The 55653-nt window shown below is 72.0% G+C and carries 54 protein-coding genes and 1 other RNA gene (2 of these 55 running past the window's edge); 35 read left to right on the top strand and 20 right to left on the bottom strand.

The features are described 5' to 3' along the window. From LXT23_RS42600 to LXT23_RS42635, 8 genes are all read left to right on the top strand, one after another. Positions 1–899: the 3' portion of a cell division protein FtsX gene (locus tag LXT23_RS42600; RefSeq protein WP_253986231.1), read on the top strand. 4 nt of this gene lie to the left of the window's left edge; 899 of the gene's 903 nt are visible here — the last part of the coding sequence; the start codon falls outside the window, past its left edge; its stop codon occupies positions 897–899. Beyond that, a complete protein-coding gene (locus LXT23_RS42605; RefSeq protein WP_253986232.1) occupies positions 896–2047 on the top strand; it encodes a murein hydrolase activator EnvC family protein in 1152 nt (383 codons plus the stop codon). The genes LXT23_RS42600 and LXT23_RS42605 overlap by 4 nt, the downstream gene beginning before the upstream one ends. A 72-nt stretch (positions 2048–2119) precedes the next feature. Next, positions 2120–2980, top strand: a complete 861-nt coding sequence (locus tag LXT23_RS42610) for an alpha/beta fold hydrolase (RefSeq protein ID WP_253986233.1) — start codon at positions 2120–2122, stop codon at positions 2978–2980. Between the two features lie 60 nt (positions 2981–3040). Continuing rightward, on the top strand, positions 3041–4429 hold the full coding sequence (locus tag LXT23_RS42615) for a S41 family peptidase (protein ID WP_253986234.1): 1389 nt from the start codon (positions 3041–3043) through the stop codon (positions 4427–4429). A gap of 69 nt (positions 4430–4498) precedes the next feature. After that, positions 4499–6406, top strand: a complete 1908-nt coding sequence (locus tag LXT23_RS42620) for a PEGA domain-containing protein (RefSeq protein WP_253986235.1) — start codon at positions 4499–4501, stop codon at positions 6404–6406. Between the two features lie 2 nt (positions 6407–6408). Beyond that, positions 6409–6663: a hypothetical protein gene (locus tag LXT23_RS42625; protein ID WP_253986236.1), complete on the top strand. Its 255-nt coding sequence runs from the start codon at positions 6409–6411 to the stop codon at positions 6661–6663. Between the two features lie 215 nt (positions 6664–6878). Next, on the top strand, positions 6879–7859 hold the full coding sequence (locus LXT23_RS42630; RefSeq protein WP_253986237.1) for a D-alanine--D-alanine ligase: 981 nt from the start codon (positions 6879–6881) through the stop codon (positions 7857–7859). A gap of 325 nt (positions 7860–8184) precedes the next feature. Further along, positions 8185–9708 (top strand): cellulose synthase family protein, encoded by a 1524-nt coding sequence (locus LXT23_RS42635; RefSeq protein ID WP_253986238.1) that lies wholly within the window; start codon positions 8185–8187, stop codon positions 9706–9708. Between the two features lie 115 nt (positions 9709–9823). Here the strand turns inward: LXT23_RS42635 and LXT23_RS42640 are convergent, their stop codons facing one another. After that, positions 9824–10351 carry a hypothetical protein gene (locus LXT23_RS42640; protein ID WP_253986239.1) on the bottom strand — a complete coding sequence of 176 codons (528 nt, stop codon included), beginning with the start codon at positions 10349–10351 and terminating at the stop codon, positions 9824–9826. Between the two features lie 83 nt (positions 10352–10434). Here LXT23_RS42640 and LXT23_RS42645 point away from each other — a divergent pair, with 83 nt between their 5' ends. Next, entirely contained in the window at positions 10435–11511 is a 1077-nt protein-coding gene (locus LXT23_RS42645) for a PEGA domain-containing protein (RefSeq protein ID WP_253986240.1), read from the top strand. Between the two features lie 63 nt (positions 11512–11574). On the opposite strand, the gene LXT23_RS42650 is transcribed toward LXT23_RS42645, so the two are convergent. Beyond that, a complete protein-coding gene (locus tag LXT23_RS42650; protein ID WP_253986241.1) occupies positions 11575–12174 on the bottom strand; it encodes a hypothetical protein in 600 nt (199 codons plus the stop codon). A gap of 52 nt (positions 12175–12226) precedes the next feature. Here LXT23_RS42650 and LXT23_RS42655 point away from each other — a divergent pair, with 52 nt between their 5' ends. Both LXT23_RS42655 and LXT23_RS42660 read left to right on the top strand, forming a co-directional pair. Further along, positions 12227–14047 (top strand): M1 family aminopeptidase, encoded by a 1821-nt coding sequence (locus tag LXT23_RS42655; RefSeq protein WP_253986242.1) that lies wholly within the window; start codon positions 12227–12229, stop codon positions 14045–14047. A 142-nt stretch (positions 14048–14189) separates the two neighbouring features. Next, on the top strand, positions 14190–14672 hold the full coding sequence (locus LXT23_RS42660) for an SRPBCC family protein (RefSeq protein WP_253986243.1): 483 nt from the start codon (positions 14190–14192) through the stop codon (positions 14670–14672). Between the two features lie 56 nt (positions 14673–14728). Here the strand turns inward: LXT23_RS42660 and ftsY are convergent, their stop codons facing one another. Beyond that, positions 14729–16300, bottom strand: a complete 1572-nt coding sequence (gene ftsY / locus LXT23_RS42665; RefSeq protein ID WP_253986244.1) for a signal recognition particle-docking protein FtsY — start codon at positions 16298–16300, stop codon at positions 14729–14731. 65 nt (positions 16301–16365) lie between these two features. Here ftsY and LXT23_RS42670 point away from each other — a divergent pair, with 65 nt between their 5' ends. Beyond that, positions 16366–16923 carry a hypothetical protein gene (locus LXT23_RS42670; protein WP_253986245.1) on the top strand — a complete coding sequence of 186 codons (558 nt, stop codon included), beginning with the start codon at positions 16366–16368 and terminating at the stop codon, positions 16921–16923. 38 nt (positions 16924–16961) lie between these two features. Here LXT23_RS42670 and rnpB read toward each other — a convergent pair. From rnpB to LXT23_RS42685, 3 genes are all read right to left on the bottom strand, one after another. Continuing rightward, an RNA gene (gene rnpB / locus LXT23_RS42675) (RNase P RNA component class A) lies at positions 16962–17359 on the bottom strand. Between the two features lie 113 nt (positions 17360–17472). Continuing rightward, positions 17473–18192, bottom strand: a complete 720-nt coding sequence (locus tag LXT23_RS42680; RefSeq protein ID WP_253986246.1) for a CPBP family intramembrane glutamic endopeptidase — start codon at positions 18190–18192, stop codon at positions 17473–17475. Next, positions 18192–18809 (bottom strand): ArsR/SmtB family transcription factor, encoded by a 618-nt coding sequence (locus LXT23_RS42685; RefSeq protein WP_253986247.1) that lies wholly within the window; start codon positions 18807–18809, stop codon positions 18192–18194. Before LXT23_RS42685 ends, LXT23_RS42680 begins: the two co-directional genes overlap by 1 nt. Before the next feature lie 101 nt (positions 18810–18910). On the opposite strand from LXT23_RS42685, the gene LXT23_RS42690 reads away from it, so the two are divergent. Next, positions 18911–19456, top strand: a complete 546-nt coding sequence (locus LXT23_RS42690) for an AAA family ATPase (RefSeq protein ID WP_253986248.1) — start codon at positions 18911–18913, stop codon at positions 19454–19456. Here the strand turns inward: LXT23_RS42690 and LXT23_RS42695 are convergent. Next, complete coding sequence (locus LXT23_RS42695; RefSeq protein ID WP_253986249.1) at positions 19451–20086, bottom strand: ribonuclease HI family protein; 636 nt, start codon at positions 20084–20086, stop codon at positions 19451–19453. The genes LXT23_RS42690 and LXT23_RS42695 overlap by 6 nt on opposite strands. Before the next feature lie 18 nt (positions 20087–20104). Continuing rightward, positions 20105–20836 carry a zinc ribbon domain-containing protein gene (locus tag LXT23_RS42700; RefSeq protein WP_253986250.1) on the bottom strand — a complete coding sequence of 244 codons (732 nt, stop codon included), beginning with the start codon at positions 20834–20836 and terminating at the stop codon, positions 20105–20107. Between the two features lie 160 nt (positions 20837–20996). On the opposite strand from LXT23_RS42700, the gene LXT23_RS42705 reads away from it, so the two are divergent. Together LXT23_RS42705 and LXT23_RS42710 are read left to right on the top strand one after the other, a co-directional pair. After that, positions 20997–21776, top strand: coding sequence for a cupredoxin domain-containing protein (locus LXT23_RS42705; protein WP_253986251.1), 780 nt, complete (start codon positions 20997–20999; stop codon positions 21774–21776). Between the two features lie 167 nt (positions 21777–21943). After that, positions 21944–22111 carry a hypothetical protein gene (locus tag LXT23_RS42710; RefSeq protein ID WP_253986252.1) on the top strand — a complete coding sequence of 56 codons (168 nt, stop codon included), beginning with the start codon at positions 21944–21946 and terminating at the stop codon, positions 22109–22111. 105 nt (positions 22112–22216) lie between these two features. Here LXT23_RS42710 and LXT23_RS42715 read toward each other — a convergent pair whose 3' ends face one another. Then, entirely contained in the window at positions 22217–22507 is a 291-nt protein-coding gene (locus LXT23_RS42715; RefSeq protein ID WP_253986253.1) for an FYDLN acid domain-containing protein, read from the bottom strand. A 143-nt stretch (positions 22508–22650) separates the two neighbouring features. Here LXT23_RS42715 and LXT23_RS42720 point away from each other — a divergent pair, with 143 nt between their 5' ends. Continuing rightward, complete coding sequence (locus LXT23_RS42720; RefSeq protein WP_253986254.1) at positions 22651–24396, top strand: AgmX/PglI C-terminal domain-containing protein; 1746 nt, start codon at positions 22651–22653, stop codon at positions 24394–24396. A 12-nt stretch (positions 24397–24408) separates the two neighbouring features. Then, positions 24409–25641, top strand: coding sequence for an MFS transporter (locus LXT23_RS42725; protein WP_253986255.1), 1233 nt, complete (start codon positions 24409–24411; stop codon positions 25639–25641). A gap of 1 nt (position 25642) precedes the next feature. Here LXT23_RS42725 and LXT23_RS42730 read toward each other — a convergent pair whose 3' ends face one another. The 3 genes from LXT23_RS42730 to LXT23_RS42740 are packed head-to-tail and all read right to left on the bottom strand — an operon-like array spanning position 25643 to position 28548. Then, positions 25643–25885, bottom strand: coding sequence for a DUF3006 domain-containing protein (locus LXT23_RS42730; RefSeq protein WP_253986256.1), 243 nt, complete (start codon positions 25883–25885; stop codon positions 25643–25645). Positions 25886–25897: 12 nt separating this feature from the next. Then, positions 25898–27307: a ComEC/Rec2 family competence protein gene (locus tag LXT23_RS42735; RefSeq protein WP_253986257.1), complete on the bottom strand. Its 1410-nt coding sequence runs from the start codon at positions 27305–27307 to the stop codon at positions 25898–25900. Continuing rightward, positions 27304–28548, bottom strand: a complete 1245-nt coding sequence (locus LXT23_RS42740; protein WP_253986258.1) for a ComEC/Rec2 family competence protein — start codon at positions 28546–28548, stop codon at positions 27304–27306. Before LXT23_RS42740 ends, LXT23_RS42735 begins: the two co-directional genes overlap by 4 nt. A 110-nt stretch (positions 28549–28658) precedes the next feature. On the opposite strand from LXT23_RS42740, the gene deoC reads away from it, so the two are divergent. The 4 genes from deoC (at position 28659) to LXT23_RS42760 (ending at position 32400) form a co-directional block, all read left to right on the top strand. Further along, a complete protein-coding gene (gene deoC, locus LXT23_RS42745; RefSeq protein WP_253986259.1) occupies positions 28659–29489 on the top strand; it encodes a deoxyribose-phosphate aldolase in 831 nt (276 codons plus the stop codon). A gap of 14 nt (positions 29490–29503) precedes the next feature. After that, positions 29504–29896: a TraR/DksA family transcriptional regulator gene (locus LXT23_RS42750; RefSeq protein WP_253986260.1), complete on the top strand. Its 393-nt coding sequence runs from the start codon at positions 29504–29506 to the stop codon at positions 29894–29896. Between the two features lie 63 nt (positions 29897–29959). Beyond that, a complete protein-coding gene (locus LXT23_RS42755) occupies positions 29960–31687 on the top strand; it encodes a phospho-sugar mutase (protein WP_253986261.1) in 1728 nt (575 codons plus the stop codon). Between the two features lie 65 nt (positions 31688–31752). Further along, positions 31753–32400, top strand: a complete 648-nt coding sequence (locus LXT23_RS42760) for a hypothetical protein (RefSeq protein WP_253986262.1) — start codon at positions 31753–31755, stop codon at positions 32398–32400. A 33-nt stretch (positions 32401–32433) separates the two neighbouring features. Here the strand turns inward: LXT23_RS42760 and LXT23_RS42765 are convergent, their stop codons facing one another. The 5 genes from LXT23_RS42765 to LXT23_RS42785 all read right to left on the bottom strand — a co-directional run bounded on the left by LXT23_RS42765 (position 32434) and on the right by LXT23_RS42785 (position 38870). Further along, positions 32434–33576, bottom strand: a complete 1143-nt coding sequence (locus LXT23_RS42765) for a sensor histidine kinase (RefSeq protein ID WP_253986263.1) — start codon at positions 33574–33576, stop codon at positions 32434–32436. A 373-nt stretch (positions 33577–33949) separates the two neighbouring features. Further along, positions 33950–34879 (bottom strand): ABC transporter permease, encoded by a 930-nt coding sequence (locus LXT23_RS42770; protein WP_253986264.1) that lies wholly within the window; start codon positions 34877–34879, stop codon positions 33950–33952. Beyond that, complete coding sequence (locus LXT23_RS42775; protein WP_253986265.1) at positions 34872–35975, bottom strand: ABC transporter permease; 1104 nt, start codon at positions 35973–35975, stop codon at positions 34872–34874. The genes LXT23_RS42770 and LXT23_RS42775 overlap by 8 nt, the downstream gene beginning before the upstream one ends. Then, positions 35968–37638, bottom strand: a complete 1671-nt coding sequence (locus LXT23_RS42780; RefSeq protein WP_253986266.1) for an ABC transporter ATP-binding protein — start codon at positions 37636–37638, stop codon at positions 35968–35970. The genes LXT23_RS42775 and LXT23_RS42780 overlap by 8 nt, the downstream gene beginning before the upstream one ends. 38 nt (positions 37639–37676) lie before the next feature. Further along, positions 37677–38870, bottom strand: coding sequence for a BMP family lipoprotein (locus LXT23_RS42785; protein ID WP_253986267.1), 1194 nt, complete (start codon positions 38868–38870; stop codon positions 37677–37679). 77 nt (positions 38871–38947) lie between these two features. Between LXT23_RS42785 and LXT23_RS42790 the strand changes: the two genes are divergently transcribed. Further along, positions 38948–40252 carry a thymidine phosphorylase gene (locus tag LXT23_RS42790; RefSeq protein ID WP_253986268.1) on the top strand — a complete coding sequence of 435 codons (1305 nt, stop codon included), beginning with the start codon at positions 38948–38950 and terminating at the stop codon, positions 40250–40252. Positions 40253–40334: 82 nt separating this feature from the next. Here LXT23_RS42790 and LXT23_RS42795 read toward each other — a convergent pair whose 3' ends face one another. Further along, positions 40335–40886 (bottom strand): hypothetical protein, encoded by a 552-nt coding sequence (locus LXT23_RS42795; protein WP_253986269.1) that lies wholly within the window; start codon positions 40884–40886, stop codon positions 40335–40337. Between the two features lie 326 nt (positions 40887–41212). Here LXT23_RS42795 and LXT23_RS42800 point away from each other — a divergent pair, with 326 nt between their 5' ends. The 4 genes from LXT23_RS42800 to LXT23_RS42815 all read left to right on the top strand — a co-directional run bounded on the left by LXT23_RS42800 (position 41213) and on the right by LXT23_RS42815 (position 44023). Then, a complete protein-coding gene (locus tag LXT23_RS42800) occupies positions 41213–41623 on the top strand; it encodes an SET domain-containing protein-lysine N-methyltransferase (RefSeq protein WP_253986270.1) in 411 nt (136 codons plus the stop codon). 213 nt (positions 41624–41836) lie between these two features. Beyond that, complete coding sequence (locus LXT23_RS42805) at positions 41837–42205, top strand: PilZ domain-containing protein (protein WP_253986271.1); 369 nt, start codon at positions 41837–41839, stop codon at positions 42203–42205. A 39-nt stretch (positions 42206–42244) separates the two neighbouring features. Then, on the top strand, positions 42245–42649 hold the full coding sequence (locus LXT23_RS42810) for a cytidine deaminase (RefSeq protein WP_253986272.1): 405 nt from the start codon (positions 42245–42247) through the stop codon (positions 42647–42649). Between the two features lie 27 nt (positions 42650–42676). Then, on the top strand, positions 42677–44023 hold the full coding sequence (locus LXT23_RS42815; RefSeq protein ID WP_253986273.1) for a 5'-deoxyadenosine deaminase: 1347 nt from the start codon (positions 42677–42679) through the stop codon (positions 44021–44023). 29 nt (positions 44024–44052) lie between these two features. Here LXT23_RS42815 and LXT23_RS49930 read toward each other — a convergent pair whose 3' ends face one another. Beyond that, complete coding sequence (locus LXT23_RS49930; RefSeq protein WP_323379146.1) at positions 44053–45429, bottom strand: ATP-binding protein; 1377 nt, start codon at positions 45427–45429, stop codon at positions 44053–44055. A gap of 244 nt (positions 45430–45673) precedes the next feature. Here LXT23_RS49930 and LXT23_RS42830 point away from each other — a divergent pair, with 244 nt between their 5' ends. The 3 genes from LXT23_RS42830 to LXT23_RS42840 are packed head-to-tail and all read left to right on the top strand — an operon-like array spanning position 45674 to position 48425. Beyond that, positions 45674–46411 (top strand): PspA/IM30 family protein, encoded by a 738-nt coding sequence (locus LXT23_RS42830; protein WP_253986274.1) that lies wholly within the window; start codon positions 45674–45676, stop codon positions 46409–46411. Between the two features lie 7 nt (positions 46412–46418). Beyond that, positions 46419–47606 (top strand): ABC transporter substrate-binding protein, encoded by a 1188-nt coding sequence (locus LXT23_RS42835; RefSeq protein ID WP_253986275.1) that lies wholly within the window; start codon positions 46419–46421, stop codon positions 47604–47606. Between the two features lie 54 nt (positions 47607–47660). Continuing rightward, positions 47661–48425, top strand: a complete 765-nt coding sequence (locus LXT23_RS42840; RefSeq protein WP_253986343.1) for a hypothetical protein — start codon at positions 47661–47663, stop codon at positions 48423–48425. A 17-nt stretch (positions 48426–48442) separates the two neighbouring features. On the opposite strand, the gene lepB is transcribed toward LXT23_RS42840, so the two are convergent. After that, positions 48443–49027 carry a signal peptidase I gene (gene lepB / locus LXT23_RS42845; protein WP_256561707.1) on the bottom strand — a complete coding sequence of 195 codons (585 nt, stop codon included), beginning with the start codon at positions 49025–49027 and terminating at the stop codon, positions 48443–48445. A gap of 83 nt (positions 49028–49110) precedes the next feature. Between lepB and LXT23_RS42850 the strand changes: the two genes are divergently transcribed. From LXT23_RS42850 to LXT23_RS42875, 6 genes are all read left to right on the top strand, one after another. Then, on the top strand, positions 49111–49338 hold the full coding sequence (locus LXT23_RS42850) for a hypothetical protein (RefSeq protein ID WP_253986277.1): 228 nt from the start codon (positions 49111–49113) through the stop codon (positions 49336–49338). A 208-nt stretch (positions 49339–49546) separates the two neighbouring features. Beyond that, on the top strand, positions 49547–51214 hold the full coding sequence (locus LXT23_RS42855) for a hypothetical protein (protein ID WP_253986278.1): 1668 nt from the start codon (positions 49547–49549) through the stop codon (positions 51212–51214). Further along, positions 51211–51912: an ABC transporter ATP-binding protein gene (locus LXT23_RS42860; RefSeq protein WP_253986279.1), complete on the top strand. Its 702-nt coding sequence runs from the start codon at positions 51211–51213 to the stop codon at positions 51910–51912. The genes LXT23_RS42855 and LXT23_RS42860 overlap by 4 nt, the downstream gene beginning before the upstream one ends. Next, the gene (locus tag LXT23_RS42865) at positions 51909–53189 is read left to right on the top strand and encodes an ABC transporter permease (RefSeq protein WP_253986280.1); all 1281 of its coding nucleotides are present in this window, start codon (positions 51909–51911) and stop codon (positions 53187–53189) included. Before LXT23_RS42860 ends, LXT23_RS42865 begins: the two co-directional genes overlap by 4 nt. Further along, on the top strand, positions 53186–53989 hold the full coding sequence (locus LXT23_RS42870) for a hypothetical protein (protein WP_253986281.1): 804 nt from the start codon (positions 53186–53188) through the stop codon (positions 53987–53989). The genes LXT23_RS42865 and LXT23_RS42870 overlap by 4 nt, the downstream gene beginning before the upstream one ends. A 121-nt stretch (positions 53990–54110) precedes the next feature. Next, a protein-coding gene (locus LXT23_RS42875; protein ID WP_253986282.1) for a serine/threonine protein kinase crosses the window boundary here: on the top strand, positions 54111–55653 show its 5' portion. Its footprint extends 1055 nt past the window's final position; 1543 of the gene's 2598 nt are visible here — the first part of the coding sequence; its start codon is at positions 54111–54113; its stop codon lies beyond the right edge, outside the window.

Consider the following 55653-nt stretch of genomic DNA (forward strand, 5'->3'; position numbering starts at 1 on the left):
GCGTGGCGGCGAAGACGGCGTACTTCTGGCGCTCGGCGGCGGTGGGGCTGCGGCACTCGCCCTTCGTGCACTTCATCGCGGTGACGACCATCGCCATCGCCCTGTTCTCCGCGGGCATGGCCCGGGGCGCCGCGCGCGTGCTGGACAACCTGCTGGCCTCGCTGGGCGGTGAGGTGGAGGTCACCGTCTACCTCGCCCCCGAGCTGGGTGAGGACGAGGTGCACGGCGTGCGCACCCGCGTGGAGGAGCTCAGCCGCGGAGACGTGACGCTGGTGCCTCCGGACGCGGCGCTGTCGCGGCTGCGCACCGAGCTGGGGGATTTGGGCGACGCGCTGGCGGAGCTGCCGGAGAACCCGCTGCCCGCGTCGCTGGAGCTGCGCGTGCCTCCGGAGACGCGCAACCCGGCGGCGCTCCAGGCACTGGCGAGGGAGCTGCGCGGGCAGCCGGGCGTGGCGGGCGTGGACTACGGCGAGGCAGCGGTGGAGCGCCTGTCGGCCATCGCCCGGGCGCTGCGCTTCGGCTCGCTGGTGGCCTTCGCGGTGGTGCTGGGCGCCACCATCATCATCGTCGCGGCCACGCTCCAGCTCGCCATCTACGCGCGCCGGGGGGAAATCGAAATCCAGAAGCTCGTCGGCGCCACGGACCGCTTCGTCAAGGCGCCCTTCCTCCTGGAGGGCCTGCTGCAGGGGTTGCTGGGCGCGGGCGTGGCGCTGCTGGGGCTGTGGGCCTTCGGGCACGTGCTGGGGCCCACGCTGGGCTCGCTCTTCGCCTTCCTGCTGGGACCGGGCGTGGCGGGGCCGTGGGTGGAGCCGCGCCTGGTGCTGGAGCTGGTGGGCGCCGGGTGTGGCCTGGGCCTGGGAGGCAGCTTCGTCGCGGTGGGGCGCTTCCTGCGGGTATGAGCCGGTCCTCCTCCCTGGCACTCGCGCTGCTGGCGGCCGCCTGGGTGGGGGCCGCGTGGCCCGCGTCCGCGCAGCAGCCGCCCGCCGCGCCGGAAGAGGCGGAGCAGTCCGCCCTGCGCGAGAAGCTGGCCACCCAGCGCGCGACGCTGGCCCTCATCGAGGCGAAGAAGCTCTCCGTGCTGGAGGGCGTGGAGCTGATGGAGGAGATGGCGTCCTTCTCCCGGCGGCGCGTGCGCTCGCTGGAGGGCGACCTGGCCGTCTTCCGCCGCCGCGTGGTGCTGGCCGAGCGCGAGGAGGTCATCCTGCGGGACGCGCTGCGGCTGCAACTGCGGCGGCTGTCTCCCCGGCTGCGCACCCTCTATCGCCTCATGCGCCGCCGCCCGCTGGAGGTGTTGCTGTCGGCGGAGGACTTCGCCTCGCTGGTGTGGCGCGCGCGGGCGCTGGAGGCCAGCATGTCCGGCGACCTGGAGCTGCTGCGCGCCGTGCAGCGCGTGGCGCATCTTCAGAGGCAGGCGACGCGGGAGCTGAAGCGGCTCCAGTCCTCGCTGTCCGCGCGCGTGGCCTTCCTCCAGGAGCAGGAGAAGCTGGCCCGGGCGCAGCAGGAGGCGCTGGAGGAGGTGGTGGGCTCGCTGGCCGGAGAGGCGGAGCTGGCGAAGCGCGCCGTGCGCGAGCTGGAGCAGGCGGACGCGGAGCTCGCCCGCGTGGTGAGTGACTTGAAGGAGCTGCCCGCCACGCACGGCTTCGGCGCGCTGCGCGGCAAGCTGCCCCGCCCGGTGAAGGGCCTCATCGAGGTGGGCTTCGGCAAGGTCGTCAACCCGCGCTTCAACACCGTCACCGTGCAGAAGGGCCTGGACATCCGCGCCCCCGCCGGCACCCCGGTGCAGGCCGTGGCCGAGGGCACCGTCGCCTACGCCGGCACGCTGCGCGGCTACGGCAACCTGCTCATCCTGGACCACGGCGACGGCTTCCACACCCTCATGGCCCACCTGTCCACGATTACGCCCGGCCTGGGCACCACCGTGGCCGCTGGCGACGTGGTGGGCGAGGTGGGCGACACCGGCTCCCTCAAGGGCGCCTACCTCTACTTCGAGGTCCGCAAGGCAGGGCAGGCCGTGGACCCGGCGCCCTGGCTGGCCCCTGTTCCCTGACGCGGTGCGGCGAAGAATCGCGCGGGCTGTTAGATTCCCCGGCACCCCCTCTCACGAGGAGCAGGCAGGCGCATGGATTTGATGGGCGGAATGCAGAAGGTGCTGCGGCACATGCTGGTGGCGCGCGGCGTCCAGTCCTCGACAGTCGAGGTGGCCGGGCAGTCGCTGCACCACTACTCGCTGAAGGGGGAGGGGAAGGGGCCGCCGGTGGTGCTGGTGCACGGGCTGGGCGGCTCCGCCAACGGCTTCGGGCGGACGTTCTTCGGGCTGGCGAAGCGCTTCTCGCGCGTGGTGGCGCCGGACCTGCCGGGCCACGGCTTCTCCATGGAGTACTGCGGCGGCGAAGTCTGCGTGCGCAACCAGTTCGACGTGCTGCGCGCCTACGTGGAGCAGGTGGTGGGCGAGCCGGCGCTGGTGGTGGGCAACTCGCTGGGCGGCGCCATGTCGGTGAACCTGGCGGCGGAGTACCCCCAGTGGGTGCGCGCGCTGGCGCTGGTGGCGCCCGCGGGCGCGGAGCTGCCGGAGGCGGAGAACACCGCGCTGCTCAACTCGTTCGCCGTGCGCTCGCCCGCGGAGGCCCGCGCCTTCACGCGGCGGCTGTTCCACCGGCCGCCGCTGCCGGCGCTGCTGTTCGCCTACGAGCTGCGCCGCTTCTATGACACCCCCACGGTGCGGGCGCTGACGTCCGAGGCGCTGGCCACGCGCGCCAGCCTGGAGCCCGGCAAGGTCCGCAACCTGGCCATGCCGGTGCTGTTCCTCTGGGGAGGCAGCGAGCGGCTGCTCCCCTCGGTGACGCTGCAGTGGTACCGCGACCACCTGCCGCCCCACGCCCAGGTGCACGTGGTGGACGGCTTCGGCCACGTGCCCCAGCTGGAGCGTCCGGACGAGCTGGTGTCGCACCTGGTGCGCTTCGCCGACACGGCAGGGCTGTAGAGGCCGGGCTACACTGGTGCGCAGCCTTCCGGGCCCCCTCCCGGGAAAGGACGTACCGACGTGAAGCGTCTCCCCCAGCCGTGGCGCGCGGCGCTGGCCGCCTTCCTCCTCCTGAGCGGGCCCGCCGTCGCCGACGACAAGGCGAAGGGCGGGCGTGCCTCCGGCGCGGCTCCCGCGAGTGGCCGCGCGGAGCGGGCCGAGCGTGACGACGCCACCTACCGCCAGCTCGAGCTCTTCGCGCGCGTGCTGTCCTACGTGGAGAACAACTACGTGGAGCCGGCGGACCGCGAGCGGCTCATCCACGGTGCCATCCAGGGCATGCTGGAGACGCTGGACCCGCACACCGTCTACATGCCCCCGGAGGTGTTCCGGGAGATGAAGATAGACACCTCGGGCGAGTGGGGCGGGCTGGGCATCGAGATTGCGCGCAAGGACGAGCGCATCGTGGTGGTGGCCCCCATCGACGACACCCCGGCGGCGCGCGCGGGCATCAAGGCGGGCGACGAGCTGGTGGGCATCGACGGGGAGAGCACACAGGGCATGGACGTGGGCCGCGCCATGCAGAAGATGCGCGGGCCCGCGGGCGGGCGGGTGCTACTCACCATCATGCGCCGGGGCTTCAGCGCGCCTCGCGACATCGCCATCATCCGCGACCACATCCGCATCGTCTCCGTGGAGGGCGCGCTCCACGGTGGCATCGCCCACGTGAAGGTGAAGAACTTCCAGGACCGCACGGACCTGTACCTGCGCAAGGAGCTGGACCGGCTGCGCGCCCTCAACGGCGGCAAGGAGCTGCGCGGGCTGGTGCTGGACTTGCGCAACAACCCCGGCGGCCTGCTGGACCAGGCGGTGGCGATGAGCGACCGCTTCCTGCCGGGCAACCTGCCCATCGTCTCCACGCGGGGGCGCGACGGCCGCAACGCCAACGAGGAGCGCAGCAAGGACCGCGACACGGAGAAGGACTACCCGGTGGTGGTGCTCGTCAACGCCGGCAGCGCGTCCGCGTCCGAAATCGTGGCCGGCGCGCTCCAGGACCATGGCCGCGCCGTCATCATGGGCACGCCCACCTTCGGCAAGGGCAGCGTGCAGACAGTCATCGAGCTGGAGGACGGCTCCGGGCTGAAGCTGACCATCGCCCGCTACTACACGCCCAAGGGGCGCAGCATCCAGGAGCGGGGCATCACTCCGGACTTCCTCGTGCCGGACGAGCCGGGCGGCAAGGTGCAGAGCGACGTGGTCCGCGAGAAGGACCTGCGCCGCCACTTCCGCGCCGAGCCCACCGCGAGCACCGAGGCCCCCGCCCCCGCGCCGCGCGGCCTCCCCGAGGGCCTCAAGCCCTGGGACGTCACCGCGAAGCTGGAGGACTACCCGCTGAAGGTCGCCCTCGAGTACCTGCACGGCATTGCCACCGCCCCAGCGCGTGTGCCGGCCCGCACGTCGGGTCGTTGATGACTCCTTCGCGCTTGCATTTCGCCGCGCAGTCCGTTTGATGCGCAACGAACAGAGGGTGAACGAGTGATGCGACCTTCGAGCATTCGCGCGCTGCGCGCGGCCCTGAGCGGGTGGCTGGTGGGCCTGCTGGCCGTGGGGCCGGCGGCGGCGCAGTCTTCCCTGCCTCCGAGGCTGGTGCCCCGGGCCCTTCCCGCGGCGGCGTCATCGTCGACGGTGACGGTGGTGGCCATTCCGCTGGACGCCGCGGCCCGGGGTGAAGCGGCCCGGCTGGCGTACCTGGCGGAGCAGGCGGTGGCGCGCTCGGGCCGGCTGCAACTGGTGCGGCTGGCGGATGCGCTGGACGCGGCGGGCCGGCGTGAGCGCGAGGCCCGCGCCGCCGAGGTGGCCACGGCGATGCAGGAGGGCCAGCGCGCCTACGACGAGCTGGACACGGAGAAGGCGCTCCAGCAGTTCGACGCGGCGGTGCGCGCCGCCGAGGCCGGTGACCTGTCGCTGCGCTTCGGCGACCTGAGCCGCGCGCGGGTGATGAAGGCGGCCACGCAGGTGGCCAACGGGGAGAACACGGCGGCGCAGCTGGAGATCCGCTCGGTGCTGGCGGTGGACCCGCGGGCGCAGTTCTCGCCCAACTTCTTCCCGCCGGACGAGATGGCCTTCGTGGAGAAGGAGCGCAAGGCGGTGCTGGCCGGCGCGACGGGGACGCTGAACATCCGCACGGAGCCGGTGCCCGCCCACGTGTTCGTGGACGGCGAGTTCCGGGGCGTGTCCCCGGTGGCGCTGACGGACGTGACGCCCGCGGACCACTACGTGACGGTGGTGGCGCCGGGCTACGCGCTGGCGCAGCGCCGGGCCCGCGAGGGCGACACGGTGCTCACCCTGACGCCCGTGGCCTCGCAGAAGGCCCTGCAGACGCTGACGGAGGCGGTGGCGAGCAAGCCGGGCGGGGTGGAGCGGGACAGGGCCCTGCGCGAGCTGGGCACGCTCGCGGGCGTGTCCCAGGTGCTGGCGCTGCTGGTGCGCGGCGGGGCCGGGGCCGTGCCGCTGGAGGTGACGGCGCTGCGGCTGGAGGTGGCGGACGGGCACAACCAGGCCTATGCGCTGGGGACGGTGCCGCGCGGGGACGGCATGGCCACGGGCTCGCAGGCGCTGCTGACGGGGCTGGTGGCCGCGGATGCGCCGCGCCAGGGTGGCAAGCCGGTGACGCACTTCGCGAGCGGTGGCAGCGCCACGCGCCGCACCGTGGGCTACGTGCTGCTGGCCACGGGCGTGGCCCTGGCGGCCGGCGGCATCTACTTCGGCATGGAGGCCTCCGCGAAGGAGGACGAGTTCAAGCGCGCCGTGCAGAACAGCCCCCGCGCCCAGGACATCAAGGACACCGGCAAGACGTACGCGCTGGTGGCCGACGTCGGCATCATCGCCGGCCTCGTGTCCGCGGGCCTGGGCGGGTACTTCGCCTTCGCTGGCGGGGGCGACAGCAGCCCGAGCCCCTCCCGCGCGAGGCCGGCTCCGGAGCCCACCCGGCAGCGGGAGCCCACCCGCGCCCCGCCTCCGGCGCGCACGACCGAGTCGAAGCCGGAGCGCGAGGCGCTGCCCATGCCGCCGCCGCCGTCGAAGTCCACGAGCAAGCCCCGGAGCGAGCCGCTCCCCATGCCTCCGCCGCCTCCGGCGAAGACCGCCCCGCCGTCCACGCCTCCGCCCGCGGCGCAGGAAGAGGCCGCCCCGCCCCCGCGTCCGGCCGACACCGGCAAGCGCTCGCGCGAGGACGAGGCCCGCCAGCGCGAGGAGGAGCTGCGCAAGCGCCGCGAAGAGGTGGAGCGCCAGCGCCGCGAGCTGGAGGCGCAGCGCAAGAAGGAAGAGGAGGACGCGCGGCGCGAGCAGGAGGCGAAGCGCAAGCGCGAGGAGGAGGAGCGGCGGAAGCAGGAAGAGGAGAAGAAGAAGCGCCCCTCACTCGACGAAGACGATCTCCGGAACTACTAGCCATGCGCCGTCCTCTCCGCTCTCTCGTCCCGCTCGCGGCCCTCTCCCTGACGCTGTCCGCGTGCAGCCTCCTCGTCGACTTCGACGAGGAGGGGCAGCCCTGTGACGCCCTCAACCAGTGCCTGGAGGGCTACACCTGCCAGGGCGACGTGTGCGTCTCCGACGACAGCCCCGCACCCGATGCCGGCACGGGTGCTGATGCCGGTACGGGTGTCGATGCCGGCACCGACGCGGGCGTCGTCGACGCCGGCGGCTGAGCCCGCCGGTGGGGTGGGGGTGCGGGACTTTCTACAGTCCCCCGCCGTGTCCCGGGGACCGCGCCGTGTCCCCGGAACCACGCCTGCCCGCCTGCCCTCCCTCCGCAACTCCCCGGAGTCATGAGGGAATCCGTGCCCGGCGTGCGGCCCGGCCCGGACGCGGGGTGGTTGGCATCCGCCGTGCTCTGTCCGGTGCCCAGGAGGCATCAATCGACATGGGCAAGCGCGTCGGAGTCCTGATGGGCGGATGGGGTGAGGAGCGGGAGATTTCGCTCAAGACGGGAGAGGCCGTCGTGGCGGCGCTGGAGTCGCGCGGTCACCACGTCACCCGCATCTTCGCGGGCCCCGGGCTGGACAGGGCGCTGCGCGCCGCGGAGCTGGACGTGGCCTTCGTCGCGCTCCACGGGCGCATGGGCGAGGACGGCCGGGTGCAGGGGCTGCTGGAGCTGCTGGAGCTGCCGTACACCGGCTCGGGCGTGCTGGCCTCGGCGCTGGCGATGAACAAGCCCTTCGCCAAGAAGCTCTTCCGGCTGCACAACCTGCCCACGCCCCGGGGCTACCGCGTGGGCCGCGAGGACGCGGCGCGTGCGCTGGAGCTGCACGGCGACCTGGGCTTCCCCTGCGTGGTGAAGCCCGCGTGCGGGGGCTCCTCGGTGGGCCTGGCGGTGGTGCACGCGGCGGACGCGCTCGCCCCGGCGGTGGCCCAGGCGTGCCGCTTCGGCGGCGAGGCCCTGGTGGAGCGCTTCGCCGCCGGCCGCGAGGTGACGGTGGGCATCCTCGGCGACCAGGTGCTGGGCAGCCTCGAGGTGGCCACCCCGCGCGAGGGCTTCGACTTCGACGCCAAGTACAAGGGCGGCGCCAGCTACTTCCTCCCGCCCCGGCTGTCCCCCACGCGCGTGGCCAACGTGGAGGCCCTCGCGCTCGGCGCCTACCGCGCCCTGGGCTGCCGCGGCTACGCCCGGGTGGACCTGCTCTGCTCGGACACGGAGAACGACGTCGTGCTGGAGGTGAACACGCTGCCCGGCTTCACCCCCACCAGCCTCCTGCCCAAGATTGCCGCCCACGCCGGCCTGGACTTCCCGGCGCTCGTCGAGCGCGTCCTGGCGCTGGCCACGCGCGACGAGGCCGGAATCTCCGAGGCCCCCGCCGTGGACCCCATCCCCGAAACGGCCGAGCCCCGCCGCGCGGTGAGCTGACCCGGCGGGTTGGCCCCCTACCGGCGCCGCCTCAGCCCCGGCGCCGGGCCCACAGGCTCCGTGAGAAGCATGTGACGCGAGGTGTCACCCCCTGGTGAACGGAACGTTCAAATCCTGGGAATAGTTTGACACGACCTTGACGCGTCCCTATTGTCCGGCGCCGATCACTCCCGAAGGCTTAAAGTCGTGTCTTTTCGGGCACATACGGAGCGGGGGCTCACCAGACCCATCTGGCGGCGGTCAGCGTGAGAAGGGTGTCTGATGCCGCCGCGCAGGGAAGGACCGCGGGCCACGGGGGCCGTGCGGGAGGGGCTGAGCGTCACCGATGACCACCGTCGAGATCATCTTCCTGGGCGTCTATTTCAGCGTCCTGTGCGTGCTGGCGGTCTACGGCTCGCACAGGTACCGGATGGCGTTCCTGTACTACCGGCACAAGTTCAAGCTGCCGACTCCCAAGGGCCCGCTCAAGGCGTTGCCCCGCGTCACCATCCAGCTGCCCATCTTCAACGAGATGTACGTCGTTGAGCGACTGGTGGACTCGGTGTGCCGCATCGACTACCCGCGCGAGCTGCTGGAGATCCAGGTCCTCGACGACTCGACGGACGAGACGTGCGGAATCGCCCGTGCGTGCGTGGAGCGTCAGCGGCAGAAGGGCCACGACATCGTCTACATCCACCGCGTCAACCGCCAGGGCTTCAAGGCGGGCGCGCTGGAGCACGGCCTGAAGACGGCCAAGGGTGAGTACGTCGCGGTGTTCGACGCGGACTTCGTGCCGAGCCCGGACTTCCTGCTGCGCACGGTGCCCTTCTTCGCCGACGGCAAGGTGGGCATGGTGCAGGTGCGCTGGGGTCACCTCAACCGTGACTTCTCCATCCTGACGCAGGCCCAGAGCATCTTCCTGGACGGCCACTTCATCATCGAGCACACGGCGCGCAACCGCTCCGGCTGCTTCTTCAACTTCAATGGGACGGCGGGCATCTGGCGCCGGGACACCATCGCCGACGCGGGCGGCTGGCAGCACGACACGCTCACCGAGGACCTGGACCTGAGCTACCGCGCCCAGCTCAAGGGCTGGCAGTTCGTCTTCCTGCCCGAGGTCATCTCCCCGGCCGAGGTGCCGGTGGACATGAACGCCTTCAAGAGCCAGCAGCACCGCTGGGCGAAGGGCTCCATCCAGACGGCGAAGAAGCTCTTGCCCACCATCCTCAAGAGCGACCTGCCGCTGGCGGTGAAGCGCGAGGCCTTCTTCCACCTCACCAACAACATGGCCTATCTGCTGATGGTGCTGCTGTCCGTGCTGATGCCCATCAGCATGGTGGTGCGCTTCCAGCACGGCCTGTACGGCACGCTCTTCCTGGACCTGCCCTTCTTCATCACCGCCACCGCCAGCGTCTGCGTGTTCTACGTGGCCGCGCAGCGGGAGATGGGCGTGAAGGGGTGGGCGCGGGTGAAGTACCTGCCCTTCCTGATGAGCCTGGGCATCGGCCTGGCCATCAACAACGCGAAGGCGGTGCTGGAGGCCCTGCTCAACCAGCAGTCGGGCTTCGCGCGCACGCCGAAGACGGGCGCCGAGGGCAAGAAGGTCGTCGCGGTGAAGAAGACGTACCGCGGCAGCAAGACGCTGATGCCGGTGGTGGAGCTGCTCTTCGCGGCCTACTTCACGGGAGCGCTCTGGTTCGCCATCGACGCGCGCATCTACACGTCGGTGCCCTTCATCATCCTGTTCCAGGCGGGCTTCCTGTACGTCGGCGTCTCCAGCCTCCTGCAGGGCCTGTCCGGCCGGGTGAAGGTGGCGGAGCCCGCTCCCGCGGTGAGCGCCGCGGGCGAGCAGTCGCGCCGCGCGGCCTGAGGTTCCTCCCGGGAGGAGCGGGCCCCAAGGCCCCCTCCTGGGAGAGGAGCGGGCCGTAAGGCCCCCTCCTGGGAGTCGGGTGGGGCCCAGGCTGAGGCCCCCACCCTCCGCGGGCTCAGCGGGTGCCAGCATCCGGTGGGCCGCGCAGCAACACCTGTTGCAGCCGCACGGTGGTGGTGCTCGCGGGCGCGGGACGGCAGCCCTCGTCGATGGAGGTGCTGGCCGCCGAGCGCAGCGTGAGGCCCGCGTCGGTGCACGATACCACCTCGGTGGGGAAGACGACGGGGCAGGGCGCGCCGGAGCCGGCGAAGCCCGTGGCGCGCGTCTCGCCCACGAAGCCGCCCGGCGTGCGCTGGAGGACGATGGACGCCGCTCCCGCATCCGGGGCCTCGGTGCCGCCATCCGCGTGGGCCCGCGTCACGGAGAGCGACAGGGTGCCGCCATCATCCTCGCCGTGGTAGCGGAACACCGGATTCTGCGCGTGGTGGTACTCGCCTGCCTGGCTGCTCTCACAGCCGGGAGGGACGCGGATGGGCGGTGGGGGTAGGGGTTTCTCCTCCGTGCGGGGAGGCGCCTTGGCGGGGCACGCCGTGAGGCAGAGAACACTGAGGCCGAGGGCCAGGGGAGGCAGGACGCGGTGCATGGGGCGCGGATCTTCGCCCAACGGCAACGACAGGGGGACTCTGTTTGATTCCCCTCGGATGACTCTCTAACCTTCGGTCCGCCATGAGCCTCCAACGCCTCGTCCTCTACGCCCTGGTGACCGTCCTGGCGGTGCCGTCCTCCGCCCTCGCGCAGGACGATGACCTCCTGGCGCCTCCCACCCCGTCGAAGTCCCGCTCGAAGAGCGGGAAGCCGCCCGGAAAGACCAAGGTGGTGAAGAAGAAGCCCGCGCGCGTCACCAAGAAGCCCGCCGGGAAGAGCAAGGCGCCTGCGAAGAGTCGGACGGCGAAGAAGCCGCCCGTCGCGGACCCCATCGAGGACGACCTGCTGGCGCCGCCGACGCTGAAGAAGACGGAGCTGCTGGTGCGCATCTCCGGCAGCGTGCGCGGGGCGAAGCTGCTGGTGGACGGCAAGGATGCGGGCACGCTGACCGCGGCGCCCATCCCCGTGGAGGTGGCGCCCGGCGAGCACCTGCTGGTGGTCCGCAAGCCCGGCTATGCCGAGTACACGAAGCGCGTCGACGTCAAGGAGGGCGCCCAGCAGGAGCTGACGGTGTCGCTGGACGCCACCATGGGCTTCGCCACGCTGACGGCGGACGTGGCCGGGGTGGTGGCCTTCGTGGATGGCCAGGAGGTCGGCCCTGTGCCCCAGGGCAACGTGCTGCTCAAGCCGGGCTCGCGTGAAATCGAGTTCCGCGCTCCGGGCTTCAAGCCCGACGTGCACAACATCACCGTGTTCGCCGGCCGGAGCTATGACGTCACGGGCACGATGCGGCCCTCGATAGACACGTCCGTGGCGGCCTCGGACCCGGGCCGCTCGAAGCCCTCGGTGACGGAGCCCACCATTCCCCAGGACACGTCGCCGGGCCTGGACATCGGCGCCGAGGCGCCGCCCGAGGTGAGCTCCGGCAAGCCCTGGTACGGCCGCTGGTATGTGTGGGCCGGCGTGGGCGCGGTGGTGGCCGCGGGCACGGTGGGCGCGGTGATGGCGACGCAGGGCGGTACCCCGGACCCGCTGGACCCCACCGCGGTGTGTGGCGGCGTCACCTGCGACGCCATCCTGGGGAACGGTGCGCGCCCGGTGCGCGGTGGCAGCGGTGGTCGACTCCTGCCGCTTCAGGCCGGAGCCCTCCGCTTCTGACGCAGTGCCCGCGGTCCAGTGCCGCTTCGCTCAAGGGCGAGGCGGCACGGACGCGGAAGGCGGCTACTGGCCGCGCAGGTCGTCGTCGGAGGCGCGGCCGGCGGGAGCGAGCACGAGGTACACGTCACTCACCCGGCCCACGCCCCAATAGTCGAGCGCGGTGGCGCGCACCTGGAAGGGCTCGGACTCGGGCAGCAGCTCGGTGACGTCCACCTCGCCGGGCTCGAAGGTGAAGGCGCGCCGGCCCACGCTGTCCACCTGCTCCTTGCCCATGTGGACGCCCTCGGTGAAGCCCACCACGGCGTGGCGCACCACCTTGCCACGGGCATCCAGCACCTCCAGCAGCAGGAAGTTGTCCACGGAGATGCCGAGCGTGGCCTTGGCGTCGCCGTAGAGGCGGGCCCGGCTGCCTTCCAGCCGCAGCAGCGGCGTCTGCCCCGTCGTCACCACGCGGGGCGTGCGCTCGCCCTCGGTGGCGTCCACCTCCACGTCCTCGCGCACCTTCTCGAGCGCCTCCGTCTCCCGTGGCGGGGTGTCCACCAGCAACTGGATGGCGCGAGGGGCCGTCGAGGGTGCAGCGGAGGAGGGCGCGGAGGTGGGCACCTGCCGCGCACAGGCCATCAGTCCCCAGGCGGCGGCCAGGGCGAGCGTTCGAGAGTGCATGGGAGCCCAGGGTAGACGAGCAGTGGTGGAGCGGGTCAATTAGCATGGCCCCATGCGGACCTTCCTGGCTGGGTGCCTGCTGTGGTGCGTGCTCTCCGGGACTCCGGCCTGGAGCAGCGCGCCTCCGTCTCCTCCGGCCGCGGCCGCGGCGCGGGCGCCCGTCGCACCGGAGGTCCAGCTGTGCCTCCAGCACCTCAAGCCCGCCGAGCGCGAGCGGGCGGCGAAGGCGCTGGGGCCGCTGGACGCGCTGCCGCTCTACCGGGTGCAACTGGAGGTGGACCCCGTCGAGCGCGAGGTGAAGGGCCGCGTGCAGGTGGAGGTGCAGGCTCGGAGCAAGCCCATCACCGAGCTGTACCTGCGGCTGACGCCCAACGCGCAGGGGCGCCGGGTGGCGCTGTCCGACGCGAAGCTCGGTGGGCGGCCCATCCGCTTCGAGCAGCCCGAGCCCACGCTGTACCGCGTGGTGCTGGAGGACGCCGTGCCCCCGGGCGCGGCAGCCGTCCTCGACGTGGCGGTGAAGGCCACCGTGCCGCGCGCGGAGGCCGGGGGCGGCAGCCTCCTCGGAGGCTTCCTGGGCGGTGGTGGGGGGCGCTCGGGTGGCGACTACGGCGCCTTCTCCGCGGGAGCGGACTTCATCAGCCTGGTGGGCGTGGTGCCGCAGGTGCCGCCGCTGGACGCGACGGGACGGCCCTGGGACGGGCCCCAGGGCATTGGCGACCTGGCGCTGTACGAGCCCTCGCACGTGCTGGCCACCATCACCGTGCCGTCGGGCTGGGCGGTGCACGCCACCGGCGCACCCATGGGCGAGGTGCCGGAGCGGGACGGGCGCGTGCGCTTCGCCTTCGCGGCGGGCGCGGTGCGCGACTTCCCCATCCTCGTCTCGCGAGGCTACGAGCGCTCCACGGCCACGGTGAATGGCGTCACGGTGGAGAGCCACTACGCGGCGAAGGACAAGGCCGCGGGGGAGCGGGTGCTGAAGTACGCGACCTCGGCGCTGACGGAGTTCGAGCGCCGGCTGGGGCCGCTGCCCTACACGCACTTCCGCGTGGTGGAGGCCCCCCTGACGGGCGGCGCGGGCGGCATGGAGTTCCCCGGGCTCATCACGGTGGCGACGATGCTCTACCGCGGAGGGATGGACCCGTCCGAGGCGCTGGCGGGCATGCCGGGGGCGGAGGACCTCCAGGCGCTGCTGGGGATGATGGGGCAGGGGGGCAGCAGCCCGCTGGCGCACCTGGCCGAGGTGATGGAGCGCACGCTGGAGTTCACGGTGGCGCACGAGGTTGCGCACCAGTACTTCGCGGGGCTGGTGGGCTCGGACCCCATCCACGCGCCGGTGGTGGACGAGTCGCTGGCCCAGTACGCCGCGCTCCTCTACATCGAGTGGAAGCACGGCAAGGGCGCGGCGGAGGCCCTGCGGCGCGAGGCGCTGGTGTCCGCGTACCACCTGTACCGCATCTCGGGAGGCAAGGACGGCAAGGCGGACCGGCCCACGAGCGACTTCGCGGACTCCTTCGAGTACAGCGCGCTCGTCTACGGCAAGGCGCCGCTGCTGCACCATGCATCGAGGAAGCTGGTGGGGGACGCGGCCTTCGTGCAGGCGCTGCGCTCCTACGTGGATGCGTACCGCTTCAAGTGGACGTGCAAGGAGTGCTTCACCCGCGAGCTGGCGAAGGCGAGCCCCGCCCACGCGAAGTCGCTGGAGCGCCTGCGCACGCGCTGGTGGCAGGAGTCCCACGGAGACGCGGACCTGGGCACGCCCGACCTCGGCTCGCTGATGGGCGGCATGGGCATGGGCGACCTGGACGACCTGGAGCTGGACCCTCAGTCGAAGAAGCTCCTGGAGGAGCTGCTGCCCGGCCTGCTCGGCCAGTGAGCCGGGCGCCGGGCGTGTCCCCGGAGCGCGTGTGAGCGCGGGCTCCGGAGAGGGGCCCGATGTTGACGCATGATAGCCGGATGGTTATAAAACCTTCGGGATATGTATCTGGGCATCCACTCACCCCGCGAGGAGCAAACCCATGGCAGGCACTGGCACCCTGAAGGTCACGACCCCGAGCGACCGGGAAATCACGATGACGCGCGTCTTCGATGCACCGCGCCGACGGGTCTTCGACGCCCATACGCGGCCCGAGCTGCTCAAGCGTTGGCTGGGCGTGCGTGGCGGCTGGACGCTGGAGGTCTGTGAGGTGGACCTGAAGGTGGGCGGCAAGTACCGGTACGTGTGGCGGAAGGGGGCCACTGGAACCGACATGGGGATGGGCGGTGTCTTCCGCGAAATCGTGCCGGGCGAGCGCATCGTCTGCACCGAGACGTTCGACGACGCGTGGTACCCCGGTGAGGCGCTCGTCACGACGGTGCTGGTCGAGAAGGACGGAAAGACCACGCTCACGAGCACGACGCGGTACGAGTCGAAGGAGGCCCGCGACGCCGTGCTCGCGACGCCGATGGAGCGCGGCGTCGCGGAGAGCTACGACAAGCTCGTCGAGCTCCTGGCGGCGTAGGCGTCGCTCGGGAGAGGACACGCGGGCCGGGCGCAATCCGCGCGGGCCCCGGTGCCTCAGTCGAAGAGGGCCTTCACGAACTCGCGCGGCTCGAAGCGGCGCAGGTCGGCAATCTTCTCGCCCACGCCCACCCAGACGACGGGCAGCTTCAGCTCGTCGCAGATGCCGATGATGACGCCGCCCTTCGCGGTGCCGTCCAGCTTCGTCAGGGCAATCGCGGTGATGCCCACGGCCTCGTGGAACTGCTTGGCCTGCTGAATCGCGTTCTGGCCGTTGGTGGAGTCCAGCACCAGCAGCACCTCGTGCGGAGCCCCGGGCAGCGCCTTGTCCATCACGCGCTTCACCTTCTTCAGCTCCTCCATCAGCGGCGCCTTGGTGTGGAGCCGCCCCGCCGTGTCGGCGATGACGACGTCCGCCCCCTCGTCCTTCGCCTTCTTGATGGCCTCGAAGATGACCGAGCCCGGGTCTCCCCCCTCCACGCCCTTCACCAACTGCGCCTTGGCCCGGTCCGCCCAGACGTCCAGTTGCTCCGTGGCCGCGGCGCGGAAGGTGTCGCCCGCGGCGAGCACCACCTTCTTCCCCTCGCCGGTCAGCTTCGCGGACAGCTTTCCAATCGTCGTCGTCTTCCCGGCCCCGTTGACGCCCACCACCATGACGACGTGCGGGGGGCCTCCGCCCTCCAGCGAGCGCGGCACCGGCAGGTCGCAGATGCGGGCGACCTCGTCGCGGATGAGCGACTTGATGCGCTCCGGGTCCTTCAGCTCGTTGCGCTTGAGCTTCTCGCGCGCCACCTCCACCAGGTTGCTGGCGGTGCGCACGCCGATGTCCGCGGTGAAGAGGATCTCCTCCAGCTCCGCCAGCACGGACTCGTCCACCTGGCGCTGGCTTCCGAACAGGCCGTTGAGCCGGGCCATGAAGCCCTGGTTCCGCGTCTTGTCCAGGCCCTGCGCCAGCGTGCGGCCGGCCTCGGCCTCCACCTTGGCGCGAGCGGCGGCCTCCTCCGCGCGGCGGGCCTCCTCGACGGCGGCGGCCTCACGCGCGCGCTGCTCCTCCAGCAGTCGCTGGGCCTCGGCCTGCTCGCGTTTGCGCCGCTCCCGGGCCTCGTCCTCGGCGGCCTTCCTCGCGCGGTACTCGGCGCGCTTCTCCTCCTCCTCGCGCTCCTTGAGGGCGCGGACCTCCGCCTCCAGCCGGGCGCGCTCGGTGGAGTCCTTCGTGGCGCGGGCGGCGCGGGCGGCCTCCTCGCGCTGGCGGGCCAGGGCCTCGACGCGGGCATGGACCTCGTCCACCTCGCGCAGCCGGGCGAGCTCCGCCTCCGACGGCGGCAGCTCGATGCGCAGCTCGGGCCGCTCCGCCGGCAGGGCGGGCTTCTCCTTGTCGGCGGGCGGTGTGACGGGCGGCTTCTTCGCCTCGGGGGGGCGCTTCTTGAAGAAGAGCTTCCGCCCGGCCAGCACCAGCAGCAGGACGAAGAGGGCGGTGGCGCCAATGCCCACCACGTCCCCGCCGGGGAAGCCATCCGCGGGGGGCGTGCCGGTGCCCGGCTGCGTGGTGTCTCCCCCCGGCGTGGGGGCGGGGGAGGGGGCGGGCGGCACCTGGGCCAGCAGGGCGTCGAGGGCGTTGGGCGTCTTCACGCGGCTTCGCATACACCAACACGCAAGTGGATGCAGCGCCCGTGGCCGGGTAGAAACCCCTGGCCATGCGCCTCAAGCTCTCCTCTGTCCTGCTTTCGTCGCTCTCCCTGCTGGGCGGTGCCTGCATCGTGGAGGCGCCCGGTGGCGCCAGCCCCGAGGAGCGCCGCGCCGCCACCGTCACCCAGGTGCCCCCCCTGTCCCTGCGCAACGGCGCCAACCTGGGCGGCAAGGTGGAGCTGGTGGGCGCCACGGTGCAGCCGGGCCGGATTGCGCCCGGGGACCAGGCCAAGGTGACGCTCTACTTCAAGGTGCTCCAGCCCATCGAGGACGACTACCTCGTCTTCGTCCACGTGGAGGACCCCGAGGGCCGCATGGAGCGGATGAACGTGGACCACAAGCCCGCGGGCGGCATGTACGCGACGTCGCAGTGGAAGCCTGGCGAGACGGTGAAGGACGAGTTCAACATCGCCCTGCCGTCCGGCGCCTCACCCCGCTCGCTCAACATCTGGCTGGGCCTGTGGGAGCCGCGCTCGGACACGCGCCTCAAGCTCACCAACCCGGACGCGGTCCGCAACGACGGCAGGGACCGCATCCTGCTGGGCCAGGTGCCCGTGGCGCGCTGAGGACGCCGCCGGGCCGTGACGCGAACAGGGAAGAAAAAAGCCGGAGCGGCCCTGTAAGCCGAGTTCTGTCCCCACCCCTTTCGGGATGGGCGGTGAACATTCATCTAGGGCCCTGGTTGCCCAGGGACCTCATCAGCGAGCAACCCGAACGCCTGGGACGGGCCATCCCTGTCCCCCCAGACAGCGAGGGACGCGCTCCTATTGGCTCTTGCTCCAGGTGGGGTTTACCGTGCCGTCCGAGTCACCCCGGACGCGGTGCGCTCTTACCGCACCGTTTCACCCTTACCCGCCCCTTTCGGAACGGGCGGTTTATTTTCTGTGGCACTTTCCTGCGAGTCGCCTCGACTGGCCGTTAGCCAGCACCCTGCCCTGTGGAGCTCGGACTTTCCTCCCGCCACCCATGACTGCAGTGGCCGGCGTTCACCCGAACCGCTCCGGCACCGTGCCCTTACAACAGGCGGACGGCGCAGGTCCACTCCACGGCCCACGGAAGCGTCCCTGACAGGCACCGCGAGGCGCATGGAGGCCCGGCCCGCCGCGGGCCTGCCCCTACGCCCGCTGGGGAGGGAGCCTCGCCGCCGCCCCCAACTCCCGTCCGATGGCGCCGCCCTGCAGGTCCACGGCGATGTGGATGAGGATGGGCCACAGCAGCGAGCCGGTTGCCACGGCCAGCGCCCCCAGCAGCAGGCCCATCAGGGCGCTCTTCGCCACGCCCGCCATCCCCTGGTACGCGTGCGCGAGCCCGAAGCCCGCCCCGGTGAGGAGGACGCCGGGCCAGGCGCCGACGAGCTCCGCTGAGAACCAGAGCAGGAAGCCACGGTAGAGCACCTCCTCGCAGACGCCGGCGGTGAAGGAGAGCGCCTGGAACGTCCGGTACTCGCGTGGCGTGCGCGGCAGGAAGTCCGACACGGAGCCCACCTGCGCCGCGAGCTGCTCGCGGCCCGAGGCATCCAGGCGCCGCACGGCCTGCCACTGCGAGCCGAGGAAGAGCAGCGCCAGCAGGGTGGCGCCAGCGCCTCCCAGCGTCCGCGGGCCTCCCGGAAGCCCGAGTCCCAGCAGCTGTGCCGGTCGCCCCGTGTGCCCCCACAGAAGGAGCACGAGCGCGAAGAGCGACCACAGCATCAACATGGTCAGGTGGTAGTCCCGCAGCTTCGCATCGGGACGGCCCTGGGCCGTGGCGCGCACGAGCACCCGCTGGCTCCAGGTGCCGTAGAGGGGGACGGCGATGACGAGCGCCGCGGCCAGCAGGGCGTCCAGACTCGAGGGCATCAGCGTCCACTCCGTCGCGCCGGGGCGCGCTTCCGGGGACCCTCCCCGGTTCCCGCTTCACGGACGGGAGTGAGGACCAGCGTCACCGCGTACAGCGCGTCGCCCTTCGCGGCGTCGGCCGTGGTGGCGAACAGCGCGTGAATCGCGTCCAGGTGTGCGTTGAGCTCGCGCAGCTTCTGGGGACTCAGCCGGACCTTGGCGCGCAGCGCCACCAGCTCGCGCTCCGGGCCGCTCAGCCTCAGCCCGCTGGCGAGGATGGCCGTGGAGACCTCGCGGGACGTGAGGCGCAGCATCGCCTGGCTCGCTCGCACCGCCGTCTGGACCTCGCTCCGCGATGCCGGCGCGTCCGTCAGCTCGAGCCCCTCGGCGCACAGGCCGTAGACCTTCTCGCGGTTGCGGCCCTCGCCGACCTCGCCCGTCACCTCCACCAGCCTGGTGCGCTCCAGGATTTCCAGGTGGTGGTACAGCGCCTGCCGGCTCCGCCCGAGCCGCTCCGCCAGGGTGCGGACCGTCGCGGGCCCCTCGGCGAAGGCCCCCAGCACTTCCTGTCGCGCAGGGGAGGTGAGGGCCCCCAGCGCCCGCCGCCCCGTCCGCGGGGGGGCCTTTCGCATCGTCATGGGACCACCCTAACGCTCACCATTCCATGAGTCACAAGATTTGGAATGATGCCGGACGAGAGGAAGGGAAGCGCGGAGCACGATTCGATATACGGCGGCCCATGCGCATTGCGTTCAGTGGCTCCCATCGGTGCGGCAAGTCGACGCTCATCGCCGACGTCGAGGAGCGACTGGACGGCTACCGCGTCGTTGACGAGCCGTATCTGCTCCTCGAAGAGGAGGGGTACGAGTTCGCGCATCCTCCCTCGATGGAGGACTTCGTCGAGCAGCTCCGCTGCGCCCTGGCGCTTGCCGATGAGGAAGGGACGGACCTGCTGCTGGACAGATGCCCGGTGGACTTCCTCGGGTACCTGCTGGCGCATCCCGACGCGGAGTCGTTCGAGCTGGAAGAGTGGATGGACCGCGTTCGCTCCGCTGTCCAGCGGCTGGACCTCATCGTCTTCGTGCCCATCGAGGAGCCGGACAGGATTCGGCTCCCGCGCAGCGAGGACGCCGACATGCGCTCGGAGGTCGACGCCAGGCTGAAGTGGCTCCTGCTCGAGGACCCCTACCAGCTCGGAGTGGAGGTGTTGACCGTGGAGGGAAGGAGGCCCGAGCGCGTCGAGCAGGTCCTTCGACAGGTCATCCGTCGAGACCGGACGTCATAGTTTCTCGTCGATGGCCCGGTTGCTCATCTCATCCGCCTCGGCGTTCTTCGCGCGGGGGATGTGGACGAGCTTCACCTGCGAGAAGGCCGCCAGCAGCAGGCGGGCCTCGTCGTACAGCGGCTTCAGCGTGGGGCTCTTCACCTGGTAGCGGCCGCCGAGCTGGCGGATGAGCAGCTCGCTGTCGGCGAAGACCTCCACCTCGCGCGCGCCCAGCGCCTTCGCGTGCTTCAGGCCCAGCAGCAGGCCCATGTACTCCGCGTGGTTGTTCGTCTGGTGTCCGAGGAACCTGCCCAGCCGGGCCACCACGTGGCCCTCGGGGTCCGTCAGCACCGCGCCCGCGCCAGCCGGGCCGGGGTTTCCCCGGGCGGCACCGTCTGAGTAGACGCGGAGGCGGGGCAGGGGCTCGGAGGAGGCCCGGACCTCCGGCTCCACAGGTGCCGACGCCGCGGCACCTGGGGTGGAAGGTCCCTCGGGGCGACTCGACGGCTCGCCACCCAGGCGGGCGGCGGCGTCCTCCAGGAGCTGCCCGACGTGCTCCCGGGTGAGGCCCCGGAAGGCTCGCACCGTCGCTGACAGCGGCTCCTCTCGCGCGATGTGGCGGAGGATGTCGACGATGGACGGTGCGGACATGACAGCGAAGTCGGGCTGCTACTTCGCCGTCTCCGGGGCTTCCTGGAGCGCTTCGACCGCGTAGATGATGCGGTTGCAGGACGGGCAGATGTCCGTGCCCAGCGAGGTGCGCAGCTGGTTGTAGAGCTGCGGGGGCACGTTCATGTTGCAGCCCTGGCAGGTGCCGGCCACCACGCCCACCAGCGCGGGCAGCTTCTTCTTGCGCACCGACTCGTAGCGACGAAGCAGGTTGGAGTCGACGTTCGCGGACACTCCCGAGCGGCGGCCCTCGAGCGCCTTCACCTGCGCCTCCGCCTCGCCCAGCTTGCCTCGCAGCTCCGTCATGCGGCCGGAGAGGCCCTGCTGCTTCGTGGCGTACTCGCCTTCCTTGCCCTTGATGGCCTCGCGCGCCGCGCCGAGCTGCTTCGTCAGCTCCGCCAGCTCCTCGGCCATCGTGAGGTTCGCCTTCTTGGCGATGTCGATTTCACGGGCCAGGGCGGAGTACTCGCGGGTGGAGCGTTGCTCGCTCAGCCGCGCCTCCCACTTCTTCACCTTGTCCTTCTCGTCCGTGATGTTCTGCTCGAGCTGCGTCTTCTGCCGCTCCATGTCGGTGAGTCGTGCCCGCTCCGCCTCGATGGCGCTGCGGGCCACGCCCAGCTCCCGCTCCAGCTCGGCAATCTGACGGGGGTGAACGTCCGCGGCCTTCCGGAGCGAAGCGACCTCGAGGTCCACGTTCTGCAGCTCCGCCAGCGCTTTCAATTTCTCCCGCAAAGTTGCTGCCTCCCACAGGGCCGCACCGTGTACGGCCACGCTCTTGTACCAACAAGGCTGATGGGGGTCCAACGCCCAAATGGGCCATGAGTCATCCCTTGGAGGCCTGGCGGGCATTCGGCGTTTGAATCAGCTTCACGCTCCCGTTAGACCGGAGCGCGTGTTCCGACCCCTCCTGCTCTGTCCGCTCCTGCTCGCGCTGACGCCCGCCTGTCGCGAGTCCGCCACGCCTCCCGCCGCGCCTCCGGCACCTGCCGCCACTCCGGCCCCCGCTGCCCCGGCGCCCGTCGCCACGGGGTGGGGCACCCTCGAGGGCCGCCTCCGGCTCACCGGCACGCCGCCGCCGCCCGCACTCGCGCCCACCTCCGGCACCGTCGTCTCCGTGTGCGGAGAGCAGGCGGAAGATCGCTCGCTCGTCGTCGGCGGCGAGGGGGCGCTCGCCCATGTCGTGGTGTCGCTGAAGGAAGGCGCCAGGCTCCCCGCCGCCCGGAGCCCCGCCGCGGAGCCGGTGCTGGACCAGAAGAAGTGCGTCTATGACCCGCCTGTCGTGGCCGCGAAGGCCGGCGCCTCCCTGGCGATTCGCAACTCGGACCCGCTGGTCCACAACGTGCGCGCCGCCCATGGCACCAACCGTTCGTTCTTCAACGTGGCCATGCCCCTGGAGGGCATGACGGTCCGCCGGCAGCTGCCCGCGCAGGCCGGCGCCGTCCCCATCCGCTGTGACGTCCACCCGTGGATGCGGGCCCTGGTGCGCACCTTCGACCATTCCTACTTCGCCACCACCGGCGCGGACGGCCGCTTCCGCCTGGAGGTCCCCGAGGGGACCCACACCGTCGTCCTCTGGCACGAGCGCCTGCCCGAAGTGGCACGGACCGTGAATGTTCGCGCCGGGGAGACCGTCCAGGTCGAGCAGGACTGGGCCGTGGCCGAACTGAAATAGACCCAGGCCTCTGGGGTAGGTGGGATGATCTGCAGGGGCGCGAGGAAGATTTCCCGCGCTCGACGTCTAAGTAGGTAAGAGGCCGATTTTCGAATTCGGTTTCCGCTCCAGCGGAAATATTGCTATAAGACTGACGCGCAAGAGCACGAGCAAGAGGGGGCCGAGTCATGCACCAGCCGAAGAAGCGGACGAACATCACGAGCGACCTGGGCACGCTGGAGTCGCCACCCCGCAAGGCGAGCACGCGGCCCGTAGGCATGCAGGAGATGGGACCCGGCCTGTACGAGCAGATCCGCCGGGCGCTCCTCGAGCTGACGCCCGCCTCGGGGACCTGAGTCCTCCCGGGGGGCGCGGCGCGGCCGGCAACCCACGACACGGATGTCCTGGAAAAGCGAAGGGGCTCCCGGCTTGCGCCGTGGAGCCCCTGGTGCTTCTGAAACCTAGATGTCTTCTTCTTCGGGCTCGGCGGCGGCTTCTTCGTCGTCGAAGGCCTCCAGCTCTTCCTCCTCCTCCTCGCCCGCGGCGGCTGGCTCCTCAGGCTCGATGGGCTCGATGACCTTCGGGGCCGCCGCGAGGCGGCCACGACGCCCTTCGGGCTGTGGCTTGAGCGCCGGGCTCTCCCGCTGGTCCGCCCCACACTTCGGGCAGAGCGGGTCCGGCTTCTTCATGTCGTAGAACTTCGTCTGGCACTTGAAGCAGACGTGCTTCGTTCCAAGATCCTTCGCCGGCATTCGCCACCTTTGAAAGCGCGAGTGGAGAAACGGGAGGGCGGCTGAATAGTTGGGCTGTCGGACAGAGTCAACCGGTGGTTTGCGCGGGAGATTTCTAGCGGTAGCATCCGACCCGCGTTTTCCCCCCGGAAGCCGGACGCCCCTTGAACTTCACCTGCGACAATTGCCAGAAGCGGTATTCCATTGCGGACGAAAAGGTCCGCGGCAAGACGGTCAAGGTCCGCTGCAAGAACTGCCAGAACGTCATCACCGTCGAAGGCCCCGCTGAAGAGGAGAACACCCGCGTGGTGTCGCTCGCGGACGTGGAGCGCATCCGCGCCCAGGAGCGCTCCCTGGCGGACCCCGCGGCCAGTGCGCCCGTGTCTGCGGCGGCGCCGGTGGCGGCCGCCCCGGTGACGACGCGCGCGCCCGCCGCTGCCCTCCAGACGCCCTGGGACGACGAGCCCACCCGCGCCGCGCCCATGAAGGCGACGGGCTCGCCCTGGTTCGTCATGGTGCGCAACAAGCAGGAGGGCCCCCTGGACGAGGGACTCCTCCGGGAGCTGATTGCCACCGGCACCGTCACGGGCCGCAGCTTCTTCTGGCAGCAGGGCATGGCGGACTGGAAGCGCGGCGCGGACCTGCCCGAGCTGGCCGGCCTCTTCGCGCCGCCCCCCGCGCCCGAGCCGCCTCCGCCGCCGCCTCCCCCGGTGGCCGAGCCGCCTCCAGCCCCCGCGCCTGGCCGCTCGGCGCGCGCCGCGCCGGCACGCCGTGAGCCGGAGCCCCAGCCCTTCGTGGCGCCGGAGCCGGAGTTCCCCCAGGAGCCCGACCAGCAGCAATGGCCCTCGGACCAGGCCGACCCGCCGGAGGAGGACGTTCCGGAGAACACCTTCTTCCACCATGAGCCGGAGCCGCGCTCCAACCCCCAGGCCCGTCGGGCGGGGCATGGGGCCGCGCCGGCCGCGAAGGCCGCGCCGCTGAACGACGACCTGTTCTCCGACCTGGACCTGCCCGGCAACCGGGGTGACGGCAGCGAGGACGAGGGCCACCGTCGGCACGAGGACCCGCTGGCGCAGCTCGGCGGGGATGACGGCGACGACCGCCAGCCGGTGGAGGACACCCGCCACTTCGCCGCGAAATCGGGCGTGACGCGGCGCAACCCGGCCTGGAAGTACGCCGTGTTCGTGCTGCTGCTGCTCGTCGTCCCGCTGGGCGGCGCGTACCTCCTGTCGGAGACGCTGGGCGTGGTGCCGCTGCGCGTGCAGACAGTGGACGCCGAGGGCAACGCGGTGGAGCAGCCCGTCTTCTCGACCAAGGGCGTGGGCGCGCTGCGCGACAAGCTGCTCGGTCGCTCCGCGCCGCCTCCCGCGCCGAAGCCGAAGCCGGCCGCCGCGCCAGCCGAGAAGCGCCCCGCCGCTCCCGCCGAGCCGGTGGAGCCCGCTCCCGCGCCCACGGGCGAGGCGCCTCCGCCCGGGGCCGGCACCGAGTCGGGGGCCGTGGCGCCTCCGTCCGCGGAGCAGCTCCAGGCCGTCTACGCGGACGCGGACAAGAAGGACGTGGGCCCGGACGTGCGCAAGGACGCGGAGGTCGCCGCGACGGACTCGGACGAGGTGGGTGGCCCCTCGGACGAGGAGGTGGAGCGCGTGGTGGACCGGGCGCAGGACGCGTTCCGCTCCTGCGTGGAGACCGAGCTGCGCAAGAACCCGTCGTTCAAGGTGGGCAAGGTGACGCTCACCGCCACGGTGGGCACCTCCGGCAAGGTGAAGGCCGCCACGCTCGACAAGCCCGCGCTGAACCGCTCCAGCGTGGGCACCTGCATCCGCGACCGCGCGAAGAACATGGTCTTCTCCGCCTTCTCGGGTGAGGACGTGGACCTTGAGATTCCGCTCGTCCTCTCCGGGTCGATGTAGCCGCCGCCCGCCGTGACGCCGCCGGAGCCCGTGGTGCGCAAGGCGCCCCCGGAGACGGGCACTGCCCCCGAGCGGGTGGGCGGTGCCCGCCTGCCCCGGGCGGTGGTGCTGCTGGGGCTGGTGTCGCTGCTGACGGACGTGAGCAGCGAGATGATCTTCCCGCTGCTGCCCGCGTTCCTCGCGGCGCGCTTCCCCGCCGCGCCGCTGCTGCTGGGCGGCATGGAGGGGCTGGCGGACCTGGTGTCCGCGCTCCTCAAGTACCGCTCCGGCGTGTGGGCGGACCGGGCGCGCAACCTCAAGCCGCTGGTGCTGCTGGGCTACGGCGTGTCGTCGCTGGCGCGGCCGCTGATGGCCTTCGTCACCCTGCCCTGGCAGCCGCTGTTGGTGCGCTCGCTGGACAGGGTGGGCAAGGGGCTGCGCAGCAGCCCGCGTGACGCCATCATCGCGCACTCGGTGCCGGAGGGGACGCGGGGGCGGGCCTTCGGCTTCCACCGGGGCATGGACCACGCGGGCGCGGCGCTGGGCGCGCTGGTGGCCATGGCGCTGGTGGCGTGGGGCCTGAGCACGGAGCAGGTGTTCCTGGCGGCGGCGGTGCCGGGGCTCTTGGCGGTGCTCTGCATCTTCGTGGTGCCCGAGCCCGCGCGCGAGCCGGTGGCGCGGGGGAAGGGCGCGGCGCTGGAGCCGGTGCCCCGGCGGCTGGCGTACTTCCTGGTGCCGGTGGTGCTCTTCGGCGTGGCCAACTCCACGGACGCCTTCCTGCTGCTGAAGCTGTCCGAGGAGGGCGCTCCGCCCGCGCTGCTGCCGATGGCGTGGCTGATGCTGCACGCGGTGAAGGCGGCCGTCTCGTACCCGGCCGGCTGGCTGGCGGACCGGCTGGGCTCCTCGCGCGTGGTGCTCGCGGGCTGGGCGCTGTACGCGCTCAGCTACGTGGCGCTCTCCCAGGTGCGGGGCGTGCCCGGCACGCTGGCCGTCATGGCCTTCTACGGGCTGTACCACGCGCTGGCGGAGGGGGCGGAGAAGGCCCTGCTCACGTCGCTGGTGCCGGCGGCCGCGCGCGGGCGCGCCTTCGGCCTCTACAACGGGCTCACCGGCGGGGCCTCGCTGGCCGCGGGCCTGCTGTTCGGCGCGCTGTGGACGGGGTGGGGCAGCGCGCCGGCCTTCCTCGTCGCGGGCGTGCTGGCGGCGGTGAGCGCGGGGCTGCTGGCGGTGCTGCTGCCCCGGGCCCGGCCCGCGGCGCCCGCCTGAGCTACAGGTCGAAGTCGCCGGAGGGGGGCGGCTTCTTCCCGCGCTTCGCCCGCTGGCGGGCCTCGCGCACCTGGGCGCGCAGGGCCTTGGTGGCCTCGCGGTCCACCACCAGCGTGTCCAGGTCCAGCACGTCGCCCTCGCGCACCCCCTCGGGGAGCTCGCGGAGCGGGCGCGTCAGCTGGCGGCCCTCCACGATGAGCACGGCGACGTCATCCTCGATGCGGTCCAGCGTGGCCCGGGGCATGTCGGGGCTCCTCTACGGGTTGCAGTCCTTGGCGGGCCGGCGGCGCTGGGAGATGGCCTCGTCGCGAGTCGGGAAGGTGACCCGGTTCTCCCTCTTGATCCTCTTCGCGCTGCTGCAGGAGGGCAGGTGGAAGACGTCCGTCCTGCTGCTGCCGATATAGCCTCCAGCGGACATGGCGCCCGGCTGCGTGCCGCCGCGCGGCGGGCGGGCCTCGGGGCGCGGGCGGGGGGGCGTGTCCGAGGAGGGCAGGGCGTCGATGTCCACCACCTGGCCGTAGCGCGACAGGTCCGTGGAGTCGCGGCCGCCGGACCCCGTCCGTGACGTCTGGGTCTTCGACGCTGGCGGCTTCGAGGGCTTCGCCAGGGGCACGTCCCCCTCGGGCCCGGTGGCGGACGCGGCGTTGGCGACGGCCCCGCCGCTGCTCAGGCCGGCGAAGGTGTAGCGCGTGTCCTCCGGCACGCCGGCGGGCAGGCGCTGCGGGGTGATGACGAGCGTCTTCCCGTCCCCCACCACCTGCACCTCGCCCTCCACGTCGGTGCGGAACACCTGGGCGCCCTTCGCCTGCAGGCGCTTCACCGTGCCGGGCGCGGGCGCGCCGCGCGTGTTGTCGGGGCCCACGGAGATGACGGCGGCGCGGGGCTCCACCGCCTTCAGGAAGGCATCGGTGGTGGGCCCCTCCGCGCCGTGGGCGGCCACCTTGAGCAGCGTGGCCTTGAGGGGCGCGCCGAGGGACAGCAGGTGCGCCTCCGTCCTCGCATGCGCGTCACCCGTGAAGAGCACGGCCGTGTCGCCGTACGTGAGGCGCAGGACGATGGAGTTGGCCTCCACCACCGCCCCCGGCACCTCGAGCCGCTCCTCCGGAGGCCGGGGCCACAGCACGGTGAGCTCCACGCCCGTGCCCAGCGACAGGCGCAGCGGCGCGTTGGGCGTGGACGGCGGCGGCGAGGGCGAGAGGATTTCCATCCCCTGCTCACCGAGCGTGGCGAGCAGGGCGTCGTACTCCGGCGGCGTGTCGCCGACGCGCGGCTCCAGCAGCTGCCGGGCGCCCACCCGCCGCAGCACCGGCTCCAGCGCGCCGTGGTGGTCCTCGTGCGGGTGCGTGAGGACGACCAGGTCCAGCCGCTGCGTGAGCAGCTCCGGCAGCCGGTTCACCAGGTGGTCCGCCGCGGACGCCGGGCCCGAGTCCACCAGCACCGTGTGCCCCTCGGGCGACACGATGAGCGCGGCGTCTCCCTGGCCCACGTTGAAGAAGTAGACGTGCAGCTTCCCGTCCGGGGCGCCGCCGAAGTAGCGCCGGGGCTCGGCGCGGCGCTGCTGCGGCTCGGCGGGCTGCCGCGGCTCGGCGGCCCCGGGCGGCGGGGGCTCCTTGCAGGCCACCACGGCCAGCAGCACCCCGAGGATGGAGAACAGGCGCGGGCTCATGGGTGGCAGTCCTCGGCGGGGCGACGCTCGCGGGCGGCGGCGTCACGGCTCGTATACACGGTGCGCTCGGACTTGGAGCGCTTCAGCGCCCCGCAGTCCTCGCGGTGGAACACCTTGCTGCCCTTCAGCCCGATGAAGCGCGAGACCTCCGCGCCGACGGCCGCGCTCCCCCGGGGCGTCGTGGGGGGCGCCGGGTCGGGCCGCTTCACGGTGACGGCGCCCGTGCCGCCGCGCGGGGCGGGCTCGGGCTCCCTGTCCCGTGAGCGCCGGGCCCGCGAAGGGCTCGGGAGGATGGGGCCGAGCGCGACGGGGCCGGGCTTCACCCCACCGGGCGCCACCAGGGCCGCGCCCCCGTTGCCCGCGCGCAGGCTGACGGAGGTGCCATCGCTCACGGCCACCACCTCGCCGTCCTGGTCGGTGCGGAAGACGCGGGCGCCCGTGGCCTTCAGTCGCTCCAGCGCCTCCGGGGTGGGGTGCCCGTAGTCGTTGCCCACGCCGCAGGAGATGACGGCGGCCTTCGGCTTCACTGCGGCGAGGAACGCGGCGGTGGACGAGTGGCGCCCGCCATGGTGGGCGACCTTGAGCACGGTGGAGGTGAAGTCGATGCGCTTCTGGAGAAGGGCGGCCTCCGTGTCCGGCTCGGCGTCGCCCGTGAAGAGGATGGCCGTCTTCCCATACGTCAGCTTTGCGACGATGGAGTTGGAGTTCGGGTCCGAGCGCGTGTCGTCCAGGAAGGGCTCCTGGGGCACGCGCGGCCAGAGCACGCTGAGGGACACGCCCTCGCCCAGGCCGATGGTGAGCAGCGTCTCGGGGGACTTCGGGTTGGGCTCCGGCGTCATCACCTGGCCCACCGCCCCGCCCACGAAGTCCAGCAGGTCGCGGTAGGCGTCGCTCGGGTGGTCGAAGCCCGGGTCCATGAAGCGCTTCGCTCCCACCGCGCGCACCGCCTCGGTGAGGCCTCCCAGGTGGTCCAGGTGCGGGTGCGTGAGGATGACCAGGTCCAGCGGCTCCTTCACCAGCTCGCGCAGCCGGCGCGCCAGCCGCTCTCGCGCCTCGGGCGGGCCGCCGTCGATGAGGACCGTCTTCCCCGTGGGCGAGACGACGAGGGCCGCGTCCCCCTGGCCCACGTCGAAGAAATACACCGTGAGCGGCCGGCTGGCGGCGGACGGCGCCGCGGCGAGGCCCGTCAGCGGGGCCAGCAGGAGGACGAGGAGGGTGAGCCACCGGGTGAAGGACGTCACGCAGCGGACTCTAGCGCCGTGCTCCCACCCTCGGCACCTGGGGGAGCAGTGGATGCGTGCTCCCCGTCCGAGCGCTTCCCGAGGGGCGGGAAGTGGGCTAAGGGGCCGGCATGTCCGACTCCGAGGACGTCATCAAGTTCGTCGAGGAGATCGCCGACCAGGCCCGCCGACGCATGCACGCCTGGAAGGAAGCCTCGACCCAGGAAGCCAACGCCGCCGCGGCGCCCGCCACCCGGCCGGCCACGGGCCGTGTCGACGTGGAGGCCCTGCGCTCCCCGGCGGAGCTGGCCCCCTACATCGACCACACGCTGCTCAAGCCCGAGGCCCGCGCCCAGGACGTGGTGAAGGTGGCCGAGGAGGCCCGGCAGCACGGCTTCGCCACCGTGTGCGTGAACAGCGTGCATGTGGCCACCGCCGCGAAGGTGCTGGCGGGCTCCTCCACCGTGCCCATCGCCGTGGTGGGCTTCCCGCTGGGCGCGTCGCTGCCGTCCGCCAAGGCCTTCGAGGCCCGCGAGGCCATCCGCGCCGGGGCGCGGGAAATCGACATGGTGCTCAACCTGGGCGCGCTCAAGGCCCGGGACCATGCCCTGGTGCACCAGGACATCGCCGCGGTGGTGGACGCCTGCGGCCCGGTGCCGGTGAAGGTCATCCTGGAGACGGGCCAGCTCACGGACGAGGAGAAGGTCATCGCCTGCGCGCTGTCCAAGGCCGCGGGGGCCACCTTCGTGAAGACGTCCACCGGCTTCGGCCCGGGGGGCGCCACCGCCGAGGACGTGGCGCTGATGCGCCGGGTGGTGGGCGACGACGTGGGCGTGAAGGCGTCCGGTGGCATCCGCTCCGCGGACGACGCGATGAAGATGCTGCGCGCGGGCGCCAACCGCCTGGGCGCGTCCGCGTCGGTGGCCATCGTCACGGGCCAGTCCTCCACCGCGAAGTACTGACCCACGGCGGCGACGTGAACGAGAAACAGCGAGAGGACTTCAAGAAGCTGCTCCTGGCCCTCCACGCCGAGCTGACGGAGAAGACGCCGGCGAGGATAGAGCCCAACCGCACCGACGACGCGCGCATCGGCGGCGACGAGGACGAGCAGCCCCTCAACGAGATGATGCAGGCCATCGCCTCCAACCGGAACCGGAACATGGATGGCGTGCTGGCCCGCGTGCTGAAGGCGTTGGGCAAGCTGCGCGACGAGCCGGACTCCTATGGCGAGTGCGAGGAGTGCGGCGACGCGCTGCCCCTGGGCCGGCTGCGCGCCATGCCGTACGCGGAGTACTGCGTCACGTGCCAGGGCGCCAAGGACGGCCCCAAGGGCCGCGCCACGCGCAAGAAGCTCACCGACTACACCTGAACAACCGGCGCGCGAGCCCCGTGCGACGCGCGCCCCCAACGGCTAGACGAGGCCCCGAGGCTCATGGACACCACCGGACTGAGAGAGCGTGCGGAGGCGTGGCGCCGGGCGGACCCGGACCCGTCCACCGCGGCGGAGCTGGCGGACCTGCTCGCCCGCGGCGACTGGGCGGAGCTGCAGGACCGCTTCGCCGGTGACCTGGAGTTCGGCACCGCCGGCCTGCGCGGCGTGCTGGGCGCCGGCCCCAACCGGATGAACCGCGCCGTGGTGCGCCGCACCACCGCGGGCCTGGCGCGCTACCTCAAGGAACAGGTGCCGGACATCGGCAGGCGCGGCGTGGTGGTGGGGCGCGACGCGCGCCGGCTGAGCGCGGAGCTGGCGGAGGACACCGCCGCCGTGCTCGCCGCGGAGGGCATTCCCGCGCACGTCTTCCCGCACCCGGTCCCCACGCCGCTGGTCGCCTTCGCCGCCCTGCACCTCAACGCCGCGGCCGCCGTCATGGTGACGGCCAGCCACAACCCGCCCGAGTACAACGGCTACAAGGTCTACTGGGGCAACGGCGCGCAGATCATCCCCCCGCATGACACCGGCATCGCCGCCGCCATCGCGAAGGTGGAGCCCGCCAACCGCGTGTCCCTGCTCGCCCCGGACGACGCCCGCACCAAGGGCCTGTGGCGGGAGCTGGAGGACGGGGTGGGGGAGGAGTACCTGCGCGCCATCCTCGGGCTGCGCGTGCACAAGCGCGGCTCCGACACGCTGTCCATCGTCTACACCGCCATGCACGGCGTGGGCGGCGTCTGGGCGGAGCGCGCCCTGCGCGAGGCGGGCTTCCCGCGCTTCACCGCGGTGTCGGAGCAGCAGCTGCCGGACGGCCGCTTCCCCACGGTGCGCTTCCCCAACCCGGAGGAGCCCGGCGCCATGGACCTGTCGCGCGCCACCGCGGATCGGGTGAGCGCGGACCTGGTGCTGGCCAATGACCCGGACGCGGACCGGCTGGCCGTCATGGCGCGCGACGCGGACGGTACGCTGCGCCTGCTCACCGGCAACGAGGTGGGCGTGCTGCTGGGCCACTACATGCTCACCCAGGGCACGAAGCGCGCGCGGCCGCACGTCGTCACCACCATCGTCTCGTCCACGCAGCTGGGGGACATCGCCCGTGCGCTGGGCGCGGCCTATGACGAGGTGCTCACCGGCTTCAAGTGGATTGCCAACCGCGCCCTGGAGCGCGAGCGCGCCGAGGGCACGCAGTTCGTCTTCGGCTACGAGGAGGCGCTCGGCTACACCGTGGGCACGGTGGCGCGGGACAAGGACGGCGTGGGCTCGGCGCTCGTCATGGCGGACCTGGCCGCGTGGTGTCAGTCGCGCGGCACCACGGTGCTCGGCTACCTGGAGGAAATCCAGCGCCGCCACGGCCTGTACGTGGGCGCCCAGCGCAACGTCACGCTGCCCGGCGCCTCGGGCGCCCAGACGATTCGCGCCATCATGGACGCCTTCCGCGCCTCGCCGCCCACGCGCATCGGCGGAGACCCGGTGCGCGCCGTGCGCGACTACAAGCAGGGCGGGGCGGGGCTGCCTCCGTCCAACGTGCTCGCCCTGGAGCTGGAGGGCGGCGGCCGCGTCACCCTGCGGCCGTCCGGCACCGAGCCCAAGATAAAGTACTACTTCGAGCTGAAGGAATCGCTCGCCCCCGGGGAGCCCATGGCCCGCGCCCGGGAGCGCGCGGAGGCCCGGCTGGCGCGGTTCATCGACGATTTCGTGGCGCTCGCGCGTGAGCGCGGGCAGCCCGCCTGAGTCTTGAGGCACACCCCCATATCCACTGGCCGCGCCCCCGTGCGGCCGTCGCAGAAAGGTACCGTGTGAAGCGTCTCGTTCCCGGATTCCTCCTCGCCTGTCTCCTGGCCCTTCCCGGCACCGCGCTGGCGCAGCGGGGGCAGGGCTGGTCCGTCCTCGCCGCGGACTCGATGGGGCGGGGCAACACCGCCTTCTCCGGTCAGATTGGCTGGCCCGGAATCACGCTCGGCCTGCTCCACGGCGGCTCCGAGCGCTTCGACATCGGCGGCAAGTTCACCTTCAACTACGGCCGCGAGGGCTGGGTCCGCTACACGGACCCGGGCATCAAGTTCCAGGCGTGGATGCGGCTGATGCTGGCGCAGACGTCCCAGGTGGCCATCGCCTTCACCTTCCAGCCGGGCCCCTTCTTCTACTTCCAGGACGGGGACACGGACGTGGGCCTGGCGCTGCCGGTGGGCCTGGTGATTGGCATCCCCGCGGGGAGCGCCGTCATGGTGAACCTGGGCCTGGACATCCCCTTCCACGTCTACTTCGGAGAGGGAATCGGCCCGGTGTTCCCCATCCTGGTGGGAGGAGGGCTGGAGTACTTCATCGACAGCAACCTCGCCGCCACCTTCAACGTCCGGCTCGGGCCGTCGCTCATCCCCGACCGCCGGGGCGACAGCACCGAGTTCACCCTGGAGGCGCTCTTCGGCATCGCCTACCGCTTCTGAGCCTTCCAGAAGCGGCGGGCGCGCCGGGCGCGACTACCAGGAAGAGGTCTGCTCGGGCAGCTCCACCACGAAGGTGCTGCCCAGGTTGACGCGGCTCTGCACCGTGAGCTTGCCGCCCATGGCTTCCACCAGGGCGCGCGCCACGGTGAGGCCCAGGCCGGCGCCCTTCTCCGGCGCCTTCGTCGTGTAGTACGGCTCGAAGACGGCGCCGACCTCGTCCTCGAAGATGCCGATGCCGGTGTCCTTGACGAACATGCGCGGGCCGAAGTCGCCGAACATGTCCGGCAGCTCCACGCCCACGTGGATGCGACGGGGACGGTCCTTCACGTCCTCCACCGCGTCCACCGCGTTGGACAACAGCTCCACCAGCACCTGCTCCAGCTGACGCCGGTTGAAGACCACCGCAATCGGGTCCTCGGGCAGCAGCACCTTCACCTCCGCCGAGCCCAGCCGGCCGGCGACGCGCATCCGCTCCACCACGCCGGGCACCAGGTCGCGCAGGTCGAAGCGCTGGATGTCCTTGGGGTTGGTGGGGCCCAGCGAGAGCAGGTGCTGGCCGTGCAGCCGCATCTGCTCGCCCGCCACGCCCAGCTTCTTCAGCTCCTCGGCGTCCGGCAGCTGGCCCTGCATGGCCCGCGTCTGGACGTGGGACAGGGCGCGCTGCAGGCCCTCACCCACGCGGCCCAGGTTCTGCGCCACGTCCGCCGCCAGCGTGCCCAGGCGCGCCAGCCGCTCCATCTCCACCCACCGCATGCGCGGGTCCAGCAGCGCCTCGGCGCGCTGGCCGCCCGCCTCACGGTGGGCCTTCAGCTCCAACAGGGTATGCACACGAACCTTCAGTTCCAGTGGGTCCAGCGGCTCGGTGATGAGCAGGTCGTCCACGCCCGCCTCCAGCACCTGCCGGCGCGTCTGCCGGTCGGCGCTGGGCGTCAGCATGAGGACCGGGAGCGACGGGCCGCCCAGGTTGGCCAACAGCCGCCGGTAGGCCGCGAGGCCATCCGTCCCGGGCCGCTCCACGTCGAGCAGCACCAGGTCCGCCCCCTGCCGCACCGCGGACGACGACCCGCTGGCAGGCAGCACGTCGTAGCCGGCCGGCGCCAGGATGGAATGCAGCCGCTCCATTCCTCGTGACTCCACGTCCACGGCCAGCACTCTCGGCCGGTACGTTGCGGTCATTCCTGTCGTCTCCAGCATCACGCCACCCCCACCATGGTGACCGGGAAGCGGCTCCCGGGGTTTCCAAGTAGTCCCTACGAACCGCATACCGGACTGGATGCGACTTCCCCCCCGGAGCCTGCGTCCAGTCCGGTACGCGGTCCGATACCGGGCGGAACACCATGCGAGTCGCGTGCCGCTCCTGGAATTTTTCGCCCAGGACGACGCGGCTGGATCATTCCGCGAACGCGCCCAGTGATAACGGGGGGTTGAATTGTTTGGATGATGGAGGAAGTTTGACCCGGGCTGTCGCTCAGCCGACGTGCGGGTGTCACTTCAGACCAGGAATCAATTTTGACCCGGGTCTGCGAGGACTCACTGCTTCCCAAATACGTCAGCGCGACTCCTGCTCATAGGGCGCGCCGAGGGCGGCGGGGGCATTGCTCCGCTGTCCCTGGAGGGTGAGGAGGGCCAGGGTGAGCATGTAGGGAAGGGCGAGCAACATGCCCTGGGGTACGAGCTCCAGCAGGCCGGGGGCGCTGGACACGAGGCCGATGCGCAGCGCGTTGCCGAAGGCGAAGAAGGCGGCGGCGAGGAAGGCGCCCACGGGGGTCCACCGGCCGAAGACCATGGCGGCCAGGGCCATGAAGCCCAGGCCGGCGGGGGTGTGCTGCTCGAAGCGGTCCAGCACGGCGGTGGAGAGGACGGCGCCGCCCAGGCCCGCCAGCAGCCCTCCGCCGAGCACCGCGCCCCAGCGCAGGCCGGCGACGGACAGGCCCAGGGTGGCCACGGCCTGGGGCTTGTCGCCCACGGCGCGCAGGCGCAGGCCCAGGGGCGTGCGCGCCAGCAGGGCCTGGAAGACGAAGGGCAGGAGCAGGGCGAGGTACGTGGGGGCGGAGTGGCCGGAGAGGGCACCCAGCACGGGCACCGAGGACAGGCCGGGCAGCTCCCAGCGGGACAGCTGGGTGATGGGCGGCGTACCGTTGGGGCCGTAGAGGGACTCGAGCAGGAAGGTGCCGCCGGCCAGGGCCACCAGGTTGAGGGCGATGCCGGACACCACCTGGTCGGAGCGCCAGCGGATGGTGAGGAAGCCGTGCACCGCGGCGAGCGCCGCGCCCGCGAGCATGCCCACGCAGACGGCCAGGGCCGTGGGCATGGCGAGCGCCGCCACCGCCGCGCAGAAGGCGCCCACGCGCATCATGCCCTCGACGCCGACGGCCACCACCCCGGCGCGCTCGGACAGCACCGCGCCCAGGGCGGCGAAGACGAGCGCCGGGGCCGCGTCCAGCGTGGAGAAGAGCAGGGCGTGGAGGATTTCAAGCACGGGGAGCCTCCGTCGAGGACTGGCGGCGGCGCAGCACGGCCAGCCACACCATGCGGCCGGCGACGAACAGGAGCGCCAGGCCCTGGATGAGCTCGGGGAAGCTCTTGTGCACGCCCAGCAGCTGCATGCGCGTGCCGCCCGCGCGCAGGATGCCGAAGAAGAGCGCGGCCACCGTGGCGCCCAGCGGGTGGTTGTTGCCGATGAGGGCGATGGCGATGCCATCGAAGCCATACGGCGCGCCGAGCGTGCCGGGGTAGCGCCCCTCCGTGCCCAGCACGAGCACCGCGCCGGCCAGCCCCGCCATGGCCCCGGCCAGCGCCATGGCCACGCCGATGCGCCGCGCCACGGGGACACCGGCGGCGCGGGCCGCCTCGGCGCCCAGGCCCACCGCGCGTGTCTCGAAGCCGGAGCGGGTGCGCTCCAGCCACGCCCACACGGCCACGGCCAGCAGCAAGGCCAGGAGGAAGCCCAGGTTGAGGCGGGAGAGGTCCCCCAGCAGCCGGGGCAGCGCCGCGGTGGGCTGGATTTCGGCGGTGCCGGTGATGGACTGGCCGCCCTCGGCCACGCCGCGCAGCGGGCCCACGACGAGCCACGCGTCCACCAGGCTCACCGCCACCCAGTTGAGCATGATGGTGGAGATGACCTCGTGCACGCCCCGGTAGAGCTTGAGGAGCGCGGCGATGCCCGCCCACGCCGCCCCCGCGAGCGCCGCGGCCAGCAGCGCCGCCGGCACGTGCAGCACGCCGGGCAGCGACACCTGGGCGCCCACCACCGCCGCGGCCAGCGCGCCGAGCAGCATCTGCCCCTGCGCGCCGATGTTGAACAGGCCCACCTTGAAGGCGATGGCCACGGACAGGCCGGTGAGGGTCAGCAGCGCGGCCTTCATCCCCGCCTCGCCCAGGGGCCGGGTGAGGACGGTGGCGGCGGCCCCTTCCAGGTACGAGGGCCAGTTGCCGATGCCACCCCACAACATCTGCAGATAGGCGTCCGACGCGGTGCCCGCGTCCATCGTCAGGGCGATGAGCGCCCAGCACACCGCGAGGGCCAGCAGCACGGAGAGGACCGACGGCAGCGCCTGCGTCACACGCTCACGCATGGCCTGCTCCCGCGCCCAGCATGCGCCGTCCCAGCTCGCGCTCGTCGAACTCCGCGCGGGTGAAGTGGCCCGTCACGCGGCCCTCGAAGAGGACGTAGACGCGGTCCGACAGCGCCAGCACCTCCTCCAGGTCCAGGGACACCAGCACCACCCCGGCGCCTCGTTCTCGCGCCTCGCGCAGCTTGGCCTGCACCTGGGCCACCGCGCCGATGTCCAGGCCGCGCGTGGGCTGCACCACCACCAGCAGCCGGGGCCCGGCGTCCAGCTCGCGCGCCACCACCACCTTCTGCTGGTTGCCGCCGGACAGCGCCTGCAGGGGCAGCGTCGGGTCCGTGGGGCGCACGTCGTACGCGGCCAGCAGGGCGCTCGTGCGCTCGCGGCGGCCGGCGAAGTCAATCCACGGGCCCCGGGCGAAGGGGGGCCGCGTGTGCCGGCCCAGCGCGACGTTCTCCTCCACGGTGAGGGCCTTCACCACCGCGCGGCGCAGCCGGTCCTCGGGCACGTGGCCCACGCCGCGCTCGCGAGCCTGGGCGGGGGTGAGGCCCTCCAATGGGCCGCCGAGCAGCGTGCCGCCTCCCGATGCCAGCTTGCGCAGGCCGGTGAGCACCTCGGCCAGCTCGCGCTGCCCGTTCCCATCCACGCCGGCGATGCCGACGATTTCACCCGCGCGCACGGTGAGGTCCACGCCGCGCAGCGCCGGGCGCCCGTTGTCCCCCACGGCCTGGAGGGAGCGGGCTTCCAGGAGCACCTCGCCCGTGCTCGCGAGGGGCGGGGGCCTCGCGTCGTGCGCCCCGGAGCCCGCCAGGTTCCGGGAGCCCTCATCCTCGAACCCTTGTGTAGGAGCATGTCCCTCGGGGCTCGGCACGGGCGGGTGGCCCGCTCCCTCAGGCCTGGGGCCCGGAGCCTGCGTCCCCGAGCTCGCCACGTTCCGGTGGCCCCCCGCATCGGCCCTGGGTGTCACGGCGTGCGTCCCGAGCCCGGCCACGGCCCGGTGCCCCTCGCCCACCATGAGGGTGGCCAGCTGCTCGACGGTGGTCTCCGACGCGCGCACCTCGGCCACCACGCGGCCCCGGCGCATGACGGCGATGCGGTCCGCCACGCCCAGCACCTCTCGCAGCTTGTGGCTGATGAGCACCACGGTGTGCCCCTGCGCGACGAGGCCGCGCATCACGCGGGCCAGCTCGTCGGACTCCTGCGGCGTGAGGACGGCGGTGGGCTCGTCGAGGATGAGCACCTGGGCGCCCCGGTGCAGCGCCTTGACGATTTCGACCTTCTGCTGCGAGCCCACGGTGAGGGTGTCCACGCGGGCGCGCGGCTCCAGCTGGAAGCCGAAGCGGGCGCAGGTGGCGGCCACCTCGCTGACGGCGCGCTCCATGTCGAACAGGCCGCGCCGGGTGGGCTCGCGGCCGAGCACCACGTTCTCCGCCACCGTCAGCGTGGGCACGAGCATGAAGTGCTGGTGCACCATGCCGATGCCCCGAGCAATCGCGTCGCGCGGGCTCCGGAAGCGCACGGGCTGCCCGCCCACGGACAGCTCGCCCACGTCGGGCGTGTAGAGGCCGTAGAGGACGTTCATCAGGCTGGACTTGCCCGCGCCGTTCTCTCCCACCACGGCCAGCAGCTCGCCCTCGCGAACGTCGAGCGACGCGCCCGCCAGCGACACGCAGGTACCGAAGGCCTTGTGGATGTCTCTGAGGGAAATCAGGGCGCGGCAGCCTGGAAGGTGGCGAGGTCCGCCGGCACGGCCGGAACCACGAGCTGCCCCGAGACGATGCGCTGGCGCAGGGCCTCCACCTTCTGGAGCGCCTCCGCCTTGCCGGCGATGTCCAACCGCACCTCGGCCATGCCGACGCCGTTCTCCTTCAGGCCGAGCACCTGCTCGCCAGCGGAGAACTTCCCGTCCACCAGGTCCTTCGCCGCCTGGTAGATGGCCAGGTCGGTGTGCTTCATCATCGACGTGAGGATGGCATCCGGCGCCACGTGCGACTGGTCCGAGTCCACGCCGATGGCATACACGGCCTTGCCCGCCGCGCGCGCTTCCTTCACGGCCTGGATGACGCCGATGCCGTCCGCGCCCGCCGCGTGGAAGAGGATGTCCGCGCCCTTGGCGATGAGGTCCTGGGCCACCTGCTTGCCCGCGGCCATGTTGTTGAAGCTCCCCGTGTACACGGACAGCAGGCCCTGGGCGGCCTGGGGGTTGGTCGTCTTGACGCCCGCGCGGTAGCCCACCTCGAAGCGCTGGATGAGGGGCACCTCGATTCCACCCACGAAGCCGACCTTGTTCGTCTTCGTCACCAGCCCGGCCAGGGCGCCGACGAGGAAGCTGCCCTCCTGCTCCTTGAAGAGGACGGTGCGCACGTTGGGCAGCTTCAGCGCCTTGCCCTGCGCGTCCAGCACCTGGCTGTCGATGAGGAGGAAGTTCGCCTTGGGGTTCTCCTGCGCGGCGGAGCGCACGGCGTTGGCCAGCATGTAGCCGTTGCCCACGGTGAGCTGGGCGCCCTGGTCCACGAGGAGCTGGAGGTTGGGGGTGTAGTCCTCCTGGGCCTTGCTCTGGAGGACCATCGGCTTGATGGGCAGGGGCTGGATGGTGCTGGCGAGGGCCGTCAGGTGGGGCGGGAGGGTCTGGCGGACCTCGTCGGGGGTGGCGTCCACGTACTTGCCGCCCTCGTAGCGCTTGCCGGCCGCGTACAGCTCCAGGCCCCGGAGGGCGGCGTCATTGAAGGAATGGTCTCCGCGCCCGCCCACGTCGATGACGAGGCCCACGGGGATGGGCTTCTTCTGCGCCTGGGGGGCGGTGGCGGCCCCCGGGGGGGCGGCGGGGGACGGCTCTTCCTTCTGCTTGGAGCACGCGCACAGGAGCGCGGCGAGGGCGAGGACGTGGAGGCGGAGCATCATGGCCCGCTATCTACCAGATGAAGCCCTGCCTTTCCCGGAGTGCATGGGGGGCTGGGTTCCTGCTATGGGCTGGCCCCGTGCAACCCTACGAGCTCATCAAGGCGAAGCGGGATGGTGGCCGGCTGGACCCGGCGGACATCCGCGCGTTCATCCAGGCGTATACGGCGGGGACGGTGGCGGACTACCAGATGGCGGCCATGTGCATGGCCATCTTCTTCAAGGGACTGGACTCCCGGGAGCTCGGCGCCTGGGCGCGGGCCATGCTGGAGTCCGGCGAGGTGCTGGACCTGTCGGACACGCCGGCGGTGAAGGTGGACAAGCACTCGACGGGCGGGGTGGGCGACAAGGTCTCGCTGAGCCTGGCGCCGCTGGCCGCCGCCTGCGGGGTGCCGGTGCCGATGATTTCGGGCCGGGGGCTGGGCCACACGGGCGGGACGCTGGACAAGCTGGAGTCGATTCCCGGCTTCAATGTGAATCTGCCGACGTCCGAGTACCGGCGGCTGGTGCGCGAGGTGGGCTGCTGCCTGATTGGCCAGACGGCGCAGGTGGCTCCGGCGGACAAGAAGCTCTACGCGCTGCGCGACGTGACGGCGACGGTGGACTGCATCCCGCTGATTGCGTCGTCCATCATGAGCAAGAAGCTGGCGGAGGGCATCGACGCGCTGGTGCTGGACGTGAAGGTGGGCAGCGGGGCCTTCATGAAGCGCGACGAGGACGCGCGGCTCCTGGCGCGGACGATGATTGGGCTGGGCGCGGAGATGGGGAAGAAGGTGGTGGCGCTGCTCACGGACATGGACCAGCCGCTGGGGCGCAAGGTGGGCAACGCGCTGGAGGTGGAGGAGGCGGTGGACATGCTCCGCGGCGAGGCTCCGGACGACTACACGGAGATTACCTACGCGCTGACGGCGGAGATGCTGGTGCTGGGGAAGAAGGCGGCGACGGTGGAGGAGGCGCGGGAGAAGCTGCGCAAGGTGGTGGAGGACGGCAGCGCGGTGCGCAAGCTGAAGGAAATCGTCCAGGTGCAGGGCGGAGACCCGCGCGCCATCGACGACTACTCGCTCCTGCCGCGGGCGCGGTCCACGGTGGACGTGGTGGCGCCCCGGGACGGGTGGGTGACGTCCATCGATACGGAAGGCGTGGGGCTGGCGGGCGTGGCGCTCGGCGCGGGGCGGCAGCGGACGGACAGCAAGATTGACCCGGCGGTGGGCTTCACGCTGCTGAAGAAGACGGGCGAGAAGGTGACGCAGGGCGAGCCCGTGGTGCGCGTGCACTACAACGACGCGGGCCCGGTGGAGGACGTGAAGGCCCGGTTGCTGGCGGCGTACCGCTTCGGCGACGCGGCGCCTCAGGCCCGGCCGCTGGTGCGCGAGCGGGTGGAATAGCGGAAGTCCATGCTGGCTGGCGACGTGTCAGGACGCACCTTCCGCCAGCCAGAACGGGGCTCGGGAGTCATTCCTGCACGATTCAGGTGCCCCCGCCCAAGCTGGAGCTGTCGCGCATCACGGCTTCGGTCTGACGCGCCTCGAGCAGTCCCTGTAGCTGCCCGATGATGCGTATCGCGATGCATGCGTTCATCAGGAACAGGGCCTGTGCCGCGACCCCCACCAGGAGTCCCGTGGGAACCATGCTCGCGTCAGTGCGGAACAGGTCCTCCTGGATGAACAGCGCGAGCTGCCCGGAGATCAGCGTCACCCAGTAGATTGGAAGCAGCCACTTTTCGGAGTGTCCTCCAAGGGCCGTGCGAAGGTCGCGGATGCACACGTGGGTTACGAAGACGCTGACCAGGGGGATGCACGCGCCGAGCACCGCCCCTATGGGACTCAAATCGATCAGGCCAAGCGTCCTCGTGCGCTTCACCGTGGAGTACAGCCACAGCAGGAGCAAGAGGACGGTGAGGATGCTGACCGGTCTGGACAGCGTTTCAAGGCCGAGGATGAAGGCGTCATAGCGCTCTGCGTCCTCGGTACGGGGCACTCCCTCGTCGAGCCGGAGGAAGAGCCAGAGGGGCGGGCCCATGGCCACGCCAGAGGCCGCGCCGCCAAGCCCCGTGAAGAACCGCGCCAGCCAGGCCACTATTGCCCTGGGTGGCGACTCCTTGCGTCGCCACTGCTGACACTCCGGGCAGAGCCCGTCGCCCAGCGCACAGCGCTCGCAGGTGAACCGCCCGCAGCGCTGGCACGTCCCCGTCGAGACTCGGCCAGGGTGCTCCGGGCAGATGGCTACAGGAGCGGGCGCGAGGGGCTCGGGCTGCATGGTCGTGACCCGGATACTACCGCGTTCAGCGCTTCACCCGGCCCCGGGAACGCGCCATCTTCCCGGACGGAGGTGCCCCTCAGGGGACCATGAACCAGGGCGCAGCGCTGTACATCCATCCGGGCGTGAAGGTCCGGCCGTGCGAGTGGGGCTACGGCGTCTTCACCGACGAGTTCATCAAGTCCGGAGACATCATCGAGGAGTGCCACTACCTCAAGGTGCTCCACAAGCACGCGCGGCACCCGCCGCTCGATGACTACGTCTTCCAAATCAAGTGGGGTGAGAACGAGGAACACCGCGAGGGGGACTGGGTCGCCCTCGTGATGGGCTTCGGGATGATCTACAACCACGCCCAGGAGCCCAACGCCGCCTACTACCGCTCCAAGGAGCGGGACCTCTTCACCTTCCACGCCACGCGAGACATCCACCCCGGCGAGCAGATCTGCATCAGCTACGGCGAGGAGTGGTGGAAGTCCCGGAAGCAGGAACTGCCCCGCTGAGGCCCAGGCCCGGCCCGGACTCCGGGCATGCCCCCATGTCACCCAGGGTGCGACGGGCCCGCCCGGGGGCCGGATGAAGAAACCGCCGATTTTCCCGGACTCCACTGCCGGGAGGCCCGCGTATGATGCCCGGCGATGGTGTACGACGAAGCTGAAGGACACGGCGGGGGCCGTTTGCCAGCTGGCCCGATGAGTGGCAGGGAGGCAACGGCGATGGCCGAGAGGAACGACTCGATGAGCGACAAGGCCGAGGACCGGCGAGATTCTCCCCGGGTTCCCATGCGCCTGAGGGTGCGCCGGGCAGGCAACTCGGGGCCCTTCGAGAGCCAGGAGGGGGACCTGTCCCTGGGCGGCTGCGCCTGGCAGGGCTCCGGCCTGGAGGCGGGGGCGAAGGTGGAGGTGCGCTTCAAGCTCCCCATCCTTCCCGACGAGGTGGAGGCGACGGGGGAGGTGCTCCAGGTGAGCCAGGGGGCCCAGGGCCCCTTGGCTCACGTGCGCTTCCTGGACCTGCCGGTGGAGGCGGAACTGGCCATCGCCCGGCACCTGGATGACGTGCTGCGCTCGGGCGGCGGTACCCGCTAGGCGCGCGGCTGGACCGGGACACGCGAAGAGGAGGCCGTCATGGCGGATGACATTCCCTGGGAGCGCCTGTTCGAGGAGGCCGCGCGGGTGCGCTCGCGCGCGCACGTGCCGTACTCGCGCTTCCCCGTGGGCGCCGCCGTCCTCTATGCCGACGGCGCGGTGGTGGCCGGCTGCAACGTGGAGAACGCCACCTACGGCCTCACCGTGTGCGCCGAGCGCAATGCCTTCGCCGCCGGCGTCGCCCAGGGCCACACCCAGCCGGTGGCGGTGGCCATCGTCGTGGACACACCCGAGCCATGCCCCCCGTGCGGCATGTGCCGGCAGGTGATGGCGGAGTTCGGCCCGGCCGACCTGCCCGTGCGCAGCCGCACCCCGAAGGGCGGGGAGGCCCGCTACTCCCTGGGCGAGCTGCTGCCGCACGCCTTCACCAAAGACTTCCTTTAATCCTTCCGAGAGAGCCCGAGCACCCAAGTGGACCTGCTCCTGACCGGCGGCACCGTGGTGACGATGAACCGCGAGCGAGAAGTGCTCGTGGAGGCGGACGTGCTCGTCCAGGACGGGCGCGTCGCCAGGGTGGGCCGGGGCCTGAAGTCCCGGGGGACGCGGCGCGTGGTGGACGTGCGGGGGAAGGTGGTGCTGCCCGGCCTCATCCATGGCCACCTGCACGCCTGTCAGACGCTGTTCCGTGGCCGCGCGGACGGGCTGGAGCTGCTGGACTGGCTCCGCGAGCGCATCTGGCCCTTCGAGGCGGCGCACGACGCGGCCTCCATGCGCGCCTCGGCGGACCTCACCTTCGCCGAGCTCATCCGCTCGGGCGCCACGGCGGCGCTCGACATGGGCAGCGTGCACCACTACGACGCCGTCTTCGAGTCCGCGCGGGACTCCGGGTTCCGGCTGGTGGGTGGCAAGGCGATGATGGACGCGGGCTCGGCGGTGCCCGACGGCCTGCGCGAGAGCACCGCCGACTCGCTGGCCCAGAGCCTGTCGCTGCTGGAGCGCTGGCACGGCTCGCACGAGGGCCGCCTGCGCTACGCCTTCGCCCCGCGCTTCGTGCTGTCCTGCACGCCGGAGCTGCTGCGCGAGGTGGCGCGGCTGGCCCAGCACCACGGCGTGCGCATCCACACCCACGCCAGCGAGAATGCGAAGGAGACGGAGGCGGTGCGCCAGTACACCGGCGGCCAGGACAACGTCGCCTTCTTCCACAAGGTGGGCCTGTCCGGCGCGCACGTGACGCTGGCCCACTGCGTGTGGCTGTCCCAGGAGGAGCAGGACATCCTCCGTGAGACGCGCACCGTGGTGTGCCACTGCCCCGGCTCCAACCTCAAGCTGGGCTCGGGCATCGCCAAGGTGCCGGAGCTGCTGGAGGCCGGCGTGGCGGTGGCGCTCGGCGCGGACGGCGCGCCCTGCAACAACACGCTCGACATCTTCCACGAGATGCGGCTCGCCTCCGTGCTGCACAACCCCCGCGTCGGGCCTCGCGCCATGACGCCCCTGCGCGTGCTGGAGATGGCCACGGTGCACGGCGCGCGGGCCCTGGGCCTCGAGGACGAGGTGGGCTCGATTGAAGTCGGCAAGCGCGCCGACCTCACGGTGGTGGACGTGAGCGGCCTGCACGCGGGCCCCGCGCCCGAGGACGTGCTGGCGCCCCTGGTCTTCTCCGCGCGCGGCAGCGACGTGACGCACGTCTTCATCGACGGCAAGGCCGTGCTGAAGGACGGCGTGCTCACCACGCTGGACGCGCCGGCGGTGCTCGCCAGCGCCAACGCCCACGTGGAGCGCATCCTCCGCCGCCGCAAGAAGCGCGCGCGCGGGAGCTGAACCTCCAGAGCCTGGGCCGCGTCGCGGCCTCAGGCCGGCAGCCGCACCACGAAGGACGTGGGCCAGCCGGGCGTGTCCTCCACCGAGAGCTGCCCGCCGTGGGCCTCGGTGGCCAGGCGGCAGAAGTACAGCCCCAGCCCGTAGCCCCGGCGGCTGTCCTTCTCCGCCTCGCCCTGCACGAACTTGTCGAAGATGCGCGCCCGCGTCTCCGGGGCGATGGGCGGCCCGTCGTTGCGCACCGCCAGCCAGCGGCACTCGGGGGCCACGCCCGCCTCCAGCCGCACCCTGCCGCCGGTGGGCGTGTAGCGCAGCGCATTGCTGGCCAGGTTCTCCACCACCCGCACCAGCAGCTCCGAGTCGCCCACCAGCTCCAGGGCCTCGGGCGCCGCCACGTCCAGCGTGAGCTTGCGCGCGCGGGCCGCGCCCTCCAGCGAGCTGCGCACCTCCTCCAGCAGCCGGTCCACGCGGAAGGGCACCCGGCGTGGCTCCAGCCGGCCCTCCTCCAGGCGCGGCACGTCCATCAGGTCGGAAATCATCCGGTCCAGCCGCGCGGTGACGGCGAGGCCCGTGCGCACCGAGTCGGACAGCACGCCCTTGCCCGGCGGCAGCTCCTGCTCCATCCACGACAGCGTCATGGTGAGCGCGGACAGGGGCGAGCGCAGGTCGTGTACGAGGAACTGGTTGAGCTGCTCCTTGTCCCGCTGCAGCGCCTGGAGCTCGGCGTTCCGGGCATTCGCGTCGCTCAGCATGCGCTCAATCGTCTGCCGTGCCTCCTCCACCTCCTGGAAGCGCCGTGCCTCCAGGGCCCGGTCCACCTCCACGCGGGTGAGGGCCACCGCCAACTGCCGCAGCCGCCCGGTGCCGTAGTGACTCACCGCCGCCACCATCACCAGCGCCACCACGGCAATGGCCACCGCGCCCCAGCCAACGCCCGCCTGCCGCATCAGCGCGCCCTGGGCCAGCGCGGACAGCAGCGCCGTGCCGTAGACGACGGACGGCCGCAGCGTCAGCCCGCTCAGCGCCACCACCAGCGAGAACAGCCCCAGGCTGAAGCCCGCGACGCCGGAGGGGAAGGGCGAGATGGGCATCGCCACGTGCTGGAGCCAGTAGACCAGCGCCACGTCCACCGGCGCCTGCACCACTCCCAGCCACCGCGCCTGGGGCCGCCGCCGCAGGACGAACAGCAGCGCCGCCACCCCCAGGTACAGCGCCAGCACGGGCGGGTAGGGCGCCCAGTCCATGCCCCCCATCCACCACAGGGCGGTGCTGATGGTCAGGAAGAGGGCCGCGCCCACCAGCCGCACCGCCGCGCCCGCCGCGAGCACGCCGCGCCGCTGGGCGTCCACCGCCCGCTCCAGCGCGTCTTCAAAGGCTCCGGAGGCGCTGGGAGGGGGAGGCGTCGACACGGGAGCGAGGGTTTTCCCCGCTTCCTACCCTCCGGGCAAGCGCCACGAGCGGGGGCCGGGAGGGCGGGTCCGCCGTGCGGGCGGCTTCCGTTCCGGCCGTCCGGGCAGGACTTTCATACGGCGGGCAATGGCCTTAGGTGGGAGCGCGTAGCAGTTGTCAGAGTGTGGGACTGTGGCTGCTTGCGCGCCCCGGGTATCGTGTAAGGTGGCTGCAAGTTGGGCTGGATGGAGGTAGACCGCCGACATGTGGGAAAGATTCAAGAGGGCAATGCGTAGCTTCGCCGGCTTCTTCGTCTCCTCCATCGAGGACCCGGAGCTGATTCTCGAGCAGAACGTCAGAGACCTGAACGACCAGGTCCCGAAGATGAACGAGTCCATCGCCATGGTTCGGGCGAACGTGACGCTCCTCGAGAAGGAGAATGCCAAGTACCAGGAGGACGTGCGCTCGCTGACGGCCAAGGTGAAGGCCGCCATCCAGGCGGGCCGCGACGACCTGGCCGCGCAGTACGCCGGCAAGCTGCAGATTGAAAAGGACGCGCTCGGCCGCAACGAGATGCAACTGGCCACCGCCCGCCAGGCCTACGAGAAGGCCCTGACGGTGAAGAAGGCGTTCATGCGCGAGAAGGAGCGCAAGACGCAGGAGGCGATGAACGCCATCCGCGAGGCGCGCCGCGCCAAGTGGCAGGCCAAGGTCGCCGACACCATGGAGTCCTTCACCGTCGCGGGCATCGACTCGACGCACGACGAGATGCTGCGCAAGGTGCAGGAGAAGTCCGCCGTCAACGAGGCGCGCATGCAGATGGCGCTCGAGGGCGTGGACCACATGGCGGCCAACATCGAGGAAGAGGCCGAGAAGATCCAGGCCAACGAGCTGGTCAAGCAGATGAAGATGGAGATGGGCCTGCTGGACAGCCCGGCGCCGGTGTCGGACGTGAGCGGCGGCGCGGAGAAGACCATCGGCAAGAAGGTGGGGGTCGAGTAGGCCTTCCGTGAAGCTCCATCGCGGTCCAGGGCTCTTCCTCTTCTTCACCCTCTGCCTGCTCGGCGCGGGCTATGCGCTCGCGTCGCGCCTGGGGTACCTGGACCGCTTGCAGGAGCGCTTCTTCCCGGCGGCGCGGGAAGCGGTGCGGCTGTCTCCCGGGGACTTCCCCGCCGGGGTGGCCGCGCCGGTGGCGGACGTGGCCTCGGTGCCGCTGCGGCCGGTGCTCATCGGCTTCACGCCCCGGGGCTCGGCGTCGGCGCTGCTGGTGGCCACCGGCGGCGCGATGACGCTGGACAACCCGGTGCCCCCACCGGGCGCGGCGCAGGGCTTCCTGAAGACGGCCTATGCGCTGGACGCGCGCGCGGTGCTCTTCGCGCGCGAGGAGGAGCTGCGGCAGGCGCTGGCCATTGGCGGGGAGAACGGCGGGGTGGACATGGCCGCCCTCTCCGTGGACCGGCTGGCCTCCTGGGCCCCGTCGCTGCGGGACGCGGCGCCCCGCACCCTGCTGCTGGTGGGCCGCAGCCGCGGGCAGGAGGCGCTGGCGGCGGTGGGCGTGCCGGACCTCGCCTCGCTGAGGGGCAAGCGGGTGGGCGTGTACCCGTTCAGCTCCTCGCACTACTTCGCGCTGTGGGTGCTGGCGCGCGCGGGGCTGCGGACGACGGACGTGAGTTGGGTGGACCTGCCCTCCACGCTGGACGCGGGCCGCGCGCTGCGCGAGGGCCGGGCGGACGCGGTGGTGGGGCTGTGGGGCGACGTGGAGCTGGCGGCGAAGGACAGGGGCGGGGCGGTGCTGGCCACGACGGCGGATGCGCCGCACCTGGTGGCCACGGTGCTGGTGGCGCGCGGGGACTTCGCGGCGCGCTACCCGGACGCGGTGCGCCGGGTGCTGCGCGGACTGTTGGATGCGGGGCAGAGCGTGCTGAAGGACCCCACGGCGGGGGCACGCATGCTGGGCGAGGTGGCGCCGTACCTGGGGGACCCGATTGAGGCCATCCGCAGCGCGCCGCCGGCGACACTTGCGGACAATCGGGCGTTCTTCGGTCTTTCCGGAGAGGCGCCCGTCACTTATGACGAGCTCTTCCAGAGCGCTGCCGCGCTCTTCCAGAAGCTCAAGCAGGGGCCGCGGGTTCCGCCCGCGGAGGACACGAGGGACCTGGGCGCGTTGAAGTATGTGTCGGAGGCGCGAGGCCCGTAAGGGAGCACGGACGTGGCGAAGAAGTCGCCGAACTACATCAAGGCCGCATTCCTGATGCCCGCCAACCTGGTGGGGCTCGGCACCGCGGCGGCCTCGGCGGCGATGACGGGCGAGCCGCTGCCCGCGCTGGTGGCCCTGGGACTGGAGGGCCTCTACCTGGGCGTCCTGTCGTCCATGTCGCGCTTCCAGCGGGCGGTGCGGGCCAAGACGCCCGACGACCCGGAGGCCGCGCGCAAGCAGGTGGACGCGCTCCAGGCGGACCTGGCGCCGTCGCAGCGCGAGCACTACCAGCAGCTCCTGGGACTGAAGGAGAAGATCCTCGCCAACTACCGGAAGCTGCCGGGCGGCAAGGTGCTGGAGGCGGACAGCGAGCCCCGGCTGGACGCGCTGCTCACGTCCTTCCTGCGGCTCATCTCCACGCTGAACCAGTACCGCTCGTACCTCAACAGCTCCGACCGCGAGCACCTGGAGCGCGAGGTGCGCGAGCTGGAGGACGACCTGGCGCGCGAGCAGAACCCGCGGCTCAAGGACGTGAAGCAGAACCGCGTGGACATCCTCCGCAAGCGCCTGGCGCGCTTCGAGCAGGCCAGCGAGAGTCGCGAGGTGGTGAGCCACCAGCTCGCGGGAATCGAAGACCTGATGCGGCTGACGCACGAGCAGTCGATTGCCATCCGCGACCCGGAGAGCGTCAACCGCCAGCTCACCGTGCTGAGCCTGGAGGCCGAGGCCACCGAGGAGTCCGTGCGGCAGATGGAGCAGTTCCTGGAGTTCTCCGAGGAGACGCGCGGCCCGCTGCCGCATGGCACGCGGGTGCGGTAGGCCTTTCGCCACGCAGCTCAGGGGCGCCCGGCGCGCTCCAGCGGCCAGAAGCGCAGCCACGCGCGGCCCAGGACGTACTGCGCCGGCAGGAAGCCCCACGCGTGCGAGTCGGCGCTGGCGTTGCGGTTGTCGCCCAGCACGAAGTACGTACCCTCCGGCACCCGTGACGGGCCCCAGGTGTAGCTCGCGGGCTCGGCCACGTAGGGCTCGTGCCGGGGCTGGCCGTCCACGAGCACCTTCCCGTCGAGCACCTGCACCACCTGTCCCGGCACGGCGACCACCCGCTTGAGCGAGTAGCGCGGGGGCTCGGCGACCGTCTTCGCGAGCTGGGGCGGGGGCGCGAAGACGACGATGTCCCCGGCCTCCGGCGCCCGGAAGCGATACGTGAGCTGGTCCATCACCACGCGCTCGCCCACTTGGAGCGTCGGCTCCATGGAGCCGGAGATGACGCGCAGCGGACGGACGGCGAAGGTGCGCAGCAGGACCATCCCCACCACCAGCAAGGCCAGGAACGCGAGCCCCGCCCAGGGCCTGCGCCGCGGTCGGGGGGGCTGCGCGGGAGTGTCCTCCCGCCTCCGTTCGGCTTGCGCGGCAGCCACCATTCCACGGTCTCCTGGGTAACTGTTGTAGACTGCGTTACGGGATGGACGCTCCATCCCCAGCCGTTCCACGAGAGGAAGATGACATGATGAAGGCACTGAAGATGGGGCTTATCGGCATGGCATTGGGCGCGGCGGCGGCGTTGGGGGCGTCCACCCTGGGCGCCGAGGAGGCCAGCGCGCAGGTCTGCTGCACCCGGTGCTCCCCGATAAGGGACCAATGTGTCGCGAAGTGTGAAGGCGACCTCCAGTGCCGGATGGTCTGCCAGCTGGCGCAGCGGGACTGCACCATGAAGTGCGACCGCAGCTGCTGACCGGGACACCGTGAGACGACCCGGGCGTGCCGGCCAGGCCCGTCATGCCCGTTCGGCACCGGGCCGGCGCCTGCCCGGCTGGAGGTAGAGCGGCCCCACGCCCCGTGTGAGCCGGACGCGGACGGGGCCTGTCCGTCATCCGGCTCCCGGTCCACAGGCCCCTCACGAATAAATTGACTCTCCGGCCCAGCCGTCCTGTCCTGCTGGCATGTTCCGCCGAGCCTGGCTTCCGACCCTCTTCCTCGTGCTCGCCCTCGCGGGCTGCTCCCGCTGCGGCAAGGAGGCCGGCCCCGGTGGGCCTGGCACCAGCGCCGCGGGCCCCGCCCGCTACCTGCCTCGCGATGCACAGGCCGCCGTGGTCATCAATGACCTGGGCGCGCTCGGAGAGAAGCTGGCCCGCTTCCAGAACCTCAAGGTGGCCTCGTTCGCCGCCCAGCTCCAGAACTTCTCCTCCGCGGAGGGCTACGTCAGCGCGGTGATGAAGCAGGTGGGCGTGGACCTGCGCAGCCGCCAGGCGCTGGAGGCCGCCGGCATCGCCCCCGAGCGCGGCGCGGGCGCGGCCTTCCTCGGCGGCAACCGGGCCGTCTCCATCGTCGGCACCAAGGACGCCGACAAGCTGCAGGAGACCTTCGGCAACTTCGCGCGCACCCGCCTGGGCGCGTCGGAGCAGAAGAAGACCTCGGTGGACGGCGGCAACCTCGTCACCTTCAGCCGCCCCGGCGCCACCGAGCCCGCGCTGGGCATCCTCTTCCTCAAGGGCACCGACTACGCCCTGCTGGGCGCCGGCGCGTCGGTGGCCAGCCTGGGCACGCTGGCCACCCAGCCCGTGGAGAAGTCGCTCGCGAGCGAGCCCGTGCTGAACGCGTCGCTCCAGCGGCTCCCCTCCGAGCGCGACTTCCACGTGTGGCTGCCCGGCGGCACCGGCGCCTTCATCCCCGCCGGCAGCGTGCAGGGCCTCACCCTCACGGGCCGCATCGAGGAGCGCGCGGTGACGGTGCACGCGGACGCGCCGTGGCCGGACACGCAGGCGTCGCTGGCGGCGCTGGAGCCGGTGAAGGCGGGCGCCAACCTCCTGGGGGCGCTGCCCGTGGACAGCTTCCTGGTGGCCCGCTTCAGCGGTGACCCGTCCCACCTGGACGGCGCCTGGCCCTACCTCGCGGGCGGCTACATCACCCGCGCGGTGCAGAAGAGCGGGCTCGACATGAAGGCGGAGGTGCTCGACAACCTCAAGCCCGGCATGGTGCTGGGCATGTCGCTGTCGCCCACGGTGCAGCTGGGCGCCGGCATGCCCGCGCTCGATTTGCGCCGCACCAACCCCTTCCGCTTCGTGCACCTCGTCGCGCTGGCGGACACGGAGGACGCCGCGAAGACGCAGGCCACGCTGGAGAAGCTGCCCGCCATCGCCGGCGACTTCGGCGCCAAGGTGGAGCCCGCCGACCTCGCGGGCCAGCGCGTCTACCTCACGTCCTACCGGGCAGGGGAGGGCGCCCACTTCGCGCTCGGCCCCAACGGGCGGCTGGTGGTGGCGGCGCCCAAGGCCCAGCTGGAGGCCACGCTGGCCTCGCTCGCGAAGCCGGCCGGTGGCGACGGCCCGGTGGCCGAGGACCTGAAGGACGCCGGCAAGGACGCGGCCTTCAGCGTGGTGCTGGACCTGAAGCGCCTGTCGGACGCGGTGAAGAACCTGCCCTCCGAGGCCTGGGGCATCGGCGGCTTCGCCATCAAGGCCACCACCGTGCGCTGGCTGGAGGCCACCGACGACCTGCGCGCGGTGACGCTGGCCGTGTCCCGCAAGGACAAGGCCCTGCAGGCGGAGATGTCCCTGCGCCTGACTCCGGCCGCGCCGGGCTCCACCACCACCCAGCCGGCCACGCCTTGATTCACGCGCGCGACATCGTGAAGGAGTACGTGGACGGGGATGGCACCCTGGTGCGCGTGCTCGACGGCATGTCCCTCGAGGTGGCGGACGGGGACTTCGTCGCGGTGGTGGGCCCGTCCGGCAGCGGCAAGTCCACGCTGCTGCACCTGCTGGGCGGACTGGACGTGCACTACAAGGGCGAGGTGGAGGTGGGCGGGGTGAAGCTCGGCAGCCTCGACGACAAGGCCCTGGCCCGCTTCCGCAACACCCACGTCGGCTTCGTCTTCCAGTCCTTCCACCTCATCCCCAACCTCTCCGCGCTGGAGAACGTCCTGCTGCCGTCGCACTTCGGCGCGCCGCAGGCGGACGCCCGCAAGCGCGCGGAGGCCATGCTGGAGCGCGTGGGCCTGGGCGCGAAGAAGGACCGCGCCCCGGTGCGCCTGTCCGGCGGCGAGCGCCAGCGCGTGGCCATCGCCCGCGCCCTCTACGGCGGGCCGAAGCTGCTCTTGTGCGACGAGCCCACCGGCAACCTGGACTCGGCCACCGGCGACGGCGTCATCCAGCTCTTCAAGGAGCTGCACCGCGAGGGCCTCACCGTGCTGGCCGTCACCCACGAGGAGCGCATGAGCGCCGCGGCCCGGCGGGTGCTGCGGCTCAAGGAGGGCCGGCTCGTGGAGGAGCGCGCCGACCTGCACCTGGCCACCCGAGGTGCCCCATGAGGCTGGACGCGCTGGCCCGCCTGGTGCGGCTGAGCCTCGCCCGCGAGCGCAAGGGCGCCTTCTTCTCCGCCTTCGGCGTGGCCATGGGCGTGGGCGCGCTCGTCTTCTTCCTGGGCCTGGGCCTGGGCGTGGGCCGCGTCATCCGCGAGAAGATATTTCCCACCGACGCGCGGCTGGTGGACGTGGTGCCCTCGGCGGTGTCGCTGGGCTCGCTGCTGGGCGGCGGCAAGCTGGACGCGGCCACCGTGGAGCGGCTGGCGGCGCTGCCCGGCGTGGAGGCCACCTACCGGAAGATGAACGTGCGTGTGCCGGCCGTCACCCGCTACGACGGCGTCTTCTTCGGCACCAAGCTGCGCATGGGCCTGGAGGTGCTCGCCGTGGGCGTGGAGCCCGGGCTGGTGAAGGGCGACGTGCAGCTGGGCGAGTTCAAGGACGGGGGCGAGGGCCAGCCCATCCCCGCGCTCATCTCCACGCGCCTCCTGGAGCTGTACAACAAGACGTTCGCCCCGGCGCGCAAGCTGCCGCAGCTGTCCGCGAGCATGCTGGTCGGCTTCGGCTTCCCTGTGGAGTTCAACCGCTCCTACGTGGCGGCCTCCGCGTCCGGGCCCACGCGCATGGCGCAGACGCAGGTGGTGGGCGCGTCGGACCGGGCCATGTTCGCCGGCATCACCATCCCCCTGGAGGCGGCGGTGCGCATCAACCGCGAGTCCGGCGTGGACGCGGACAGCTACTCGGGCGTCACCCTGGTGGCGAAGGACCCGTCCCAGGTGCCCGCCCTCATCGACGCGGTGAAGGGCATGGGGCTGGAGATAGACGACCAGGAGCGCCGCATGGCGGAGAACACGGGCGCGGCCGTGGCCCTCATCACCGCCGCGCTGGCGCTGCTGTCCATCCTCATCTGCCTGCTGGCGGCGGTGAACATCGCCCATGCGCTGTCGGCCTCCGTGCGCGCCCGCGCCAAGGAGATTGGCGTCATGCAGGCGGTGGGCGCCTCGCGCTCGGACGTGCGCGGCATCGTCCTGGCCGAGGCCGCCGTGGTGGGCCTGGCCGGAGGCGCCGCCGGCACCGCCATTGCCCTGCTCATGGCCTTCGGGGTGAACCGGCTGGCCACCGGCTACCTGCCCAACTTCCCCTACAAGCCCGACAGCTTCTTCTCCTTCCCCTGGCCGGTGGTGGTCGGGGGCGTGCTGCTGGGTCTCTTCGCCGCGCTCGTCGGCGCCTACTTCCCCAGCCGCCGCGCCGCCGCCACCGACCCGGCGCGCACGCTCGCCGGATGACACTCCCTTCGCGAAAGGCCCTGCTCGGCAACGCGTTCTGCCTGGTGGCCCTGGGGTGGATCTACGGCGGCGACCTGGCCGACGCCGTGCGCGCCCGGAGCGCGGAGGTGGCCGCCTTCACCCTGCTGCCCTCGCCGGTGCTGCCGGCGGTGGTGCTCGCGCTGACGGCGCTGGGCACGCTGGTCGTCGCCGCCGGCCTGGCGCGGGGGCGGGTGGACGACTTCAAGGGGTACCGGCTGCTGCCCATCCTGCTGGTGGGCGCGCTCTTCGTGGACCTGGTGCTGGCGGAGAGCCGCGTGCCCCTGGCCTCGGTGGACATCGCCTCCATGTCCCTGCAGCGCTTCCACCAGCTCGCGCAGGAGCTGACCACCGAGCAGGCCGTGCCGGACGACCCGCGGGTGCTCCAGCCGCTGCTGGAGGAGCTGGGCAGGCCCCCCTACCTCGTGCGTGGGGAGCCGCTGCAGAGCTGGACGCTCCAGGTGCGCAAGGACTGCGAGGGCCCGGTGCGCGAGGCCCCGGGTGTCCGCCCCGGGACAGTGCTGTACTGCGTCGCGCCCGAGCGCAAGGGCGCCTGGGTGACGGCGGTGGGGCTCCCCGGGGAGCAGCGCTTCGGCGACCCCGCCGTGGTGTCCGTCGGGGGCGAGACGCGCTTCCTGCTGGTGCGGCCCGTGCCTCCCGACGAGGACGCCCCGGGCGGGGCGTTCCGTGACAACCCGGTGTCACCGGAGCCGGTGCCTCCGGAGCCGGTGCCTCCGGCGGCCGCGCCCCCCGACGCGGGCACCTCGAGTGTCCAGCCCTGAGCGCCGGAGCCTCGCCCACGGCCCGCGCCTGCCTGCCTGCCCTTCTTCGGGAGGGGCTTCCGTGTGGTTGACCCTGCGGAGCCGCGATCGCTAGGCTCCTGATGAACGGACCCTCCCCCACGTGACGACCACTCAACCGAAGCGGCAGCCCATTCCCTTTGGGAAGTACCTCCTTCTGGACCGCATCAACATCGGCGGCATGGCGGAGGTGTGGCGCGGGAAGCAGTTCGGCGCGAGCGGCTTCGAGCGGCTCGTGGCCATCAAGCGCATCCTGCCCAACATCGCGGAGGACGAAGAGTTCATCTCGATGTTCATCGACGAGGCGAAGATCAGCGTCCAGCTGACCCACGCCAACATCGCGTCGATCTACGAGCTGGGGCAGATCGCGAGCAGCTACTTCATCTCGATGGAGTACATCCCCGGCAAGGACATGCGGGCCATCTTCGACCGGTGCCGGAAGAAGGGCGAGCCCGCGCCGGTGCCGCTGGTGGCCTTCTGCGTGTCCAAGATGTGCGAGGGCCTGGACTACGCCCACCGGAAGAAGGACGGGATGGGGCGGGACATGAACATCGTCCACCGCGACATCTCGCCGCAGAACATCCTCATCTCCTTCGAGGGGGAGGTGAAGGTCATCGACTTCGGCATCGCCAAGGCGGCGGGCAAGGCCACCAAGACGCAGGCCGGCATCCTCAAGGGCAAGTTCGGCTACATGAGCCCGGAGCAGATCCGCGGCCTGCCGTTGGACCGGCGCTCGGACGTGTTCGCCATCGGCGTGTGCCTCTACGAGATGCTGACCGGTGAGCGCCTGTTCGTGGGCGACAGCGACTTCAGCGTGCTGGAGAAGGTCCGCAAGGCGGAGGTGCCGCCGCCCTCCACGTACAACCGCCGCATCCCGGAGGCGCTGGAGAAGATCGTCCTCAAGGCCCTGGCCAAGGACGTGGACGAGCGCTACCAGTACGCCAGCGAGCTGGGCGACGACCTGCAGCGCTACCTCATCACCAGCGAGACCATCTTCGGCCGCAAGGACCTCATGCAGTACATGAAGTCCACGTTCGCCGAGGAGGTGGAGCGCGAGAAGCAGCGCCTGTCGGAGTACGCGGACATCAAGCCGCCCGACGGGATGCTGGCCGCGCTGGAGGCGGCCTCCTTCAACAGCATGCCGGGGCAGCCCTCCGCGGCTGCGCTGGCCGCCGCACAGGCCGCCGCGCAGCAGGCCGCCGCGCAGCCTCCGGTGGCCGTGCCCGTGGTGCAGCCGATGGCCCCGCTGCCGGCCCGCGCCACCGCGTCGCTTCCGCCCGTGTCCGCCGGAGGGGTGCGCCGCTCGCCCACGCTGGCCGCGCTGCCGAAGCTGACGGCCGCCACCGCCGCCCCCGCGCCCAAGGAGGACGAGGTCCAGGCCACGCAGCTGGTGTCCAGCGACCACGTCTTCGACGACAGCCCGGAGCCCACCACGCAGCCGGGCGCCGCCATCGGCCGCGCCGTCACGCCGCTGGAGTCGAAGGCCGTCCAGCCGGAGGGCGAGGACGAGGAGCCCATCACCGGCAAGACGTCGGTCATCGGGCCTCCGGCCTCCTCGCAGCTGCCGTCGGCCCCGCGCCTGTCCCAGGCGAACATGCCGGTGACGGTGCCGCCGCCTTCGCTGTCGCCCGCCATGCCTGGCCGCG

It is taken from the genome of Pyxidicoccus xibeiensis, assembly GCF_024198175.1.
Classification (GTDB): Bacteria; Myxococcota; Myxococcia; order Myxococcales; family Myxococcaceae; genus Myxococcus; species Myxococcus xibeiensis.

What these genes read in the sequence shown, in the direction of transcription:
- LXT23_RS42605 (WP_253986232.1), top strand. Translation starts at nt 896, where the DNA reads ATGAGCCGGTCCTCCTCCCTGGCACTCGCGCTGCTGGCGGCCGCCTGG.
- LXT23_RS42610 (WP_253986233.1), top strand. Translation starts at nt 2,120, where the DNA reads ATGGATTTGATGGGCGGAATGCAGAAGGTGCTGCGGCACATGCTGGTG.
- LXT23_RS42620 (WP_253986235.1), top strand. Translation starts at nt 4,499, where the DNA reads ATGCGACCTTCGAGCATTCGCGCGCTGCGCGCGGCCCTGAGCGGGTGG.
- LXT23_RS42625 (WP_253986236.1), top strand. Translation starts at nt 6,409, where the DNA reads ATGCGCCGTCCTCTCCGCTCTCTCGTCCCGCTCGCGGCCCTCTCCCTG.
- LXT23_RS42630 (WP_253986237.1), top strand. Translation starts at nt 6,879, where the DNA reads ATGGGCAAGCGCGTCGGAGTCCTGATGGGCGGATGGGGTGAGGAGCGG.
- LXT23_RS42635 (WP_253986238.1), top strand. Translation starts at nt 8,185, where the DNA reads ATGACCACCGTCGAGATCATCTTCCTGGGCGTCTATTTCAGCGTCCTG.
- LXT23_RS42640 (WP_253986239.1), bottom strand. Translation starts at nt 10,351, where the DNA reads ATGCACCGCGTCCTGCCTCCCCTGGCCCTCGGCCTCAGTGTTCTCTGC.
- LXT23_RS42645 (WP_253986240.1), top strand. Translation starts at nt 10,435, where the DNA reads ATGAGCCTCCAACGCCTCGTCCTCTACGCCCTGGTGACCGTCCTGGCG.
- LXT23_RS42650 (WP_253986241.1), bottom strand. Translation starts at nt 12,174, where the DNA reads ATGCACTCTCGAACGCTCGCCCTGGCCGCCGCCTGGGGACTGATGGCC.
- LXT23_RS42655 (WP_253986242.1), top strand. Translation starts at nt 12,227, where the DNA reads ATGCGGACCTTCCTGGCTGGGTGCCTGCTGTGGTGCGTGCTCTCCGGG.
- LXT23_RS42660 (WP_253986243.1), top strand. Translation starts at nt 14,190, where the DNA reads ATGGCAGGCACTGGCACCCTGAAGGTCACGACCCCGAGCGACCGGGAA.
- LXT23_RS42670 (WP_253986245.1), top strand. Translation starts at nt 16,366, where the DNA reads ATGCGCCTCAAGCTCTCCTCTGTCCTGCTTTCGTCGCTCTCCCTGCTG.
- LXT23_RS42680 (WP_253986246.1), bottom strand. Translation starts at nt 18,192, where the DNA reads ATGCCCTCGAGTCTGGACGCCCTGCTGGCCGCGGCGCTCGTCATCGCC.
- LXT23_RS42685 (WP_253986247.1), bottom strand. Translation starts at nt 18,809, where the DNA reads ATGACGATGCGAAAGGCCCCCCCGCGGACGGGGCGGCGGGCGCTGGGG.
- LXT23_RS42690 (WP_253986248.1), top strand. Translation starts at nt 18,911, where the DNA reads ATGCGCATTGCGTTCAGTGGCTCCCATCGGTGCGGCAAGTCGACGCTC.
- LXT23_RS42695 (WP_253986249.1), bottom strand. Translation starts at nt 20,086, where the DNA reads ATGTCCGCACCGTCCATCGTCGACATCCTCCGCCACATCGCGCGAGAG.
- LXT23_RS42710 (WP_253986252.1), top strand. Translation starts at nt 21,944, where the DNA reads ATGCACCAGCCGAAGAAGCGGACGAACATCACGAGCGACCTGGGCACG.
- LXT23_RS42715 (WP_253986253.1), bottom strand. Translation starts at nt 22,507, where the DNA reads ATGCCGGCGAAGGATCTTGGAACGAAGCACGTCTGCTTCAAGTGCCAG.
- LXT23_RS42730 (WP_253986256.1), bottom strand. Translation starts at nt 25,885, where the DNA reads ATGCCCCGGGCCACGCTGGACCGCATCGAGGATGACGTCGCCGTGCTC.
- LXT23_RS42735 (WP_253986257.1), bottom strand. Translation starts at nt 27,307, where the DNA reads ATGAGCCCGCGCCTGTTCTCCATCCTCGGGGTGCTGCTGGCCGTGGTG.
- deoC (WP_253986259.1), top strand. Translation starts at nt 28,659, where the DNA reads ATGTCCGACTCCGAGGACGTCATCAAGTTCGTCGAGGAGATCGCCGAC.
- LXT23_RS42755 (WP_253986261.1), top strand. Translation starts at nt 29,960, where the DNA reads ATGGACACCACCGGACTGAGAGAGCGTGCGGAGGCGTGGCGCCGGGCG.
- LXT23_RS42765 (WP_253986263.1), bottom strand. Translation starts at nt 33,576, where the DNA reads ATGACCGCAACGTACCGGCCGAGAGTGCTGGCCGTGGACGTGGAGTCA.
- LXT23_RS42775 (WP_253986265.1), bottom strand. Translation starts at nt 35,975, where the DNA reads ATGCGTGAGCGTGTGACGCAGGCGCTGCCGTCGGTCCTCTCCGTGCTG.
- LXT23_RS42785 (WP_253986267.1), bottom strand. Translation starts at nt 38,870, where the DNA reads ATGATGCTCCGCCTCCACGTCCTCGCCCTCGCCGCGCTCCTGTGCGCG.
- LXT23_RS42795 (WP_253986269.1), bottom strand. Translation starts at nt 40,886, where the DNA reads ATGGGCCCGCCCCTCTGGCTCTTCCTCCGGCTCGACGAGGGAGTGCCC.
- LXT23_RS42800 (WP_253986270.1), top strand. Translation starts at nt 41,213, where the DNA reads ATGAACCAGGGCGCAGCGCTGTACATCCATCCGGGCGTGAAGGTCCGG.
- LXT23_RS42805 (WP_253986271.1), top strand. Translation starts at nt 41,837, where the DNA reads ATGGCCGAGAGGAACGACTCGATGAGCGACAAGGCCGAGGACCGGCGA.
- LXT23_RS42810 (WP_253986272.1), top strand. Translation starts at nt 42,245, where the DNA reads ATGGCGGATGACATTCCCTGGGAGCGCCTGTTCGAGGAGGCCGCGCGG.
- LXT23_RS42830 (WP_253986274.1), top strand. Translation starts at nt 45,674, where the DNA reads ATGTGGGAAAGATTCAAGAGGGCAATGCGTAGCTTCGCCGGCTTCTTC.
- LXT23_RS42840 (WP_253986343.1), top strand. Translation starts at nt 47,661, where the DNA reads ATGCCCGCCAACCTGGTGGGGCTCGGCACCGCGGCGGCCTCGGCGGCG.
- lepB (WP_256561707.1), bottom strand. Translation starts at nt 49,027, where the DNA reads ATGGTGGCTGCCGCGCAAGCCGAACGGAGGCGGGAGGACACTCCCGCG.
- LXT23_RS42850 (WP_253986277.1), top strand. Translation starts at nt 49,111, where the DNA reads ATGATGAAGGCACTGAAGATGGGGCTTATCGGCATGGCATTGGGCGCG.
- LXT23_RS42855 (WP_253986278.1), top strand. Translation starts at nt 49,547, where the DNA reads ATGTTCCGCCGAGCCTGGCTTCCGACCCTCTTCCTCGTGCTCGCCCTC.
- LXT23_RS42865 (WP_253986280.1), top strand. Translation starts at nt 51,909, where the DNA reads ATGAGGCTGGACGCGCTGGCCCGCCTGGTGCGGCTGAGCCTCGCCCGC.
- LXT23_RS42870 (WP_253986281.1), top strand. Translation starts at nt 53,186, where the DNA reads ATGACACTCCCTTCGCGAAAGGCCCTGCTCGGCAACGCGTTCTGCCTG.